Annotated in this window: 53 protein-coding genes (1 of these 53 only partly in view); 36 read left to right on the top strand and 17 right to left on the bottom strand. The window is 68.4% G+C overall.

Annotated elements, in window-relative coordinates:
• The 5 genes from JHD82_RS12590 to JHD82_RS12570 all read right to left on the bottom strand — a co-directional run.
• Nucleotides 1-1,287, bottom strand: the 5' portion of a protein-coding gene (locus tag JHD82_RS12590; RefSeq protein WP_199136764.1) for an MFS transporter. It extends 387 nt beyond the left edge of the window; the window shows 1,287 of its 1,674 coding nt (coding positions 1-1,287); it begins with the start codon at nt 1,285-1,287; the stop codon falls past the left edge of the window.
• An 11-nt stretch (nt 1,288-1,298) separates the two neighbouring features.
• Entirely contained in the window at nt 1,299-3,197 is a 1,899-nt protein-coding gene (locus JHD82_RS12585; protein ID WP_199136762.1) for an amidohydrolase, read from the bottom strand.
• A 124-nt stretch (nt 3,198-3,321) separates the two neighbouring features.
• A complete protein-coding gene (locus tag JHD82_RS12580) occupies nt 3,322-3,594 on the bottom strand; it encodes a XapX domain-containing protein (RefSeq protein ID WP_012203487.1) in 273 nt (90 codons plus the stop codon).
• 40 nt (nt 3,595-3,634) lie between these two features.
• Nucleotides 3,635-4,333, bottom strand: coding sequence for a hydrolase (locus tag JHD82_RS12575; protein ID WP_199136760.1), 699 nt, complete (start codon nt 4,331-4,333; stop codon nt 3,635-3,637).
• A 69-nt stretch (nt 4,334-4,402) separates the two neighbouring features.
• Nucleotides 4,403-5,107 (bottom strand): pirin family protein, encoded by a 705-nt coding sequence (locus JHD82_RS12570; protein ID WP_012203489.1) that lies wholly within the window; start codon nt 5,105-5,107, stop codon nt 4,403-4,405.
• Between the two features lie 102 nt (nt 5,108-5,209).
• On the opposite strand from JHD82_RS12570, the gene JHD82_RS12565 reads away from it, so the two are divergent.
• A complete protein-coding gene (locus tag JHD82_RS12565) occupies nt 5,210-6,133 on the top strand; it encodes a LysR family transcriptional regulator (RefSeq protein ID WP_199136758.1) in 924 nt (307 codons plus the stop codon).
• A gap of 41 nt (nt 6,134-6,174) precedes the next feature.
• Here the strand turns inward: JHD82_RS12565 and JHD82_RS12560 are convergent, their stop codons facing one another.
• Nucleotides 6,175-6,699, bottom strand: coding sequence for a YqaA family protein (locus JHD82_RS12560; RefSeq protein WP_013804040.1), 525 nt, complete (start codon nt 6,697-6,699; stop codon nt 6,175-6,177).
• Nucleotides 6,700-6,804: 105 nt separating this feature from the next.
• Between JHD82_RS12560 and JHD82_RS12555 the strand changes: the two genes are divergently transcribed.
• The 7 genes from JHD82_RS12555 (at nt 6,805) to JHD82_RS12525 (ending at nt 12,629) form a co-directional block, all read left to right on the top strand.
• Nucleotides 6,805-7,419, top strand: a complete 615-nt coding sequence (locus JHD82_RS12555) for a hypothetical protein (protein WP_199136756.1) — start codon at nt 6,805-6,807, stop codon at nt 7,417-7,419.
• 143 nt (nt 7,420-7,562) lie between these two features.
• Nucleotides 7,563-8,633 (top strand): tRNA dihydrouridine synthase DusB, encoded by a 1,071-nt coding sequence (gene dusB, locus JHD82_RS12550; RefSeq protein WP_013804038.1) that lies wholly within the window; start codon nt 7,563-7,565, stop codon nt 8,631-8,633.
• On the top strand, nt 8,630-8,863 hold the full coding sequence (locus JHD82_RS12545) for a Fis family transcriptional regulator (RefSeq protein ID WP_013804037.1): 234 nt from the start codon (nt 8,630-8,632) through the stop codon (nt 8,861-8,863). Before dusB ends, JHD82_RS12545 begins: the two co-directional genes overlap by 4 nt.
• 44 nt (nt 8,864-8,907) lie before the next feature.
• Nucleotides 8,908-10,506, top strand: coding sequence for a bifunctional phosphoribosylaminoimidazolecarboxamide formyltransferase/IMP cyclohydrolase (purH, locus tag JHD82_RS12540; protein WP_043824897.1), 1,599 nt, complete (start codon nt 8,908-8,910; stop codon nt 10,504-10,506).
• The gene (locus JHD82_RS12535; RefSeq protein ID WP_199136754.1) at nt 10,506-10,991 is read left to right on the top strand and encodes a c-type cytochrome; all 486 of its coding nucleotides are present in this window, start codon (nt 10,506-10,508) and stop codon (nt 10,989-10,991) included. The genes purH and JHD82_RS12535 overlap by 1 nt, the downstream gene beginning before the upstream one ends.
• Nucleotides 10,992-10,993: 2 nt before the next feature.
• The gene (locus tag JHD82_RS12530) at nt 10,994-11,593 is read left to right on the top strand and encodes a DNA-3-methyladenine glycosylase I (protein ID WP_199136753.1); all 600 of its coding nucleotides are present in this window, start codon (nt 10,994-10,996) and stop codon (nt 11,591-11,593) included.
• A gap of 637 nt (nt 11,594-12,230) precedes the next feature.
• Complete coding sequence (locus JHD82_RS12525; RefSeq protein ID WP_199136752.1) at nt 12,231-12,629, top strand: hypothetical protein; 399 nt, start codon at nt 12,231-12,233, stop codon at nt 12,627-12,629.
• Between the two features lie 71 nt (nt 12,630-12,700).
• Here JHD82_RS12525 and hemL read toward each other — a convergent pair whose 3' ends face one another.
• Nucleotides 12,701-14,017: a glutamate-1-semialdehyde 2,1-aminomutase gene (gene hemL / locus JHD82_RS12520; protein ID WP_012203498.1), complete on the bottom strand. Its 1,317-nt coding sequence runs from the start codon at nt 14,015-14,017 to the stop codon at nt 12,701-12,703.
• 59 nt (nt 14,018-14,076) lie between these two features.
• A complete protein-coding gene (locus tag JHD82_RS12515; protein ID WP_012203499.1) occupies nt 14,077-15,033 on the bottom strand; it encodes a bifunctional hydroxymethylpyrimidine kinase/phosphomethylpyrimidine kinase in 957 nt (318 codons plus the stop codon).
• Between the two features lie 115 nt (nt 15,034-15,148).
• On the opposite strand from JHD82_RS12515, the gene JHD82_RS12510 reads away from it, so the two are divergent.
• From JHD82_RS12510 to JHD82_RS12485, 6 genes are read left to right on the top strand one after another with little or no spacing between them, the layout of a single operon-like run.
• Nucleotides 15,149-15,301 (top strand): rubredoxin, encoded by a 153-nt coding sequence (locus tag JHD82_RS12510; protein ID WP_013804031.1) that lies wholly within the window; start codon nt 15,149-15,151, stop codon nt 15,299-15,301.
• 47 nt (nt 15,302-15,348) lie between these two features.
• Nucleotides 15,349-15,747 (top strand): PleD family two-component system response regulator, encoded by a 399-nt coding sequence (locus JHD82_RS12505; protein WP_012203501.1) that lies wholly within the window; start codon nt 15,349-15,351, stop codon nt 15,745-15,747.
• Nucleotides 15,747-16,112: a PleD family two-component system response regulator gene (locus tag JHD82_RS12500; RefSeq protein WP_012203502.1), complete on the top strand. Its 366-nt coding sequence runs from the start codon at nt 15,747-15,749 to the stop codon at nt 16,110-16,112. The genes JHD82_RS12505 and JHD82_RS12500 overlap by 1 nt, the downstream gene beginning before the upstream one ends.
• Before the next feature lie 15 nt (nt 16,113-16,127).
• On the top strand, nt 16,128-16,655 hold the full coding sequence (locus JHD82_RS12495) for a chemotaxis protein CheW (protein ID WP_012203503.1): 528 nt from the start codon (nt 16,128-16,130) through the stop codon (nt 16,653-16,655).
• Nucleotides 16,656-16,673: 18 nt separating this feature from the next.
• Entirely contained in the window at nt 16,674-18,923 is a 2,250-nt protein-coding gene (locus JHD82_RS12490; RefSeq protein WP_012203504.1) for a methyl-accepting chemotaxis protein, read from the top strand.
• Nucleotides 18,924-18,973: 50 nt separating this feature from the next.
• Nucleotides 18,974-25,381, top strand: coding sequence for an Hpt domain-containing protein (locus tag JHD82_RS12485; RefSeq protein ID WP_199136751.1), 6,408 nt, complete (start codon nt 18,974-18,976; stop codon nt 25,379-25,381).
• Nucleotides 25,382-25,445: 64 nt separating this feature from the next.
• Here the strand turns inward: JHD82_RS12485 and JHD82_RS12480 are convergent, their stop codons facing one another.
• Nucleotides 25,446-26,927 carry a deoxyribodipyrimidine photo-lyase gene (locus JHD82_RS12480; RefSeq protein WP_199136750.1) on the bottom strand — a complete coding sequence of 494 codons (1,482 nt, stop codon included), beginning with the start codon at nt 26,925-26,927 and terminating at the stop codon, nt 25,446-25,448.
• A gap of 24 nt (nt 26,928-26,951) precedes the next feature.
• Here JHD82_RS12480 and JHD82_RS12475 point away from each other — a divergent pair, with 24 nt between their 5' ends.
• The 7 genes from JHD82_RS12475 (at nt 26,952) to JHD82_RS12445 (ending at nt 32,103) form a co-directional block, all read left to right on the top strand.
• Nucleotides 26,952-27,551, top strand: coding sequence for a YqgE/AlgH family protein (locus JHD82_RS12475; protein ID WP_012203507.1), 600 nt, complete (start codon nt 26,952-26,954; stop codon nt 27,549-27,551).
• On the top strand, nt 27,548-28,006 hold the full coding sequence (gene ruvX, locus JHD82_RS12470; protein WP_199136749.1) for a Holliday junction resolvase RuvX: 459 nt from the start codon (nt 27,548-27,550) through the stop codon (nt 28,004-28,006). Before JHD82_RS12475 ends, ruvX begins: the two co-directional genes overlap by 4 nt.
• Nucleotides 28,003-28,521 carry a bifunctional pyr operon transcriptional regulator/uracil phosphoribosyltransferase PyrR gene (pyrR, locus tag JHD82_RS12465; protein ID WP_012203509.1) on the top strand — a complete coding sequence of 173 codons (519 nt, stop codon included), beginning with the start codon at nt 28,003-28,005 and terminating at the stop codon, nt 28,519-28,521. The genes ruvX and pyrR overlap by 4 nt, the downstream gene beginning before the upstream one ends.
• 2 nt (nt 28,522-28,523) lie before the next feature.
• Nucleotides 28,524-29,486: an aspartate carbamoyltransferase catalytic subunit gene (locus tag JHD82_RS12460; RefSeq protein ID WP_012203510.1), complete on the top strand. Its 963-nt coding sequence runs from the start codon at nt 28,524-28,526 to the stop codon at nt 29,484-29,486.
• A 78-nt stretch (nt 29,487-29,564) separates the two neighbouring features.
• Nucleotides 29,565-30,860, top strand: a complete 1,296-nt coding sequence (locus JHD82_RS12455) for a dihydroorotase (protein WP_199136748.1) — start codon at nt 29,565-29,567, stop codon at nt 30,858-30,860.
• 2 nt (nt 30,861-30,862) lie between these two features.
• Entirely contained in the window at nt 30,863-31,612 is a 750-nt protein-coding gene (locus JHD82_RS12450) for a 1-acyl-sn-glycerol-3-phosphate acyltransferase (RefSeq protein ID WP_199136746.1), read from the top strand.
• Between the two features lie 14 nt (nt 31,613-31,626).
• Nucleotides 31,627-32,103, top strand: a complete 477-nt coding sequence (locus JHD82_RS12445; RefSeq protein WP_199136744.1) for a GNAT family N-acetyltransferase — start codon at nt 31,627-31,629, stop codon at nt 32,101-32,103.
• A 26-nt stretch (nt 32,104-32,129) separates the two neighbouring features.
• Here JHD82_RS12445 and JHD82_RS12440 read toward each other — a convergent pair whose 3' ends face one another.
• From JHD82_RS12440 to JHD82_RS12425, 4 genes are all read right to left on the bottom strand, one after another.
• The gene (locus JHD82_RS12440) at nt 32,130-32,516 is read right to left on the bottom strand and encodes a DUF1987 domain-containing protein (protein WP_071954450.1); all 387 of its coding nucleotides are present in this window, start codon (nt 32,514-32,516) and stop codon (nt 32,130-32,132) included.
• 37 nt (nt 32,517-32,553) lie between these two features.
• A complete protein-coding gene (locus tag JHD82_RS12435) occupies nt 32,554-33,186 on the bottom strand; it encodes a DUF6272 family protein (RefSeq protein ID WP_013804021.1) in 633 nt (210 codons plus the stop codon).
• Nucleotides 33,183-34,580 carry a SpoIIE family protein phosphatase gene (locus tag JHD82_RS12430; RefSeq protein WP_199136742.1) on the bottom strand — a complete coding sequence of 466 codons (1,398 nt, stop codon included), beginning with the start codon at nt 34,578-34,580 and terminating at the stop codon, nt 33,183-33,185. The genes JHD82_RS12435 and JHD82_RS12430 overlap by 4 nt, the downstream gene beginning before the upstream one ends.
• Before the next feature lie 85 nt (nt 34,581-34,665).
• Nucleotides 34,666-35,763 (bottom strand): ABC transporter ATP-binding protein, encoded by a 1,098-nt coding sequence (locus JHD82_RS12425; RefSeq protein WP_043783243.1) that lies wholly within the window; start codon nt 35,761-35,763, stop codon nt 34,666-34,668.
• Nucleotides 35,764-35,974: 211 nt separating this feature from the next.
• On the opposite strand from JHD82_RS12425, the gene JHD82_RS12420 reads away from it, so the two are divergent.
• The 11 genes from JHD82_RS12420 (at nt 35,975) to JHD82_RS12370 (ending at nt 49,302) form a co-directional block, all read left to right on the top strand.
• A complete protein-coding gene (locus JHD82_RS12420; protein ID WP_199136740.1) occupies nt 35,975-37,621 on the top strand; it encodes an iron ABC transporter permease in 1,647 nt (548 codons plus the stop codon).
• Between the two features lie 57 nt (nt 37,622-37,678).
• Nucleotides 37,679-38,587: a LysR family transcriptional regulator gene (locus JHD82_RS12415; RefSeq protein WP_199136738.1), complete on the top strand. Its 909-nt coding sequence runs from the start codon at nt 37,679-37,681 to the stop codon at nt 38,585-38,587.
• Between the two features lie 111 nt (nt 38,588-38,698).
• Complete coding sequence (locus JHD82_RS12410; protein ID WP_199136736.1) at nt 38,699-40,084, top strand: 8-oxoguanine deaminase; 1,386 nt, start codon at nt 38,699-38,701, stop codon at nt 40,082-40,084.
• A 206-nt stretch (nt 40,085-40,290) separates the two neighbouring features.
• Nucleotides 40,291-41,607 (top strand): nucleobase:cation symporter-2 family protein, encoded by a 1,317-nt coding sequence (locus tag JHD82_RS12405; RefSeq protein WP_013804016.1) that lies wholly within the window; start codon nt 40,291-40,293, stop codon nt 41,605-41,607.
• Nucleotides 41,608-41,638: 31 nt separating this feature from the next.
• On the top strand, nt 41,639-42,007 hold the full coding sequence (gene arsC / locus JHD82_RS12400; protein ID WP_199136734.1) for an arsenate reductase (glutaredoxin): 369 nt from the start codon (nt 41,639-41,641) through the stop codon (nt 42,005-42,007).
• A gap of 95 nt (nt 42,008-42,102) precedes the next feature.
• Entirely contained in the window at nt 42,103-43,659 is a 1,557-nt protein-coding gene (locus JHD82_RS12395) for a Do family serine endopeptidase (RefSeq protein ID WP_199136732.1), read from the top strand.
• 307 nt (nt 43,660-43,966) lie between these two features.
• A complete protein-coding gene (locus JHD82_RS12390) occupies nt 43,967-45,466 on the top strand; it encodes an ATP-binding cassette domain-containing protein (protein ID WP_199136730.1) in 1,500 nt (499 codons plus the stop codon).
• Nucleotides 45,467-45,502: 36 nt separating this feature from the next.
• A complete protein-coding gene (locus JHD82_RS12385) occupies nt 45,503-45,907 on the top strand; it encodes a hypothetical protein (RefSeq protein WP_012203525.1) in 405 nt (134 codons plus the stop codon).
• A gap of 60 nt (nt 45,908-45,967) precedes the next feature.
• The gene (locus JHD82_RS12380) at nt 45,968-46,642 is read left to right on the top strand and encodes a response regulator transcription factor (protein ID WP_099734577.1); all 675 of its coding nucleotides are present in this window, start codon (nt 45,968-45,970) and stop codon (nt 46,640-46,642) included.
• Nucleotides 46,639-48,102: an ATP-binding protein gene (locus tag JHD82_RS12375; RefSeq protein ID WP_199136728.1), complete on the top strand. Its 1,464-nt coding sequence runs from the start codon at nt 46,639-46,641 to the stop codon at nt 48,100-48,102. The genes JHD82_RS12380 and JHD82_RS12375 overlap by 4 nt, the downstream gene beginning before the upstream one ends.
• 168 nt (nt 48,103-48,270) lie before the next feature.
• Nucleotides 48,271-49,302: a diguanylate cyclase gene (locus JHD82_RS12370; RefSeq protein WP_199136726.1), complete on the top strand. Its 1,032-nt coding sequence runs from the start codon at nt 48,271-48,273 to the stop codon at nt 49,300-49,302.
• Nucleotides 49,303-49,397: 95 nt separating this feature from the next.
• Here JHD82_RS12370 and JHD82_RS12365 read toward each other — a convergent pair whose 3' ends face one another.
• Nucleotides 49,398-51,005, bottom strand: a complete 1,608-nt coding sequence (locus JHD82_RS12365) for a methyl-accepting chemotaxis protein (RefSeq protein ID WP_199136724.1) — start codon at nt 51,003-51,005, stop codon at nt 49,398-49,400.
• A gap of 487 nt (nt 51,006-51,492) precedes the next feature.
• Here JHD82_RS12365 and JHD82_RS12360 point away from each other — a divergent pair, with 487 nt between their 5' ends.
• Entirely contained in the window at nt 51,493-52,026 is a 534-nt protein-coding gene (locus JHD82_RS12360; RefSeq protein ID WP_199136722.1) for a DUF2939 domain-containing protein, read from the top strand.
• 33 nt (nt 52,027-52,059) lie between these two features.
• Here the strand turns inward: JHD82_RS12360 and JHD82_RS12355 are convergent, their stop codons facing one another.
• The 3 genes from JHD82_RS12355 to JHD82_RS12345 form a co-directional block, all read right to left on the bottom strand.
• Nucleotides 52,060-52,284 (bottom strand): hypothetical protein, encoded by a 225-nt coding sequence (locus JHD82_RS12355; RefSeq protein ID WP_016453212.1) that lies wholly within the window; start codon nt 52,282-52,284, stop codon nt 52,060-52,062.
• A gap of 21 nt (nt 52,285-52,305) precedes the next feature.
• Nucleotides 52,306-52,929, bottom strand: coding sequence for a glutathione transferase (gene yfcF, locus JHD82_RS12350; protein ID WP_199136720.1), 624 nt, complete (start codon nt 52,927-52,929; stop codon nt 52,306-52,308).
• Between the two features lie 79 nt (nt 52,930-53,008).
• On the bottom strand, nt 53,009-53,689 hold the full coding sequence (locus tag JHD82_RS12345) for a hypothetical protein (RefSeq protein ID WP_199136718.1): 681 nt from the start codon (nt 53,687-53,689) through the stop codon (nt 53,009-53,011).
• A 222-nt stretch (nt 53,690-53,911) separates the two neighbouring features.
• On the opposite strand from JHD82_RS12345, the gene JHD82_RS12340 reads away from it, so the two are divergent.
• The 3 genes from JHD82_RS12340 to JHD82_RS12330 all read left to right on the top strand — a co-directional run bounded on the left by JHD82_RS12340 (nt 53,912) and on the right by JHD82_RS12330 (nt 55,152).
• Nucleotides 53,912-54,364: a helix-turn-helix domain-containing protein gene (locus tag JHD82_RS12340; protein ID WP_233174712.1), complete on the top strand. Its 453-nt coding sequence runs from the start codon at nt 53,912-53,914 to the stop codon at nt 54,362-54,364.
• 156 nt (nt 54,365-54,520) lie between these two features.
• Entirely contained in the window at nt 54,521-54,754 is a 234-nt protein-coding gene (locus tag JHD82_RS12335) for an antitoxin (protein WP_199136714.1), read from the top strand.
• Nucleotides 54,751-55,152: a type II toxin-antitoxin system VapC family toxin gene (locus JHD82_RS12330; RefSeq protein WP_199136712.1), complete on the top strand. Its 402-nt coding sequence runs from the start codon at nt 54,751-54,753 to the stop codon at nt 55,150-55,152. The genes JHD82_RS12335 and JHD82_RS12330 overlap by 4 nt, the downstream gene beginning before the upstream one ends.
• The last annotated feature ends 246 nt before the right edge of the window (nt 55,153-55,398 follow it).

Genomic DNA, 55,398 nt, shown 5'->3' with positions numbered 1-55,398 from the left:
CAGCAGCGGCTCGGGCCAGTGGTTGGAGGCCTGCAGGTCCGCCTCGCCCGTGGGCAGCTTGATGCGGTGGAACACCAGCGAGATGGCCACCAGGCCTGCCGCGCCGATCAGCAGCGCCGTGGGAATGCCCACACCCTGCGCGAACAGCCCCCAGGCCAGGCTGCCGCCCGCCATGGCGCCGTTGAACACCATCAGGTAGATGGCCAGCCCGCGGCCGCGCACCCAGTTGGGCAGCACCGCCTGTGCCACGCCGTTGAGCGTGGTCAGTGCAATGATCCAGCCCAGGCCCAGCACCAGCATCAGCAGCACGGCGGCCCATTGCGGCGGCGCCGTGGACAGCGCGGCCATCACGGCGGCGCTGAGCACGGAGGACAGCAGCACCAGGCCATCGGCATCCAGCCTTTTGCGCAGGCGCGGCAGCACCAGCGCACCCAGGATGGCGCCTGCGCCCACGGCGCCCAGCATCACGCCGTAAAAGCCTGCCGAGCCGCCCAGCATGCGCCGCGCCACCAGCGGCAGCAGGGCCCAGACCGAGCTGGCGAAGAGGAAGAACACGGCGGCGCGCAGCAGCACCACATGCAGCTCGCGGCTGGAGCGGGCATAGCGCAGGCCTGCGCGGAAGGCGCCGAAGAACTGCTCGTTCAGGGCCGATGCCTCGGCCTTGGGGCGCTTCCACCAGACCAGCGCGGCGATCACGAACACATAGCTGGCCACGTCCGCGCCGTAGGCCGCCGCCGCGCCGAAGCTGGCCAGCAGCAGGCCACCGGCCGCAGGGCCCAGGGCGCGTGCGATGTTGATGCCCAGCGAGTTCAGCGCCACCGCGTTCTTGAGGTCGCTGCGCGGCACCAGCTCGGGCACGATGGACTGCCAGGTCGGCCCCATCAGCGCCGCGCCTATGCCGCCCACGAAGGTCAGCGCCACCAGGTACTCCACGGTCAGCGTGTTGGTGCGGGCCAGCAGCAGCAGGCTGGCGCTGACGGCGGCCAGCAGGATCTGGATGCCGATCAGGAAGCGCCGGCGGTCCAGGATGTCCGACAGCACGCCGGCCGGAATCGCCAGCAGGAAGATGGGCAGCGTGGCCGCCGTCTGGATCAGGGCCACGGCGGCCGGGCTGGCCGACAGCTCGGTCACCATCCAGGAGCTGGCCACATCGCGCATGAAGCTGCCGATGTTGCCCAGCACCGTGGCCGCCCACAGCACCGCGAACACGGGCTGGCGCAGCGGCGCGAAGCTGCCGGAGGAACTGCCGGAAACAGCTGGGGCAGACGGCTTGGAATCGATGGACATGGCCTTGCTCCTCAGGCCATCCAGCAGGAGCAGCCCAGCGCGCCGAAGAAGCTCTTGGGGTCGGAGGCCGGCACGTTCGATGCCCAGGCGTCGGCATGGCTGTGGCCGTGCATGCCGCAGCTGGTGCCGCAGCCGCAGGCCGCCGCCAGGCTGCGGTAGCGCGCGGGGTTGAGCGAGTTCCTGCCCGCGCCCTCGGGCTCGCCCCAGGCGCCGTAGCCGCCAAAGCGCCGCACGGGCGACCAGTCGGGCATGGCCGGCGGCAGCGGGTTGTCGTCATGCTGCTGGAAGGGGCCTGCGCCATAGACCACGCGGCCGCCCACCACGGTGAGCTCGGAGGTGAGAAAGGAGATCTCGTCCTCGGGCACGGCGAAGTAGTCCTTGCTGGGCACGATCATGTCGGCCAGCTGGCCCACCTGGATGCGGCCGCGCAGGCCTTCCTCGTTGGAGAACCAGGCCACGTTCTCGGTCCACATGCGCAGCGCGGTCTCGCGGTCCAGCAGGTTGCGCTGGGGGTACATCTGCAGGCCGCCCACGGTCTTGCCCGTCACCATCCACGACAGCGACACCCAGGGGTTGTAGGAGGCCACGCGCGTGGCGTCCGTGCCGGCCGAGGTCTTCACGCCGCGCTCCAGGATCTTCTTGACGGGCGGCGTGGCCTCGGTGGCGCGTGCGCCGTAGCGTTCGGTGAAATATTCGCCCTGGTAGGCCATGCGGTGCTGCACGGCCACGCCGCCGCCCAGCGCCGCAATGCGGTCGATGGACTTGTCCGAAATGGTCTCGGCATGGTCGAAGAACCAGTTCAGGCCGTCGATGGGCGTGTCGCGGTGCACCTTCTCGAACACATCGAGCGCGCGCGAGATGGTCTCGTCATAGGTGGCGTGCAGGCGCCATGGCCATTGGTTCTGCACCAGCACGCGCACCACTTCCTCCAGGTCGCCCTCCATGCTGGGGGGCATGTCGGGGCGCGGCTGGCGAAAGTCCTCGAAGTCGGCGGCCGAGTACACCAGCATCTCGCCCGCGCCGTTGTGGCGGAAATAGTCGTTGCCCTGCTTGTACTTCACGCTTTGCGTCCAGTTGAGGAAGTCGGCCTTCTCCTCCTTGGGCTTTTGCGTGAACAGGTTGTAGGCCAGGCGCACGGTGATCTGGTTGGCGTCGCTGAGCTTCTGGATCACGTCGTAGTCGTCGGGGTAGTTCTGAAAGCCCCCGCCCGCATCGATCACGCCGGTCACGCCCAGGCGGTTGAGTTCGCGCATGAAGTGGCGCGTGGAATTGACCTGATAGTCCAGCGGCAGCTTGGGGCCCTTGGCCAGCGTGCTGTAGAGGATGGTGGCGTTGGGCTTGGCCAGCAGCAGGCCCGTGGGGTTGCCGTTGGCATCGCGCGTGATCTCGCCGCCTGCAGGCTGGGGCGTGTCGCGGGTGTAGCCCACGGCGCGCAGGGCGGCGGCGTTGAGCAGGGCGCGGTCATACAGGTGCAGCAGGAAGACCGGCGTATCGGGCGCGATGGCATTGATCTCGTCGATGGTGGGCAGGCGCTTTTCCACGAACTGGTGCTCGGTGAACCCCCCGACCACGCGCACCCACTGCGGCGCAGGCGTAATGGCCACCTGGCGCTTGAGCATGTCCAGCGCGTCGGCCAGCGAGCGCACGCCGTCCCAGCGCAGCTCCAGGTTGAAGTTCAGGCCGCCACGGATCACGTGCGTGTGGTTGTCGAACAGGCCGGGCAGCACGCTGCGGCGCTGCAGATCGATGCGGCGCGTGCCGCTGCCGGCCAGGGCCAGCACTTCGGCGTCCGAGCCCACGGCGATGAACCGGCCGTCCTTCACGGCCACGGCGGTGGCGGTGGGCTGGGCCTTGTTCAGCGTGGTGAAGCGGCCGTTGTGGAAGATGACTTCGGGCGTGGAATCGGACATGGAGGCTCCTTGGCGAGCGTTGGTGGTGCAACCCAGCAGTCCACCCATGGCAAGGGTGGCAGCGGAGCCCAGGACTTTTCTGCGCGTGGTCATGGTGCAGTTTTCTTGGAGAGAGGGGGAGGGGTCAGCCGTGGTGCCGATCGGCATCGGCATCGGCGTTCTTGCGGCCGGGCAGCTGGCCCAGCACATGCTCGGTGGCCTGCGTCTTGCTGCAGGCGCTGCGCAGGTCCATGCCCTGCAGCAGATGCCGGCCCACGGGCACGATCTGCTCGCCGGCCAGGATGCCCAGCAGGCCGACCAGGGCCACCAGCGGCGGTGCGGGCGAGCGCACCTGCAGCAGGCTGTAGACCACGCCGACCAGCAGGCCGGCCCCAAGGGAAAGTGCGTAGAGCTTCATGGTGTCACTCCGTGGACGGGGCCGGCGGCGGCGCTGGTGCTCAGGCCTTGGCGGGGTTCGGGCCCACGGTCTCGCCATGCTGCACGCGCTCGGCGGCCTTGTGAACCATGGTGTAGGCATAGTCCACGCCCATGCCGTAGGCGCCGGAATGCTCGCGCACGATGTCCATCACCGCGTCGTAGGTCTCGCGGCGGGCCCAGTCGCGCTGCCATTCCAGCAGCACCTGCTGCCAGGTCACGGGCACCACGCCGGCCTGCACCATGCGGTCCATGGCGTAGTTGTGCGCGTCCAGCGACGTGCCGCCCGAGGCGTCGGCCACCATGTAGATCTCGTAGTCCGTGTCATGCAGGGCCGACAGGGCGAAGGTGGTGTTGCACACCTCGGTCCACAGGCCGGAGACCACGATCTTCTTGCGGCCCTGGGCGGCGTTCCTGGCCAGTGCGTCCCGCACGTTCTGGTCGTCCCAGGAATTCATGGAGCTGCGCTCCAGCAGTGGGTGCTCGGGGAACACCGCCAGCAGTTCGGGATAGGTGTGGCCGGAGAAGCTGCCCGTCTCCACCGTGGTGATGGTGGCGGGAATGCCGAAGGCCTTGGCCGCCTTGGCCAGGCCCACCACGTTGTTCTTGAGCACCTGGCGGTCGATGGACTGCACGCCGAAGGCCATCTGCGGCTGCTGGTCGATGAAGATGATCTGGCTGTTGGCGGGCGTCAGGACTTCGAGGTACTTGCGGTCGGTCATGGTGATCTCCTGTGAGGGGTTGGACGGGGTACGGGAAATGTTTTCTTGGGAAGAGGCGGGCAGGGCGCTTCAGCGCGCCGTGTCGACGAGCACCAGCTCGGTGTCGGCCAGGGCCGTCACACGGAAGCTGTCCACATCGCTGATGGCGGCGCCGTCGCGCTCCTGCAGCGTCACGCCGTCGATCTGCACCGAGCCGCTGGCCGGCACCAGGTAGCCCAGGCGGTCACGGCCGATGCGGTACTCCGTGCTCTCGCCGGCCTTCAGCGTGGCGCCCAGCACCCGGGCGGCGGTGCGGATGGGCAGGGCGTCCTCGTCGCCGGGCAGGCCGCTGGCCAGGGCCACGAAGCTGCCCGAGCGCTCGCCCTTGGGGAAGGGCTTGGCACCCCAGGACGGGGGCTGCTGGCCGCGCTCGTCGGGCATGATCCAGATCTGGAAGATCCGCGTCGTGTCCTTTTCCTGGTTGTATTCCGAGTGGCGGATGCCGGTGCCCGCGCTCATCACCTGCACATCGCCCGCTTCGGTGCGGCCCTTGTTGCCCAGGCTGTCCTGGTGGGTGATGGCGCCTTCACGGACATAGGTGATGATTTCCATGTTGGCGTGGGCATGGGGCGGGAAGCCTGTGCCGGCGGCGATGGTGTCGTCGTTCCACACCCGCAGCGCGCCCCAGCCCATGCGGGCCGGATCGTGGTAGCCGGCGAAGGAAAAGTGATGCTTGGCATCGAGCCAGCCGTGGTTGGCACCGCCAAGGGCTTGGAAGGGACGGCGTTCGATCATGGTGTTCTCCTGCTGCGTTGTGTGTTGCGATGGATGAACTTTATGTTTTGCCGATCAAGAAGAGAATAGAAAATATGCAAAGACATCTATTCCAAAACTTTCATGCCAAGACTTCCTGACCTCGAAGCCTGGGCCGTCTTCGCCAAGGTGGCCGAGACGGGCTCCTTCGCCAAGGCCGCCGCCGACCTGGGCGTCTCCCAGCCCACCATCTCCAAGGCCATCACGCGGCTGGAGACGCGGCTCAAGACCAGCCTGTTCCACCGCACCTCGCGGCGCATGTCGCTGACGGCCAGCGGCCAGGCCTCGCTGGAGCGCGCCGCGCGCATCCTGGCCGAGGGCGAGGCCGTGGAGGCCGAGATCAGCGAGCAGTCCAAAAGCCTGCGCGGCCCCATCCGCATTGCGGCGCCCATGTCGTTCGGCATCTCGCACCTGGCGCCGGCCGCGCCCGCCTTCATGGCCGAGCACCCGGAAGTCACGCTGGACCTGCACTTCAGCGACGAGCTGATCGACGTCGTGGCCCAGGGCTTCGACATCGCGCTGCGCATCTCCTCGCTGCCCGACTCCAGCCTGCTGGCACGGCGCCTGTGCACGGTGCGCCTGCTGCTGGTGGGATCACCCGAATACTTCGAGCGCCACGGCCGCCCCACCCATCCGCGCGAGCTGGCGCAGCACCGGGCGCTGCGCTATGTGCACAGCCGCCTGGGCGAGGCCTGGCGCTTCGTGCATGCGCGCCGCGGCGAGTTCGCCCAGGTCGTTCCCACGGCCATGCGCGTGAACAATGCCGAGGGCCTGGCGCCGGCCCTGCGCGCCGGGCTGGGCCTGGCCCTGCAGCCTGAATTCCTGGCCTGGGAAGACCTGCAGTCCGGCGTGCTGCAGACCTGCATGGACGACTGGCAGGTGCCCTCCATCGCCCTGCACATCGTCACGCCACCGGGGCGCGCCCGGCCGGCGCGCGTGCAGGCGCTGATCGATTTCCTGGCCGCGCACTTCGCGCTGGCGCCCTGGGCGCGCGAGCCGCAGGCGTAGATCGCAAAAAAGGGGAGGGCTTCGGTGGGAGGGCTTCGGCCTCAGCTGGCCCAGGAGGCCGGCAGCAACTGCAGCAGCACTACCGTCATCACCACATAGCGCAGGAACTTGCCGATGGCCATGTAGAACACGCAGGGCCAGAACGGCAGGCGCAGCCAGCCGGCCACGGCGCACAGCGGATCGCCCACCACGGGCAGCCAGCTCAGCAGGCAGGCCTTGGCACCCAGGCGGCGCAGCCATACGCGGGCGCGGCGCTCATGGCGGGACAGGGCGCGGGGCGGCTTGGCCCGCAGATCCTCGGGCAGTCCGGCGCGCCGCCGCTCGCGGGCCGCACGCCAGGCCTTGTGCGCACCCAGCCCCATCCACCAGCTGATGGCGCCGCCCAGCGTATTGCCGGCCGTGGCCACGAAGACCGTTTGCCAGAACAGATCGGGGTTGAGCTGCAGCAGGCCGACCACCGCAGGCTCGGAGCCCAGCGGCAGCAGCGTGGCCGAAATCAGGGCCACGATGAACACGGTGCTGAGGCCGAACTGCGGCAGCGCCAGCCAGCCCAGCAGTTGATGCATCCAGACTTCCATAGGTGCTGTAAGTGTAGGTCTGCGCTGGCTGACGCTTTGTCGGCCTGAAGCTATCGTGGGGCCTGTTCCAGAACCACAAGCACAGGGGGCGTCATGCAGACAGGGCGGATTGCAGGATGGGCGGGATGGGCGGCATTGGGAATGGCAGCAGTCGGCCTGACCGGCTGCGCTGCGTTGCAGCCATCGCCAGGCAAGGACACCACCGTGGTGGCACAGGCCGCTGCCCAGGCGCCGCCCGCCCAGGCCGCACCGCCCTCCGCCTGGGGCAAGGCGCTGCAGGCCAAGGGCTGCACCCTGCCGGACCCGGCCGTGGGCGACAGGCTGGAGCAGCTGCAGCGCGAGCTGGAGCCTCTGGGCCTGGAGCCGCGTCTGCAAGGCTGCGTGAGCCTGGCCGGGTCCGAGCCCGGCCCGGCCCTGGTGCTGGACGCCTGGGTGACCGACGGGCGCAAGGCCATGGCCGTGGTGCGCGGCCCGCTGGCCGACGGCGAGGCGCTGGACCTGGGAATGGAGGCTGGGCCGCAGACAGCTGGGCTGCAGGCAGCTGGGCAGCCGAAAGCCGGGCTGCAGAAGGTCGGCCTGCGCCCCATGCCCGACGACCAGGTCTCTCCCGACGTGCAATTCAACCGCCGCTGGTGGCAGGGCCGGCTCGGTGCCTACGGGCTGCAGGCCGTTCCGGGCCAGGTGCGCACCTTCGTGCCCACACCATGAAAACTGCGCACTGTCTTGTTTTCGCTGCTTGGCCGTCTTGACGGCCCGGTTTTAGCCCTGCTGAAAATTTGGGCAGGTACAATCTTGGTCCTTTGTTGCCGCCCGTTTTGTGCTCGGCGCGCGCGTTTTCTCCGGCTTTTCCGATGTCCTCCCCACCCCTGTCCATAGGCCCCCATGCCCTGGCCAATCGCCTGTTCGTCGCCCCCATGGCCGGGGTGACGGATCGGCCGTTCCGCCAGCTGTGCAAGGCCCTGGGCGCGGGCTACGCGGTCAGCGAGATGGTGACATCGCGCAAGGACCTGTGGAACAGCCTCAAGACCTCGCGCCGCGCCAACCATGAAGGCGAGCCCGGCCCCATCGCGGTGCAGATCGCGGGCACGGACGCCGAGATGATGGCCGAGGCCGCGCGCTACAACCTGGACCGCGGCGCCCAGATCATCGACATCAACATGGGCTGCCCGGCCAAGAAGGTCTGCAACAAGTGGGCCGGCTCGGCCCTGATGCAGAACGAGGCCCTGGCCGTGGAGATTGCCCAGGCTGTGGTCGAGGCCTGCGCCCCGCATGGCGTGCCCGTCACGCTGAAGATGCGCACCGGCTGGTGCGACGCGCACAGGAACGCCGTGGTGCTGGCCCGCCGCTTCGAGGAGGTGGGCATACAGATGCTCACCGTGCACGGCCGCACGCGCGAGCAGGGTTACAAGGGCTTTGCCGAGTACGACACCATCGCTGCCGTCAAGGCGGCGGTGCGCGTGCCCGTGGTGGCCAATGGCGACATCACCAGCCCCGAGAAGGCGCGCGACGTGCTCGCCTACACGGGCGCCGATGCCGTGATGATCGGCCGCGCGGCCCAGGGCCGGCCGTGGATCTTCCGCGAGATCGCGCACTTCATGGCCACGGGCGAGCACATGGCCCCGCCCCTGGTGGCCGAGCTGCGCCGGCTGCTGCTGGACCACCTGCAGGACCACTACAGCCTGTACGGCGAGGGCACCGGCGTGCGCAGCGCGCGCAAGCACATCGCCTGGTACCTGCGCAGCCTGCCGGGCGGTGAAGCATTCAGACAACACATCAACACCATCGAGGACTGCGCGGTGCAATGGCAGGCCGTGGCCGACTATCTGGACGCCCTGGGCGCACAGATGGACCGGATACCGGCCGCCATCGATGCCGGCGCCACAAGCGCCGAATTCGGAGAGCCCGCAGGAATGACAGTATGAGCAACCAGAACATCGAACAATGCGTGCGTGAAAGCCTGGAGGGGTATTTCCGCGATCTCGACGGCGAAAAGCCCAACGGCATGTACGACATGCTGATCCACCTGGTCGAAAAGCCGCTGCTGGAAGTGGTGATGACCCAGGCCGACAACAACCAGTCCCGCGCTGCCGACTGGCTGGGCCTGAACCGCAACACGCTGCGCAAGAAGCTGCTCGAGCACGACATGCTCTGAGCGGCACGAATCTCCATTTCTTCAAACTCCCTGCACTGACGCCCATGAACGCCCTGCTCTCCGTCTCTGACAAGACCGGTATCGTCGAATTCGCCCAAGGCCTGCACGCCCTGGGCATCAAGCTGCTGTCCACCGGCGGCACCGCCAAGCTGCTGGCCGAGGCCGGCCTGCCCGTGACCGAGGTGGCCGAAGTCACCCAGTTCCCCGAGATGCTGGACGGCCGCGTCAAGACCCTGCACCCCAAGGTCCACGGCGGCCTGCTGGCGCGCCGCGAGCTGCCCGCCCACATGGCGGCCCTCAAGGAGCACGGCATCGACACCATCGACCTGCTGGTGGTGAACCTCTACCCCTTCGAGGCCACCGTGGCCAAGGCCGGCTGCACGCTGGCCGACGCCATCGAGAACATCGACATCGGCGGCCCGGCCATGGTGCGCTCTGCCGCCAAGAACTGGGCCGACGTGGGCGTGATCACCGACGCCGGCCAGTACGAGGCCGTGCTGGGTGAACTCAAGGCCAGCGGAAAGCTGTCCGACAAGCTGCGCTTTGCGCTGTCCGTGGCCGCCTTCAACCGCATCGCCCAGTACGACGGCGCCATCAGCGACTACCTGTCCAGCGTGAAGTTCGAGGACGAGAAGCTCTCCGAAGCCTACGTGCCCGAGCGCAGCCCCTTCCCCGGCCAGAGCAACGGCCACTTCACCAAGGTGCAGGACCTGCGCTACGGCGAAAACAGCCACCAGCAGGCCGCCCTGTACCGCGACCTGTATCCGGCTCCCGGCTCCCTGGTCACGGGCGAGCAGCTGCAGGGCAAGGAGCTGTCGTACAACAACATCGCCGACGCCGACGCCGCCTGGGAATGCGTCAAGAGCTTCGAGCAGCCGGCCTGCGTGATCGTCAAGCACGCCAACCCCTGCGGCGTGGCCGTGGGCAAGGACGCGCACGAAGCCTATGCCAAGGCCTTCCAGACCGACCCCACCAGCGCCTTCGGCGGCATCATCGCCTTCAACCGCACGGTGGACAAGGCAGCGGCCGAGGCCGTGGTCAAGCAGTTCGTCGAGGTGCTGATGGCCCCCGACTTCACGGCCGAGGCGCTGGAAATCTTCAAGCCCAAGGTCAATGTGCGCCTGATGAAGATCGCCCTGCCTGCCGGCGGCGAGCGCGCCTGGGACCAGGGCCGCAACGCCATGGACGCCAAGCGCGTCGGCTCGGGCCTGCTGCTGCAGACCGCCGACAACCATGAGCTGGCCCTGGCCGACCTCAAGGTCGTCACCGTCAAGCAGCCTACCCCCGAAGAACTGCAGGACCTGCTGTTCGCCTGGAAGGTCGCCAAGTACGTCAAGAGCAATGCCATCGTGTTCTGCAAGAACGGCATGACCATGGGCGTGGGCGCAGGCCAGATGAGCCGCCTGGACTCGGCACGCATCGCCTCCATCAAGGCCGAGGCCGCCAAGCTGAGCCTGCAGGGCACCGTCGTGGCCAGCGATGCCTTCTTCCCCTTCCGCGACGGCCTGGACGTGGTCGTTGACGCAGGCGCCACCTGCGTGGCCCAGCCCGGCGGCTCCATGCGCGACCAGGAAGTCATTGACGCCGCCAACGAGCGCGGCGTCGCCATGGTCTTCACCGGCGTGCGCCACTTCCGCCACTGATGGCCCTGCCTCCTGACGCAGACGACGAGGGCGACGACGCCCCCCACCGGCCCCGCTGGCTGGGCTGGGCGCTCGTGGTCTTCATGCTGCTGGTGGCTCTGGGTGTCTTCAACATCGGCTGGCGCATCATGCGCGGGCCGGCTGTCGGGGCCACCACGGCGGCGGCCAATGCGGCCCCGGCCGCCGCTGCCGTGACAGCCGACGCGCAGCTGGCCGCCGGCAAGGCCCTGGTGGAAGGCAATGACTGCCTGCGCTGCCACGGCCTGGTTCGCCACTACGTGGGCCCGTCCTTCCAGCAGATCGCCGAGCGCTACCGGGCCCGCGAAGATGCCGCCGACTACCTGGCGCGCAAGATCCGCGAGGGCGGGGCCGGCGAATGGGGCCGCGCCATCATGCCGCGCCACCCCCACCTCGATACGGCGCAATCCCTGCAGATGGCAGCCTGGCTGCTGTCCCTCCCCTCTCCCGAGCCGGGGAAATCCTGACCATGTCCCGCCTGTTCACTGCCCCCGACGGCCGGCCGCGCTGCCACTGGTGCGCCGCCACGGACGGCTACCTGGCCTACCACGACCGTGAATGGGGCTTTCCCGTCACCGACGACCGGCGCCTGTTCGAGAAACTCAGCCTCGAAGGCTTCCAGTCCGGCCTGAGCTGGCTGACCATCCTCAACAAGCGCGAGAACTTCCGCGCGGCCTTTGCGGGCTTCGACTTCCACCAGGTCGCGCGCTTCACCGAAGACGACGTGCTGCGGCTGCTGGGCGATGCGGGCATCGTGCGGCATCGCGGCAAGATCGAGGCCGTGATCAACAACGCGCAGCGGGCGCTGGAGATGGTGGCGGCGGAAGGCTCGCTGTCGGCCTTCTTCTGGCGCCATGCGCCTGCACCCGTGACCGGTGGCGGGCCCGTGTCCGAGACGGCCGAGTCTCGGGCGCTGTCCAAGGAGCTGAAGAAGCTCGGGTGGAAGTTCGTGGGGCCTACGACTGTCTACTCGTTCATGCAGGCCATGGGGTTGGTCAATGACCATGCTTTGGGGTGTGTGGTGAGGGGTGAGGTGGAGCGGGCGCGGGGGGCGTTTCGCTTGGGCTGAACGGGCCTTCGCTTTGGTAAGGGCTGGGTTTCGTTTTTGACCCTGCCGGGTGGTTGTTTTTCGAGGCCGGGTCTCGGCCCGGCGGCCGACCACCTTTCTTGATCGCCAAGAAAGGTGGCCAAAGAAGGCGACCCGAATGTCCGCGACCCTCCGCTTCGCTGCGGGCAACCTGCGTCGGGCCGCCTGCGGGGTTCGCCGCAGAACTCACTGCGCGCTGCGCGCTCCGTTCAAACAACTGCGGCGAGTCAGTTGACGAAGCAGTCCTGTCCTTCGGCAGGACTGCAACCCCGCAGACGGCCCGACGCAGGCGCTGACATACGGGGAGTGGGGGCGGGCCGTCGCTGCGCTCGGCCTGGTTTCTTGATACGCAGCCGTTAAACTTGCGGCAGGCCGAAAGGCTTGGTGTGTCGTAACACCACGGATACGGAGGTGCGGCCCCCACCTTGAAGGGGGTCTTGTCATGTCCAGATACCTGGGGCAGATGCGTTAGTGCGCGCCTGTCTCCAACGGTTTTGGACGGGATGGGCCTACCCGCAAGGATGGTCGCACGGCCGTATCCGTGTTACGAACATCCCGTCCACCCGTTGCCTGTCGTAGGGTGACGAGTGGCTCTCTTGATTCATATGGGAACCAAGACATGCACCCTCTCACCGCCGCACAGGCGACCTTTCCCCAACCACCCCTTCTGCCCACCTGGCAGCAGGCCATGCACGCCTCGCTGGGGCTGGTGCAGAGCACGCTGCAGCAGTTGATCGAGCTGATGACCGACGATCCCGACAGGGACGACAGTGAAATCGATGTGGACTGCGTCGTGGAGCTGGCGCTGGAACACATCAAGCGCATGAGTGTCCAGCAGCACGCGGACCGCTACGCCTTCGAGGTGGAATGGGTCAAGGCAACGGCGGCGCTGCGGCTGGCGCAGGGCGCCTTCGGGCGGCCGCAGTCACGCTTTGGCCTGCGGCTCAAGGAGGCCATCCAGCAGCTGGAGATGCTGCCGGAGCTGGTGGAGTTCGTGGACCAGGGCGGCGACGAGTGATGTGACCTGCACGCCAGCGCCGGGGTACGGCGTTGGTGGCGTTGGCGTGCAAGGGAAGATATCTGCGGATATCAGAGCGTCTTGAACACTTCGCGCGCGGCTTCGATGGTCTTGTCGATGTCCGCGTCCGTGTGCGCGGCGCTCACGAAGCCGGCCTCGTACAGGGCGGGCGCAAAGTAGTGGCCGCGCTCCAGCATGCCGTGGAAGAAGCGGTTGAAGCGTGCGCCATCGGTCTTCATGACCTCGGTCCAGGTGCTGGGCAGCTCGGGCAGCAGGTAGAAGCCGAACAGGCCGCCCTGGTGGTCCACGCTGAAGGGCACGCCAGCGGCGTCGGCCTCGGCCTTGAAGCCGGCCATCAGGCGGCCGGTCTTCGCGTGCAGGGCGTCGTGGAAGCCCGGCTCGCTGATCAGCTCCAGCGTCTTGAGGCCGCAGGCCGTGGCAATGGGGTTGCCCGACAGGGTGCCGGCCTGGTAGACCGGGCCCAGGGGCGAGAGCTTTTCCATGATCTCGCGGCGCGCGCCGAAGGCCGCCATGGGCATGCCGCCGCCGATGACCTTGCCCAGCACGGTGATGTCGGGCGCAAAGCCTTCGATGTGCTGGGCGTACAGGCTCTGGGCGCTGCCCAGGGCCACGCGAAAGCCCGTCATCACCTCGTCGTAGACCATCAGCGCGCCATGCTCGCGCGTGAGTTCGCGGATGCGGCGCGTGAAGGGCACGCTGGCGCGCACGAAGTTCATGTTGCCGGCAATGGGCTCCATGATCACGCAGGCGATCTGGTCGCCGAACTGGGCGAAGGCCTCCTCGAGCTGGCCCACGTCGTTGTATTCCAGCACCACGGTGTCCTTGACCACGTCCTGCGGCACGCCGGCCGAGGAGGAGGCGCCAAAGGTCGCCAGGCCCGAGCCGGCCTTGACCAGCAGCGCGTCGGCATGGCCGTGGTAGCAGCCGTTGAACTTGATGATCTTGTTGCGGCCCGTGAAGCCGCGCGCCAGGCGCAGCGCGCTCATGCCGGCCTCGGTGCCCGAGCTGACCATGCGCACCATGTCCATGGAGGGCATGAGCGAGAGGATCTTCTCGGCCAGCACGACCTCGCGCTCCGTGGGGGCGCCGAAGGAGAAGCCTTCCAGCGCGGCGGCCTGCACGGCGGCCATCACCTCGGGGTGGCCGTGGCCCAGGATCATCGGACCCCAGGAGCCGATGTAGTCGGTGAACTGCTGGGCGTTCTCGTCCCAGAAATGCGCGCCCTGCGCACGGCGCACGAAGCGCGGCGTGCCGCCCACGGCGTTGAAGGCGCGCACGGGTGAATTCACGCCGCCGGGGATCACGGCCTTGGCGCGTTCGAACAGGGGAATATTCAGGTCAGTGGTCATAGTGCAGGAGTCTGCCATGTGCGGGGTACAGGCCAGAGGCGCCAAGCAAGGGCGCAGCCGCTCAGGGGCGGCCTGCCTCAATGCTTGGTGTCATGGGGAGGCATCACGAAGCCTTCGATGGCCTGGGTGTCGGCGTCAAGCTCGGTGAGCGGCTCGGCGGCCTCGGCGTCTTCGTCCTCGGGCTCGGGCTGGGCCCAGAACATGCGGTCCGGGATGAAGTGGCCCATGCCAGGGCGAAAGCCGCTGTCCAGGCTGCGGTCCAGGTACTCCAGCGCCTCCTGCGTGGCCAGCCCCAGGTCGTTGCCGCTGGCCACCAGGGCCGCCAGCGCGGCCGACAGGGTGTCGCCCGAGCCGGTGAACGTGGCGTCGAACATCTCGTACTTGCTGTTGCCCAGCACGGACTGCGCCGTGGCCAGCACGTTGTCCACGAACTGGTCGGGCAGGGGGATGCCGGTGACCAGCACGTAGGGCACTTCCAGGGCCTCGGCCGCCATGGCGATGTCGCGCGCCGTGGGGCTGCGGCTGTTGCTCCAGTCGGGCAGCAGCCAGCGGCACAGCGTACTGTGGCTTCCAACCAACACCGAGGTTTGCGGCAGCACAAGCTCCTTGAGCGCGTCCATGTACTGGTCGAGCGGGTCTTCCTCCCACCACGACAGGTCCGGCATGTAGCAGACGATGGGGATGTCGGGATAGTCGGAAGCTATCTCGGCGATCGCCGCCAGGTTGCCCGGGCTGCCCACGAAGCCGACCTTGATGGCGGACACGGGTATGTCCTCCAGCACGGCGCGCGCCTGCTCGGCCACGGCCTCGTCGTCAAAGGGAAAATGCTCGAAGATCTTGGCCGAATCGCGTGCGTAGGCACCCGTGACCACGGGCAGCGGATGACCGCCGACCGAGGCGATGGTGGCGATGTCGGCCGACAGGCCACCTGCTCCGCTGGGGTCGCTGGCGTTGAAGACCAGCACGCATACGGGAGCGGTTTCGTCCACCAATTCGGTGTCGGGACTGGGGGAGTTGGAGGGGTTCAATGCCATGGCTCAGCCCAGTTTGCGCCCCGCCAGCGAAGGCCGTGGCGGGTGGTTATGACTAGATACAATCGTTGCATTCTATGTGAAGGCCCTTTAAGCTGTGACCGACCCTAAAACTTGGATGTGCTTGATCTGCGGGTGGATCTATGACGAGGCGCAAGGCTGCCCCGAGCATGGCATCGCACCCCAGACGCGTTGGGATGACGTGCCCATGAATTGGACCTGTCCCGAATGCGGTGCACGTAAAGAAGACTTTGAGATGGTCGAAATCTGAGCGCGGGACCACCCGCGCCGACTCATACATTTCCGGGAGGTTTCTCAGTGACGACATCGGGCGCACCCTTGCGCGTACTCGTGGTGGATGACAGCAATACCATCCGCCGCAGCGCAGAAATCTTCCTCAAACAGGGCGGGCACGAAGTGCTCCTGGCCGACGACGGCTTCGACGCACTGTCCAAAGTCAACGACTATCAGCCCCAGCTGATCTTCTGCGACATCCTCATGCCCAAGCTGGACGGCTACCAGACCTGCGCCATCATCAAGCGCAACGCGCGCTTCTCCGATACGCCCGTGGTCATGCTCTCGTCCAAGGACGGCGTATTCGACAAGGCGCGCGGGCGCATGGTGGGCTGCCAGGACTACCTCACGAAACCCTTCACCAAAGACCAGCTGCTGCAGGCCGTGGAGCAGTTCGGCAAGCAAACCATAGGAGCACTTTGATGCCCATCCGCAAAGTCCTGGTCGTGGACGATTCCAAGACCGAACTGATGTTTCTGTCCGACATGCTGCAAAAGCAGGGACTGCAGGTACGTACGGCCGAGAACGGCGAGGAAGCCCTGCGCAGCCTGGCCGAAGAGCGGCCCGACCTGATCCTGATGGACGTGGTCATGCCCGGCCAGAACGGCTTTCAGCTCACGCGCGCCATCACGCGCGACCCGCTGTACGCGGACCTGCCCATCATCATGTGCACCAGCAAGAACCAGGAAACCGACCGGGTCTGGGGCATGCGCCAGGGCGCGCGTGACTACATCACCAAGCCGGTGGATGCAGGCGAGCTGCAGGCCAAGATCGCGGCGCTGAACTGACGCGGTGCGCTGGCCATGGCGAACCGTGAAGCACTGCGCGATCTGCAATCCCGTCTGGCCGGCCGTCTCCAGGCCGCACGCAGCGAAGGCGTCAAGGTGGCGGCCTGGCTGGCCGTCCAGGCCGGCGGGCGCAACTACCTGATGCCGCTGGGCCAGTCCGGCGAGATCTTTCCCTGGGCCGGCGTACAGCCCGTGCCCTATACAAAGCCCTGGTTCCTGGGCATTGCCAACCTGCGCGGCACCCTGGCCGGGGTGATCGACCTGGCCAGCCTGCTGGGCCATGGCGTGGCGCGCAGCGAACCGGCGCTGGCCGAGTCCAGCCTGCTGGCCTTCAATGCCGCGCTGGAAGTGAACGCCTCCCTGCTGGTGGATCGCCTGCAGGGCCTGCGCAGCGCCGACGCCTTTGTGCGCACCGAGCCCGCGCCCGAGCAATCCCCCGCCTTTTTCGGCCCCGTGCATATCGATGAAGCGGGCCACCGCTGGCAGGAGCTGCAATTGCAGCGCCTGTCCCAAACCTCCGAGTTTCTGAGCATTCGCGCCTGAGTTTCTGAAGGTCGTCCCATGTCATTCTTGCAACGTCTTGCAAATCGCTTCCAACGCAAGCCGGCCGACTCCGGCTCGGGCGCGGACAACAGCATGCTCGGAGACACCGTCTCCCAGGATATGTACGCACTCGATGCGTCCATGACCGTGCAGGGCGCGCCCGACGCCATGCCGGGCGACGCTGGCGCAGTCCTGGACCAGGAAACGGTGGTCCTGCCGCTGCTGGGCCGCGCGCCTGCCGCGCGCCACCAGCGCACGCTGTCCACGCTGCTGGGCGTTTCCGTGCTGGCACTGGTGCTGGCGGCGGCATGGGCTCTGCGCCAGGCGGACGGCTCGGCACAGCAGCTGGCCGCCACCGGCCAGGCCCTGATGCAGTCGCAGCGCCTTGCCAAGTCGGTGTCGCAGGCGCTGACCGGCGCGGCACCTTCTTTTGCGGACGTGCAAGACAGTGCGGGCGTGCTGGCGCGCAACGTGCGCGCCCTCACCTCGGGCGATGACTCCATGGGCGTGCGCCCGCTGGGCGGCGCCTACGCCGACGAGCTGGGCCAGATCATGCCGCTGATGGAGCGCGCCGAGCAAAGCGCCAAGGTGGTGATGGAGCAAAAGCAGATCCTGACCCAGGTCGGCGACGCGCTGCGCACCATCAACCGGCAGTCCTCGGACCTGCTGGAGATCGCCGAAACCATCTCCTCGCTCAAGCTGCAGCAGGGCGCCAGCCCCGCCGAGATCTCGGCCGCAGGCCAGCTGGTGATGTTGACCCAGCGTATCGGCAAGTCGGCCAACGAATTCCAGACCGCCGAAGGCGTGAGCCCCGAGGCCGTGTTCCTGCTGGGCAAGGACTTGAACTCGTTCAAGGAAATCTCCGAAAGCCTGCTGGGCGGCAGCAGCGAACTGCGCCTGCCCCCCACGCGCGACGCTCAGACCCGCGAGCAGATCGAGGCACTGATCAAGCTCTACGAAGAGACCCGCACCGAGGCCAGCGCCATTCTGGGCAACCTGCAGGGCCTGGTCTCCGCCCGCGAGGCACAGACCGCCATCAACGCCGACAGCGAACCGCTGCGCCGCCAGCTGGAAGACCTGCAGACCAAGCTGCAAAGCGGCGCCGGCATCGGCTCGCTGCCCATGGGCCTGCTGGCCCTGGCCACCGTGCTGGTGCTGCTGTGCGGCGTGGGCCTGTCCCGCGTGCAGCTGCTCGACAGCCGCCTGCGCCAGGAAGCTGCCGAACGCCGCCAGGAAGAGTCGCGCGTGCAGGAGCATGAAGCCAAGCGCATCAACGACGCCAACCAGGCCGCCATTTTGCGTTTGATGAACGAACTGCAGTCGGTGGCCGAGGGCGATCTGACGCAGGAAGCGACCGTGACCGAGGACATCACCGGCGCCATCGCCGACTCGGTGAACTACACGGTGGAAGAGTTGCGCGCCCTGGTGGGCAGCGTGCAGAACACGGCAACGCGCGTGGCGCAGACCACGGCCGAGGTGGATGCCAACTCCACCGAGCTGCTGGCCGCATCGACCGAACAGCTGCGCGAGATCCGCGAAACCGGCCGCTCCGTGCTGGACATGGCCGGCCGCATCAACGAGGTCTCCACCCAGGCGCAGGAATCTGCCCAGGTGGCGCGCCAGTCGCTGGAAGCTGCGGACCTGGGCCTGAAGGCCGTGCAGAACGCCATCGGCGGCATGAACTCCATCCGCGACCAGATCCAGGAAACCTCCAAGCGCATCAAGCGGCTGGGCGAATCCTCGCAGGAGATCGGCGAAATCACCGAGCTGATTTCCGACATTACCGAGCAGACCAACGTGCTGGCGCTGAACGCCGCCATCCAGGCCGCATCGGCCGGTGAAGCCGGTCGCGGCTTCTCGGTGGTGGCCGAAGAAGTGCAGCGCCTGGCCGAACGCTCGGCCGACGCGACGCGCCAGATCGCGGCGCTGGTGAAGGCGATTCAGACCGACACCCAGGATGCCGTGGCCGCCATGGAGCGCTCCACCCAGGGTGTGGTCGAGGGGGCCCGCCTGTCCGACTCCGCCGGCACCGCGCTGACCGAGATCGACTCCGTGTCGCGCCATCTGGCCGAGCTGATCGAGCTGATCTCCTCGTCCACCTCGCGCGAAGCCGTTCTGGCCAACGACGTGGCCGAGAACATCCAGCACATTTTCGCGGTGACCGAGCAGACGGGCGAAGGCACGCGCACCACGGCACAGCAGGTGCGCGAACTCTCGCACATGGCCGAGGAACTGCGCCAGTCGGTGGCGCGTTTCAAGATTGCCTGACCCGGTCCAACATAGCTATGCACAGGCCCTAGGGGCTTGGGGAACTGTCCATGTCAGTGGTTGACGAATCGCAAACGGGCGCGGCGCAGGCCGCGCACACCGAACAGGACCTGGGCCCGCTGGCCTGGGTGCTCGATGAGCTGCGCAAGTCGCTGGAAGGGGCGAGCAAGGCGGTGGCCCGTTTCGTGCGCGATGCCGATGCGGCACGCGCCTCGGACCTTGAGGAACTTGACACCTCGGCCCTGCGCATCGCCCGCCAGCAACTGCACCAGGCCTGCGGCGCCCTCGAAATGGTGGGCCTGGGCTCTCCGGCCCTGGTGCTGCGCGGCATGGAAAGCGCCGTGCAGCGCTTTGTGCAGCGCCCCGAGCTGTGCACCGACCAGGCTGCCGCCACGCTGGAGCGCGCCAGCTTCGCGCTCATCGAATACCTGGAAACCGTGCTGGCCGGCAAGACCGTCTCGGCCGTGGCCCTGTTTCCCCAATACCGTGACACCCAGGCGCTGGCCGGCAACGACAAGGTGCACCCGGCCGACCTGTGGCCTGCCGAGCGCCGCGCGCGCGAGCCCGAGTGGGCGCGCCAGCCCGAGCCGCTGGCCTACGGCCCCGATGCCCGGGCCCTGCTCGACGGCGTGGTGCTGCGCATGGTCAAGAGCGACGACCGCGAGGCCGCCGCCCAGATGCGCGACCTGTGCCTGCGCTTTGCCGTGGGCCAGACCGAGGATGTCACCGCGCGCAGCTTCTGGAAGGTGGCGGCCGGCTTCTTCGACGCGCAGTCGCGCGGGATGATCGTGGTCGACCTGTACGTCAAGCGCATGGCCTCGCGCGTGCTCATGCAGTACGCGGCCATGGCCAAGGGCGACCGCACGCCGCCTGCGCGGCTGCTGCAGGACCTGCTGTTCTTCTGCGCCCAGGCCCGCCCTGCCGAGCAGGCTGGCGCCGCCCTGCAGGCGGTGCGCCAGGCCTATGGCATGCAGGCCCAGCCCCAGGTGGACTACCAGCAGACACGCTTTGGCCGCTACGACCCGGCGGTGCTGGTGCAGGCGCGCAAGCGCATCACCACGGCAGCCGATACCTGGTCCGCCCTGGCCGGCGGCGACCGTGCCCGCACCAAGACCGTGGTGGACCAGTTCGCCCAGGTGGCCGAATCCCTGGTCAAGCTGCACCCGGCCAGCCATGGCCTGGCGCGCATGCTGATCAAGGTGGCCGAAACCGTGGCCCGCATCGGCGAGCCGCCACCGGCCGAACTGGCCATGGAAGTGGCCACCTCCGTGCTCTACCTGCAGGCGGCCTTTGCCACCATGGACATGGGCGACGAGGAACTGGCCGAGCAGTCCGCCAACCTGGTCCAGCGCCTGGAGGAATCCCTGCAGGGCGCGCCCGCGCGTCCGCTGGAGCCCTGGATGGAGGAGCTGTACCGCCAGGCCAGCGACCACCAGACCATGGGCTCGGTCGTGGGCGAGCTGCGTGCCACGCTGGCCGAGGCCGAGCGGCACCTGGACCAGTATTTCCGCAATCCTGCCGATGCCACCGTGCTGGCACCCGTCTCGGGCCAGATGGCGCAGATGCGCGGCGTGCTGTCCGTGCTGGGCCTGGACCAGGCCACGCAGGCCATGCAGCGCATGCGCGAGACCGTGGAACGGCTGGTGCTGGGTGAGATCGACGACGCAGAGCGTCCGCAGGTGTTCGAGAAACTGGGCAACAGCCTGGGCGCCATGGGCTTTCTGATCGACATGCTGAGCTACCAGCGCAGCATGGCGCGCAAGCTCTTCGTCTATGACGAGGCCGAAGGCGGCCTGCGCATCCTCATGGGCCGTCGCGGCCACCGGGCCGATGATGCGGGCAAGGCGCCCGAGCAACTGCCCGCCCTGGATACCGCTGCCGTGCCGCCGCAGCGCGAAGCCGTTGCCGTGGCCCAGCCGCTGCCCGTGCCGCAGGACGCCATCGCCGAGCCGGAATCTGCCGCGCCCTCCACGCCGCCCCCGCCGCCGCCGGCCCCCGTGGACATCGCGACCGAGCCGCTGGCGCAGCCCGCGGCCGCCGAGCAGGACGCGCTGGCCGATGCCGCGGAACTGGCGCAATTCGCCAAGGCCCTCGAAGCGCCGGCCGAGCCGGTCTTCCAGCTGGACCAGTCCCTGGCCGAGCCAGAGCCCGCAGCCGAATCTGCGCCTGAAACCGTCTCTTCATCCGTCTCTGCATCCGTGTCCGAGCCCGTGCCCCCGCCGGCCGGCCTGTCGGTCTCGGAAGAAGACTCGGACGACGAACTGCTGGGCATCTTCCTGGAAGAGGCCCGCGAGGTGGTGGACAACGGCCTGCAGGCCCTGCGCGCCCTGGCCGACGAGCCGGGCAACCTCAGCGAGCAGACCACGCTGCGCCGCGCCTTCCATACGCTCAAGGGCAGTTCGCGGATGGTGGGCCTGGATGAATTCGGCGAAGCCGGCTGGGCCATGGAGCAGATGCTCAACGCCTGGCTGGCCGAGCAAAAGGCCATGCCCCAGCCCATGCAGGAGCTGGCCAGCGATGCGCTGCGCGCCTTTGGCGCTTGGGCCTCGGCCATAGAGCGCCACCAGGCGGACGCCTGGCAGGCCACGCCTTTCCGCGCTGCGGCCGATGCCATGCGCCTGGAAGGCCTGCGCGCCGTCGTGGCCCTGGTGCCGCGCACACCGCGTGCCGAGCCCCTCGCACAGCCCGAACCCGAACTCGAGCCCGCACCCGCTACCGCCGCAATCGAGGAATTCGCGCCCGTGGCCCAGGAGCCGCAGGCAGAACACCTGGATGCGCCCGAGCAGGCCACGCCCGCCCAGCCCGTCCAGCCCGCCCAGCCCTCTGGCGAGCTGGACTTTGCGCTGGACTTCGACCTGCTGGAGCCGGACCCCCAGCCTTCGGCCGCCGAGCCTCAGGAGTCGCTGGAGACACTGACGCCGCAAGCCGCCGAGGCGCCTGCCGAACTGGCCACCGACGCCGTCGAGGAACTGGACTTTGCGGCCTTCGAAGCCGCCATGCGCGACAGCGAGCAGGAGGCCCTGGCCGTCGTCGCGGGCGACCCGCCCGCGCTGCCCCAGGCCCCCGCCATCGAAGCCGAAGCCATCGAGGCCGAAGCTGGAACCGAAACTGAAACTGAAGCACCGCAAGCCGCCGTGCCCCTGGCGCCTTTCGAGGGGCTGGACCTGGATCTGGGCCTGGCACCGGCAGCGGCACCCGCCGAAGCGATCGAGATGATCGCGGTGCCAGAGACGGTTGAGGCGGTTGAAGCGGACGAAGCGCCAGAAACGGCTGAAGCGGTTGAAGCATCCGGCGCAGTCGAGCCGGTCAAGGCGCGCGAGGTGCCCGAGGCAGAAACCCCGCAGGCCGAAGAGTCCGGCGACGAGGATCTGTCCGGCATCGACGCCGATGGCTTCAAGGTCGTGGATGGCCTGCGCATCAGCGCGCCGCTGTACAACGTCTACCTCAACGAGGCCGACGAATGGTCGCGCCGCCTGGACCTGACGCTGCAGCAATGGGCGACCGAGCCCGGCGAGCCCGTGCCCGACGACGCCGTCGCCTTTGCGCATTCGCTGGCCGGAAGCTCGGCCACCGTGGGCTTCAAGGCCTTGTCGGACCTGGCGCGCCTGCTGGAACATACGCTGACCCATCTGCAGCCGCAGCGCTGTGGCACGCCCGACCAGGTTGCCGCCTGCGTGGCGGCCTCCGACGAAGTGCAGCGCCTGCTGCACCAGTTCGCCGCCGGTTTCCTCAAGACGCCCCAGCCGGGCGTGGAAGAAGCCCTGCAGGCGCTGCTGGCGCTGGACATCGAGGCCGCAGACGCGCCGGACAGCCGCCTGGACGCGCTCGAGCAGCTGGAGCAACTGAACCAACTGGACCAGCTGGAGCCTCAGGACGCCAGCGATGGCACGGACGCCGTGCTCGACGCCGGTGCCCAGGCGCAGACACCGTCGGTGGCGCCCCTGGCCTACTCCATGCGCCCCCTGGTCAACGATGCGCGCCACGAAGCCGAGCTGCAGCGCCGCATCGACGAGGCCATCGCCCATGCCGTGGCCGTGGGCAGCGACCTGGACGATGACATCGATGCGCTGGACGAGGTCGATCCCGACCTGTTCCCCATCTTCGAGGAAGAGGCCATCGAGCTGCTGCCCCGTCTGGGCGCCGCGCTGCGCCGCTGGCATGGCCGGCCCTCGCTGGACGAGGCGCGCCACGAAACCCTGCGCGCCCTGCACACGCTCAAGGGCAGTGCCCGGCTGGCGGGCGCCATGCGCCTGGGCGAGATGGCCCACCGCCTTGAATCTGCCGTGGAGCGGGTCGATGGCGAATCTCCGACCGCCGAGCAGATCGAGCCCTTGCTGGGCAGCTTCGACGCGCTGCAGGCCGGCTTCGACGTGCTGCGCGTGGCCGGCGAGCAGGCGCAGGAAGCGCCGCTGGACCTGGGCGATGAAATCTCCCACGACGAGCCCGCAGCGGCTGCGGCCTCCGACGCATCGGCAGCGGCTGGATCACCGGCGGCCGCGGCCCCTGTGCCAGCGCCTGTCACTGCGCCGCTGCGCGCCGGTGCCCAGCAGACGGTGCGCGTGCGCGCCCAATTGCTGGACCGCCTGATCAGCCAGGCTGGCGAGGTGCTGATTGCGCGCTCGCGTGTCGATGCGCGCCTGGCCCAGGCCCGTGGCTCGCTGGACGAGCTGGCCGGCAACCTGGAGCGCCTGCGCATGCAGCTGCGCGACATCGAGGTCCAGGCCGAGAGCCAGATGCAGTCGCGCCTGGCCCTGTCCAAGGACTCGGCCGTGGGCTTCGACCCGCTGGAGTTCGACCGCTTCACGCGCGTGCAGGAACTCACCCGCATGATGGCCGAGTCGGTCAACGACGTGGCCACCGTGCAGCGCAACCTGCAGCGCGACATGGCCGGCGCCGAGGACGACCTGGTCGCCCAGGGCCGCCAGGCCCGCGAGTTGCAGCGCGACCTGCTGCGCACGCGCATGGTGGAGTTCGACTCCCTGGCCGAGCGCCTGTACGCCGTGGTCCGCCAGACCTCCAAGGAGATGGGCAAGCAGGTGCGGCTGAACATCCTGGGCGGCACCATTGAAATGGACCGGGGCATGCTGGACCGCATGATGCCGGCCTTCGAGCACTTGCTGCGCAACTGCGTGGCCCACGGCATCGAGTCGCCCGAGCAGCGTGCCGCCGCAGGCAAGCCCGCCATGGGCACCATTGAAATCATCCTGAGCCAGGAGCGCAACGACGTGGCGCTTTCGGTGGAGGACGATGGCGCCGGCCTGAACCTGCAGCGCATCCGCGACAAGGCCGTGGCCCAGGGCCTGTGGCCCGAGGACCAGACGCTGACGGAGCAGGACGCCGGCCGCCTGATCTTCGAGCCCGGCTTCACCACGGCCACCGAGGTGACCGGCGTGGCCGGGCGCGGCATCGGCATGGACGTGGTGCGCTCCGAAGTCAACGCGCTGGGCGGCCGCATCGAAACCCACAGCGAGGCGGGCCGGGGCAGTGCCTTCCGCCTCGTGCTGCCGCTGACGACCGCCGTCACCCAGGTGGTCATGCTGCGCGCGGGCCAGTTGCTGGTCGGCGTGCCCGCCAGCCTGGTGGAAATCGTGCGCCGCGCGCCGCTGGAGCTGCTGCAGCAGGCCTATGCAAGCCACAGCTTCGAAGACGGCAGCGAGACCCTGCCTTTCTACTGGGCCGGCGCGCTGTGGCAGTCCTCGCTGCGCAGCGAGGAAACCGTGGGCCGCACCCGGCCCGTGGTCATCCTGCGCAGCGCGGCGCAGCGCATCGCGCTGCACGTGGATGAAGTGCTGGGCAACCAGGAAGTGGTGATCAAGAACCTCGGCCCCCAGCTGGCCCGCCTGCCCGGCCTGACCGGCATGTCGGTGCTGGCCTCGGGCGCCGTGGTGCAGATCTACAACCCCGTGGCGCTGGCCAACGTCTATGGCGACGAGGTGCGCGCCCGGACCGAAGAGGCCGAGCGCGCCGCAGGCCAGGGCGACGGCGAAGCCGTGCTGGCCAGCGCAGGGCCGGCCTCGGTGCCGCTGGTGCTGGTGGTGGACGACTCCATCACCGTGCGCCGCGTCACCCAGCGCCTGCTGCAGCGCGAAGGCTACCGCGTGGCCCTGGCGGCCGACGGCCTGCAGGCCATGGAACGCCTGGCCGAGGAACGCCCCACCCTGGTGCTGTCCGACATCGAAATGCCGCGCATGGACGGCTTCGACCTGCTGCGCAACATCCGCGCCGACGAGGCCCTGCGCGACCTGCCCGTGGTCATGATCACCTCGCGCATCGCCCAGAAGCACCGCGAGATGGCGCGCCAGCTGGGCGCCAACCACTACCTGGGCAAGCCCTACTCGGACGAGGAACTGCTGGGCCTGATCCAGCACTACTCCCTGCAGGGCGGCAGCATCAGCGGCGGCCCGCTGGCGCCGCAGTCGCTGCAGGTGGACAGCGAGCCCCTGGGCGAAGGGGCCTGAAGGCTGGTGGCCTGAACAAAAAAAGAGCAGCAACCGCTGCTCTTTTTTTGTTCCAGCAGGTTTTTCAGCTGGCCTGCTTGACCACGCCGTAGCGGGCCAGCGTGCGCTCGCGCGCGGCTGCGTGGTCCACCACGGGATGGGGGTAGTCCGTGCCCAGCACCACGCCGGCCTCGGCCAGCTCCAGCGGCCGGGCCTGCCAGGGCGCGTGGCGCAGCGCGGCGGGCAGGCGGGCCAGCTCGGGCACGTAGCGCTCGATGAAGCGCGCATCGGCATCGAACTTCTGGCTTTGCGTGACGGGGTTGAAGATGCGGAACCAGGGCTGGGCGTCGCAGCCCGTGGAGGCCGCCCACTGCCAGCCGCCGTTGTTGGCCGCCAGGTCGAAGTCGTTGAGCTGGCGCGCAAACCAGGCCTCGCCCCGGCGCCAGTCTATGCCCAGATCCTTGACCAGGAAGCTGGCCGCCACCATGCGCAGCCGGTTGTGCATATAGCCCGTGGTGTTGAGCTGGCGCATGGCGGCATCGACCAGCGGATAGCCGGTGCGGCCCTCGCACCAGGCGGCGTACAGCGCATCGGCCTCGGGGCCGGTATCCCACACGATGGCGTCGTAGGCGGGCTTGAAGCTGGCGTGCACCACGTGCGGATGGTGGGCCAGGATCTGGAAATAGAAGTCGCGCCAGATCAGCTCGGACAGCCAGGTGGCGGCGCCCTCGGCATCATGGGGCTGGCTCTGCGTCTGCTCCCAGGCCAGCCTTGCCAGGCGGCGGATGGAGACCGTGCCAAAGCGCAGGTGCACGCTCAGATAGCTGGGTCCCTTGACGGCGGGAAAGTCGCGCGCCTGCTTGTAGCGCGGCAGGCGCGGCAGAAAGTCGGCCAGCAGTTCCTCGGCGCCAGCGCAGCCCGTGGGAAGGCGCAGGCCGTCCAGCGTGCCGGCCTCAAAGCCCAGGTCGGCTGCGGTGGGCACGGGGCGGCGCTCGCCTTCGGGGCGCGGGGCCAGGCGCTCGGGCAGGTCGCGCTCGCTGGGATAGGCGGACAGGAAGAAGGGCGTGATCTGGCGCAGCCAGGCGTTCTTGTACGGGGTGAACACCGAGAACGACGCGCCGGCCTGGGTCAGCACCTCGTCGCGCGCAAAGACCATGTGGTCCTTGAAGCTGTGCAGGGCCACGCCCTCGGCGGCCAGGGCCTGGCGCACGCGGGCGTCGCGGGCCAGGGCGTCGGGCTCGTCGTCCCAGTTGCAGAATACGGCCTGGGCGCCGAGCTGCCGGGCCAGGTCCGGGATCTGCTCAGCGGGCTGGCCGCGGCGCACGATGAGGCCGGTGTCGGCGCGGCCCGAGGCCTCGCGCAGCGCATCGTCCAGCCCGCTCAGGCTCTGGCAGATGAACTCCACGCGCCGGTCTGCACGGGGCAGGGGGGCGAGGATGTCGTCGTCGAACACGAACACGCAATGCACCTGCCGACATTGGCGCAGCGCGTGGTAGAGGGCAGCGTGGTCGGCCAGGCGCAGGTCGCGCCGCAGCCAGACCAAGCCCACAGGGTAAGAAGGTGGCATGGATCGCCGGTAAAATCCGTGGTTATGTCTGCTGAAACTGCGCCTATCAATCTGACGCACCACTTCCTGATTGCCATGCCTGGCCTGGAAGACGAAGCGTTCTCGCGCAGTGTGATCTACCTGTGCGAACACAGCGAGCGCGGTGCGCTCGGTCTGATTATCAACAAGCCCTCGCAGCTTACGCTGGAAGGCTTGCTGGAAAAGGTGGATCTGGCCCTGGGCCGCGAGGACCTTCGCGGCAACCGTGTCTTCAACGGCGGACCCGTGCAGACCGATCGCGGCTTTGTGCTGCACGACCCCATGGTCATCGAAGGCGCGCCCGACGACGAGTCCGCCTACGCCTCGACCATGACCATCCCCGGCGGCCTGGAGATGACCACCTCCAAGGACGTGCTCGAAGCCCTGTCCGACGGCGCAGGCCCCAAGCGCCTGCTGGTCACCCTGGGCTACGCGTCCTGGGGCGAGGGACAACTGGAGTCGGAGCTGGCCGAAAACGCCTGGCTCACGGTGGGCGCCGACGCCAACGTCATCTTCGATACCCCGGTCGACGACCGCTATGACCGCGCCCTGGGCCTGCTGGGCCTGCAGCGCTGGATGATCTCGCCCGAGGCGGGGCGCGCATGAGCCTGCCCGCTCCCGAGTCCCAGGCAGCAGCGGCAGCCGGCGCGGCCGTGCCGCCCACCGTTCCCTCCCATTTCCAGAGTTTCGTGGCCTTCGACTTCGGGGCCAAGCGCACGGGCTGCGCCGTGGGCACGCGCATGCTGCGCTCGGCCAACCCGCTGCCCACCATCCGCGCCGAGGCCGGCGAGGCCCGCCTGGCCCAGGCCGGCGAGCGCATCAAGGAGTGGCAGCCCGATGCGCTGGTCATCGGCGTGCCCTACCACCCCGACGGCAATGCGCACGAGAACACGGCGCGGGCGAAGAAATTTGGCCGCCAGCTCAAGAGCCGCTTCGGCCTGCCTGTCTACGAGGTGGACGAGCGCTACAGCACCACCGAGGCCCTGGCCGGTGGCGCAAGGGATGCCGATGCGGCCTCGGCCTGCATCATTCTTGAACAGTTTTTGAGGAGTCTTCCATGAGTGAAACCATTGCGGGAGCCGGCAGCCTGGTGCTGGACGCCGAGGCCCTGTACCGCGAACTGCTGCGCGGCGTGCGCAGCCTCATGGGGCCTGAAACCCGCCTGGCCGGCATCACCTCGGGCGGCGCCTGGCTGGTGGAGCGGCTGCACAAGGACCTGAACCTGCCCGGCAACCCCAGCGTGCTGTCCTCGGCCCTGCACCGCGACGACTTCGCGCAGCGCGGCATGGCCACCAGCGCCCAGACGCAGATCGACTTTGACGTCAACGGCGCCGACATCCTGGTGCTGGACGACGTGCTCTACACCGGCCGCACCGTGCGCGCCGTGCTCAACGAACTCTATGACTACGGCCGCCCGGCCTGCGTGCGCCTGGCGGTGCTGGTGGACCGGGGCGGACGCGAGTTGCCCTTCCAGGCCGACTTTGCCGCCGCGCGCATCGCGCTGCCGGCCGACCGCCTGCTGTCGCTGGCGCGCGATGACGCCGGCGTCTTCCAATTCCGCATCCAAGAGGCCTGACCGTGCTGTACAAGCGCAATCCCCAGCTCAACAAGAACGGCGAACTGATCCACCTGCTGTCCACCGAAGGACTGTCCAAGGACATCCTCACCCACATCCTGGACACGGCGGCCAACTTCGTCAGCGTCAATGACCGCGAGGTCAAGAAGGTGCCGCTGCTGCGCGGCAAGAGCGTGTTCAACCTGTTCTTCGAGAACAGCACGCGCACGCGCACCACGTTCGAGATCGCGGCCAAGCGCCTGTCGGCCGACGTGTTCAACCTGGACATCGCGCGCAGCTCGGCCAGCAAGGGCGAGTCGCTGCTGGACACCATCGCCAACCTCTCGGCCATGGCCGCCGACATCTTCGTCGTGCGCCACAGCGAGTCGGGTGCGCCCTACCTCATCGCCCAGCATGTGGCGCCCCATGTCCACGTGGTCAATGCCGGCGACGGCCGCCACGCCCACCCCACGCAGGGGCTGCTGGACATGTACACCATCCGCCACTACAAGAAGGACTTCGCCAACCTGCGCGTGGCCATCGTGGGCGATGTGCTGCATTCGCGCGTGGCGCGCTCCGACATCCATGCGCTGACCACGCTGGGCGCGGCCGAAGTGCGCGTCGTCGGCCCGCGCACCCTGGTGCCGCCGGACCTGGCGCAGATGGGCGTGCGCGTCTTCCACACGCTGGAAGAGGGCATCCGGGACTGCGACGTGATCATCATGCTGCGCCTGCAGAACGAGCGCATGAGCGGCGCCCTGCTGCCGTCCAGCCAGGAATACTTCAAGAGCTTCGGCCTCACGGCCGAGAAGCTGCGCTTGGCCAAGCCGGACGCCATCGTCATGCACCCGGGACCCATCAACCGCGGCGTGGAGATCGACTCCGAAGTGGTCGATGGCCCGCAGGCCGTGATCCTGTCGCAGGTGTCCTTCGGCATCGCGGTCCGCATGGCCGTCATGTCCATCGTCGCCGGTAACGAGGCTTGAGCCTCCACACACGCAAATGTTTTTGATCGCCGCAGGCCGCAGCCCATGCGCCGCCTGCGGTCTACGGGGTAGCAAACCATGAAGATACTCATCCGCAACGGCCGAGTGATGGACCCGGCACGGGGCCTGGACCAGCAGGCCGACGTGGCCATCGATGGCGGCAAGGTGCTGGCCATCGGCAAGGCGCCCGAGGGATTTGCCGCAGAACGCGAGATCGATGCGGCCGGCTGCTGGGTGCTGCCGGGCCTGGTCGATCTGGCCGTGCGCCTGCGCGAGCCCGGCCACGAGCACGAAGGCATGCTGCAGTCCGAGATGGCTGCATCGGTGGCCGGTGGCGTGACCAGCCTGGTCTGCCCGCCCGACACCGACCCCGTGCTCGACGAGCAGGGCCTGGTGGAGATGCTCAAGTTCCGCGCCGAGAAGCTGCACCAGTCGCGCCTGTTCCCGCTGGGCGCGCTGACGCTGGGCCTCAAGGGCGAGGTGCTGACCGAGATGGCCGAGCTGACCGAGTCCGGCTGCATCGGCTTCAGCCAGGCCGAAGTGCCCATGACCAGCACCCAGACCCTGCAGCGCGCGCTGGCGTATGCGGCCACCTACGGCTACACCGTGTGGCTGCGCCCGCAGGAGCTGTACCTGGGCAAGGGCGTGGCCGCCAGCGGCCCGCTGGCCACGCGCATGGGCCTGTCCGGCGTGCCCGTGGCGGCCGAGACGATTGCCCTGCACACCATCTTCGAGCTGATGCGCGGCACCCAGGCGCGCGTGCACCTGTGCCGCCTGTCCAGCGCCGCAGGCGTGGAACTGGTGCGCCGTGCCAAGGCCGAAGGCCTGCAGGTCACGGCCGACGTGTCCATCAACTCGCTGCACCTGACCGATACCGATATCGGCTACTTCGACAGCAGCGCGCGCGTCACGCCCCCGCTGCGCCAGCAGCGCGACCGCGATGCGCTGTCTGCCGCGCTGGCCGATGGCACCATCGACGCCCTGGTCTCCGACCACACGCCCGTCGATGAAGACGCCAAGGTCCTGCCCTTTGCCGAGGCCGAGCCCGGCGCCACGGGCGTGGAGCTGCTGCTGTCGCTGGCCGTCAAGTGGTCGCAGGAAAGCGGTGTGCCCCTGAGCCGCGCACTGGCCGCCATCACGGCATCGCCCGTGCAGGTGCTGGGATCGGCGCTGGGCGAGCTGCAGGAGCAACTGGGCCGTCTGGCCGAGGGCGGCGTGGCCGACCTGTGCATCGTCGATCCGCAGGCGGCCTGGACCGTGAAGCCCCAGGAACTGGCCAGCCAGGGCAAGAGCACGCCCTTCGCCGGCTACGAGCTGCCGGCCCGTGTGCGCTGCACGCTGGTCGATGGCCGCGTGGCATTCGAACGCCGCTGAACATGAGCCGTCTGCGCAGGGGAGGGCGCGCCACGCTGCGCGCAGCGCGCCTGTTCGGCCATGTGTGCAAGGGGCTGTGGATCGTGGCCCTGCGCTTTCCGCAGCTGCCCGAGGCGCGCCAGCACGCCCATGTGCAGGCCTGGGCCCTGCAGTTGCTGGCCCATGCGGGCGTGCGCCTGGAGATCCAGGGCGAGCCGCCGCGCCACGGCCCCATGCTCATGGTCAGCAACCATATTTCCTGGCTCGACATTCCCGTGCTGCATGCGGCGCGGCACTGCCGCTTCATCTCCAAGTCCGACGTCAAGGGCTGGCCGCTGATCGGCACGCTGGCCACGGCGGCGGGCACGCTGTACATCGAGCGCACCTCGCGCCGCGATGCCCGGCGCATGGTGCAGAGCATGGAGGAATCCCTGCAGCGCCGCGAGATCCTGGCCATCTTCCCCGAAGGCACGACGGGCGACGGCCGCAAGCTGCTGCCCTTTCATGCCAACCTGCTGCAGGCGGCCGTGCAGATCGATGCGCCCGTGCTGCCCGTGGGCCTGCGCTTCATCGACGGCGCCACAGGGCAGATCAGCCATGCACCCAGCTACGAGGGCGACGAAACCCTGCTGGGCTCCATCTGGCGCACGCTGTGCGCCGACGACCTGGTGGCCGTCGTCCACTATGGGCAGCCGCAGACGGCCGAAGGCCGCGACCGCCGCGTCTGGGCCCAGGACCTGCATGCCGAGGTGGACCGGCTGCGCCAGGCCTGAACGCTGCCAGCGACATGACAGACACTCTCACGCTTCGGCCCTCGCGGCCTGATGACCTTCCGGCCCTGAACGCCCTTCTCTGGGCCACCTACGACAGCACCTGGAAGCCCCAGCTGACGGCGGACAAGCATGCGCAGTTCTGTGCCTCCGGCAAGACCGCGCAGTACGTGCAGTCGCGCGGCCACCTGTTCTGGGTGGCCGAATGCGATGGCGTGGTCGCCGGCTTCGTGGACTGGGTGGATGACTTCATCGGCGCCCTGCATGTGCTGCCGGCCTGGCAGGGGCGCGGCGTGGGCCGTGCGCTGCTGGCCCATGCCGAGCAGGCTCTGCGCGCCGACGGCCACGCCCAGGTGCGCCTGGAGACCGACAGCTTCAACACCCAGGCCCTGGGCTTTTACACGGCACAGGGCTACGCCACGCTGGACACCTATCCCGACGAGGAATGGGACTGCGGCCTGACCACGGTGCTCATGGGCAAGCCGCTGGCCTGAAAGGCCAGGGCGGAGCAGGCCCGCCCTCAGTTGCTGTAGGGCTGTCGCTCCAGCACCAGGTTGGCGAAGTCCTCCACCAGGTCGGCGCCCAGTTCCTCGATGGCGTCGTCTTCCTCGTCGAAGGCCCAGATCACGCGGATGTCCGTGCCCTTGCTGCCTGCATGGTCGAGCAGCTCGAACAGCGAGCGCAGCCCCATGGTCGATGCGCTGTTGATGTACTGCAGCTTCACCTCGGCCACGAAGCGTGCGGGCTGGCTGGCCTCGAAGTACTGGCCCAGCATGGCCAGCAGGGGGTTGAAGAAGGGCAGCGGGTTTTCGGGATAGCACTCGCCTTCGATGCGCAAAAGCTGCTCGGCCGGCGAGAAGACCACTTCGGGCGTGACGGAAGTGCGTTCGGATTTCAGTGCTTGCATGGCGGCGTCGTTCGGATTCGGGAAGGGGTCCCGGCGCTCAGATCAGCGCCTTGACGTGGAACACGGCATGGGGCGCGGTGTCTGCGGCGTCCTCTCCCGTGGCGATGTGGTACTGCAGCGGTGCCGAGGCGTCGCGCGCAATGGTCAGCCAGCCCAGGCCCGCGCCGCGGCTGATGTCATCGCTGGCGCCGTGGTCGGTGTTGTGCAGCTGGGCCTTGTAGGCGGCCTTGATTTCGGGGTGGCTCATGGCGCGCACGGCATCCAGCTTGGCGGCCAGGCGCGGCACATGTTCGCGGCGCACGGCGTTGCTGCAGGCAATCCAGAAGCGCGCCTGTGCCTGATCGGCCCCCGCGTCCGGGGCACCGGCCGGTGCATCGATGCGGCCCACGCCGATGGCGCCCTGCGCCACGGGTTCGCCGAGTGCCTGGCTGGCTCCGGCGTCAGAGGCAGGCAGCGGCGCCGCGTAGTGCAGCACGTTCTGCGCCATTTCGATGAAGGTGGAAAACAGCTTGCGCTTGGCGCTGCTGGATCCGTCCTCGCTGGCCAGCCGGCACTTGAGCGTGTCGGCTGCCGCCTGGATCACGTTGGGGTTGAAGGTGCCCGCGTAGTACAGCAGCAGGCCGTTGTGCTCGGCCTGGGCGCGCAGGTGCGCGAATTCGGACGGGCTCATGGCTGCAGGGCCTGGTTGCGCCACACCAGCAGCGAGACATCGTCGCGGCGGCGCTGCGTGCCCTGCCACTGGGCAAAGGCCTGCCGGAATTCGGCGCAGGCCTGGGCGGCGGGGCGGTCGTGCTGCTCGTGCAGGAAGCGCGCCAGGCGCTTTCTGCCATGGGCGATCTGGCGCGGGCCGCCCAATTGGTCGATGACGCCATCGGTGGCCACCATCAGCAGCGAGCCGGGCGCGACCTCCAGCTCCTGCGTGCTCCAGGCCGCGTCGTCGGGCGTGGTCGCATAGCCTATGCCCAGCTTGTCGCCGGCATGGATCTGCACCTGTGCCACCTCCTGCACGCCGCGCGGCGCCACCAGCAGGTCCAGCCGGGCCGAGGCAAAGCGCAGTTGCGTGCCGCAGGGAGACTGCAGGAACAGCGCGGCGTCCAGGCCGTCGCTGGAGGATTTTTCGGCGGGCAGGCCATCGGCGGGCGCTGCCGGTGCGCCCCAGGCGGGCTGGACGTCGCGGCTGCGCTGCTGCAGCACGCGCTTGATGTAGCGGTTCATCTGGCCCAGCAGGGCGCCGGGGTCGATGGCCGCGCCGGTGCCGGCGCCGGTGCCGGCGCTGGTGCCGATACCTGCAGGCGCCACGGCCTGTTCGAGAAAGGACAGCGCAATCAGCGTCATGAAGGCGCCCGGCACGCCGTGGCCTGTGCAGTCGAACATGCAGCCCAGCAGGCCCTGCGGTGTGGCGCGGAAGAAATACGCATCGCCGCCCACCACGTCGCGCGGCTCCCACAGCAGGCCGTGGTCGGCCAGCTGGCTGGCGAGCACGCGGTCGGATTCGACCAGGTGCGAGCGCTGGATCAGGCTGGCGTAGTCGATGCTGGCCATGAGCTGGCGCGTCTTGTCGGCCTCGATGTCGGACATGGCGGCCATCAGCGCGTGGCCCGTGCCTATGCCTGCGTAGCGGCCTTCCTCCACGGTGATGAAGCCGTCCTTGAGCACGCGGCTGCCGCTGGCCAGCGCCTGCTGCACCAGCTGGTCGATGGGCAGGCCGGCCGCCACCACCATGGGCGCGGTGTCGGTGAATACCAGGCAGCTGCGGCGGCCGAACACGTCGCGCGCAAAGGGCCGCGCGTACTGCTCCATGAAGCGTTGGCGGTTGATCAGGCCCAGCGGCCGGTCATCGGCCACCACGGCCAGGGTTTCGAGCAGGGGCTGCTCGCTGAACAGCCGGTGCACATCCTCGTTGCTGGCCTCGGGCGCGATCGGTGCCGTGGGCTGGCTGAGCTGGCCTGCACGGGCCACAAGGCGCGGCGCGGCGGGCGCCGGGGCCAGCGCGGGAACGGGTGCAGGGTCAGGTAGCTGATCCGCTGCAGGGTGCTGCGTGGAGGAGGGGTCCAGAGCAAACATGGGGTGGCCTTGAATTGTCACAAGATGTGACTGATTCTGGGTTCCACCCGTGACCGTCGAATGACAAAGCCCGGACGCCGCTGGTTCAGGCTGCAGCGGACTGCGGGGCGCCCTGTGTTTCTCGCGGGAAGGCGACCACGTGATTCATGTCGAGCCGGATCCCCACCCACTCGCCCACCGCATGGTCGTGGTGGCTGGGCACATGGGCCATCACGCTGTGGCCGCTGGCCAGCTCCAGCGTGTAGAGGAACTCCGAACCGCGAAACGCCTTGCGCAGGATGCGTGCCTGCACGGGCGAGGCATCGTCGTGCACCACATCGTCGGCGCGCAGCAGCACATCGCATTCGCCCCCCGGAAACTGCGCAGGCAGCGGGCAGGTGGCCGGATCGACCAGATCGCCCAGCGCCGTGCGCGCCACCACGCCGCCGGCCCCCGACTGCGCCAGCGTGGCCGGCACGAAGACGCCGTGGCCGATGAAGTCCGCCACGAAGCGCGTGGCAGGGCGGTGGTACAGCGAATAGGCATCGTCCCACTGCTGCAGCTGCCCCTGGTGGACCACGCCGATCATGTCGCCGATGGCAAAGGCCTCCAGCTGGTCGTGCGTGACGAACAGGGCCGTGGCGCCTGCAGCCTTGAGGATGCCGCGCACCTCATGCGCCAGGCGCTCGCGCAGGTCCACGTCGAGGTTGGAGAAGGGCTCGTCCAGCAGCATCAGCTGCGGGCTGGGCGCCAGCGCGCGGGCCAGTGCCACGCGCTGCTGCTGGCCGCCCGACAGCTCATGCGGAAACCTCCCTGCACTGCCGGCCAGGCCTACCAGCTCCAGCACCTCGGCCACGCGCTCGGCCTGGCGTGCCTTGGGCAGATGGTGGATGCCGAAGGCCACGTTGCGGCCCACGTTCAGATGGGGGAACAGCGCATAGTCCTGGAACACCATGCCGATGCGCCGCTGCTCGGGAGGGAGCGAGAAATCCGCGCTGCCCACGAGCTGGCCGTCGATGCGGATCTCGCCGCCGCTCACGGGCTCCAGGCCCGCCACGGCACGCAGCAGCGTGGTCTTGCCGCAGCCCGAGGGGCCGATGAGCACGCCGATGTCGCCAGCGGCCAGATTCAGCGTGACGCCCTGCACGGCAGGCCTGTCGCGGCCCGGGTAGCGCACCTCGAGTTGGGAGACGGTCAAAAACATGCGGCGATTGTAGAACCGCGCAAATGAATAGAATTCGCATTTGCATTGGCGGGCCAGGGGCATGCCCGGAGCCCGCCGACTCCAGCAGCCTGCAGGCACGCCCGGTCTCGGCGGCACATCGGCCCACAGGCCGGCGGCAGCCGCAGATCCCGGCCCGTTCCATAGCCCGGCAGCCAGATCCTCCCCTCATCCTCTAGCCGAGACCTCCGCTTTGCGCCGTCTGTCGTCCGTACTCCGCTCCCTTCCCCTGCTCCTGCTGGCCCTGGTGCTGATGCTGCCCGTGCTGGCCGTGCTCGGCTCCTGGCTGCCCGTGGGGCAGGGCGATGCCCTGGCCGGCTCCATCCTGCGCGAGATGGCGGCCACCGTGCTGCCCGGCTACCTGTGGACCACGGTCTGGCTGGGCCTGCTGGTGGCGCTGGGCGCGGCCATCGTGGGCACGGGCACGGCGGCGGCCGTGACGCTGTTCGACTTCCGGGGCCGGCGCCAGATCGAATGGCTGCTGCTGCTGCCGCTGGCCATGCCGGCCTATGTCACGGCCTATGCCTATACCGACTTCCTGCAGTTCAGCGGTCCGCTGCAGACCTGGATGCGCGACACCTATGGCCTGGAAGGCCGTCTCCTGCCCGAGGTGCGCAGCCTGGGCGGCGCGGTCTGGGTCTTCATCTTCTCGCTCTACCCGTATGTCTACCTGCTGGCGCGCACCGCGCTGGGCGAGCGCGCCGCGCACCTGATGGAGGCCGCGCGCCTCATGGGCGCGCCGCTGTCGCGGCGCATCTGGTCGGTGGCGCTGCCGCTGGCGCGCCCGGCCGTGGCCGCTGGCGTGGCCCTGGTGGTGATGGAGACGCTGGCCGACTTCGGCGTGGTCAGCTACTTCGGCATACAGACCTTCACCACGGGCATCTACAAGGCCTGGCTGTCCATGGACAACCGCATTGCCGCCGCGCAGCTGGCCACCTTCCTGCTGGTGCTGGTGGTGCTGCTGCTGCAGCTGGAGCTGCGCGCCCAGCGGCGCATGCGCTTCGTCACCGGCAGCACGGGCCGCGCCAGCTCGGCCGAGGCGCAGCCGCTGCGCCTGCGCGGCTGGCGCTGCGCGCTGGCCTGGCTGGCGTGCCTGCTGCCCGTGCTCATGGGCTTTGTGGCGCCCGTGTTCTTCATGCTGCGCCCGCTGGCGGCCGACTGGTCGGTGCTGCCCTGGGACCGCTTCCTCGACTGGGCGCTCAACAGCGTGCGCCTGGGCACCATCACCTCGGTGCTGGCCGTCATCATCGCCGTGGCCCTGGCGTTTGCCGTGCGCCGCCACAAGGAGTCGGCCGTCACGCGCGGCGTGGTGCAACTGGCCAGCCTGGGCTATGCGGTGCCGGGCGCCGTCGTCGTCGTCGGCCTGCTGCTGCCCGTGGGCTGGGTGCAGCAGGTGCGGCCCGAATGGGGCTTTGCCGGCCTGGTCACGGCCACCGCCGTGGGCATTGTCTGGGCCTACCTGGTGCGCTTTTGCGCCGTGGCCCTGCAGTCCATGCAAAGCGGCTATGCGCGCATCGCGCCCAGCCTGGACGACTCGGCCCGCATGCTGGGCACGGGCGCCTGGGGCATGCTGTCGCGCGTGCACTGGCCGCTGCTCAGGCGCTCCACGGCGGCGGCGGCGCTGCTGGTCTTCGTCGATGTGATGAAGGAGCTGCCCGCCACCATGGTGCTGCGCCCCTTCAACAGCGACACCCTGGCCGTCGTGGCCTACCAGCTCGCGCGCGACGAACGCCTGGGCGAGGCCGCCCTGCCGTCGCTGGCCCTGGTGCTGGTGGGCCTGATCCCCGTGATCATGCTCAGCCGCACGCTGCGCGCCGAGCGCCCGGGCACGGCCCGCTGAGCCTGCGCTGCCGGGTGCTGCAAAGCGCGGCCCGGCAAACCCCGCTACGCTCGCGCCATGCACGCCAGAGTCCTGCGCTATCTCGACGAAGTGGTCCGCCGCGGTTCCATCCGCAAGGCGGCCGAACATCTGCACGTGGCCCCCACGGCCGTCAACCGCCAGATCCTCGACCTGGAGGCCGAGCTGGGCACGCCCCTGTTCGAGCGCATCCACAAGCGCCTGCGCCTCACCCCGACGGGCGAGATGGTGCTGGCCCATGTGCGCGCCACGCTGCGCGAGCATGCGGCGCTGCGCGAGCGCATTGCCGAACTGCAGGGCGCGCGCAGCGGCGAGATCACCGTGGCCGCGACCACGGGGCTGGCCGGCTCGCTGCTGCCCTCGCTGGTGCATGAATTCCGCCAGCGCCACCCGGGCATCGTGGTGCGCATCATCGACCTGCCCCTGAGCGACATCGCGGCCGCCGTGGAAGGCGGCGACGCCGACCTGGGCCTGGCCTACGACCTGTCCGAACGCCCCGCGCTGCGCGCGCTGGCCACCAGCGAATGGCAGATCGGCGCCATCGTGCCGCCCCGGCATGCGCTGGCGCGCCAATCGTCCGTGCTGCTCAGCGAGTGCATAGGCCATCCGCTCATCCTGCCCGCGCCGCCGCTGTCCATCCGCAGCCTGCTGGACGAAGCCTTTGCGCGCAACGCCATCGAGGTCACGCCCGTGGCCGAATCCACCTCCATGGCGCTGATCCAGCGCCTGGTCATGCTGGGCGAGGGTATTGCCCTGCTCAACCCGCTGGACGTGATGGAGGAGCGCAGCCGCAATGCCCTGGTCTTCGTGCCTTTGCGCGATGCGCATCTGCGGCGGCAGACGCTGGTGCTGACCGGCCGGGCCAGGGGGCATTTGAGCGCGGCGGGGGAGCTGATGGCCCAGTCCATCGGCCAGGCGCTGGCAAGGCTGTTTGCCGGGGGGCGGTGAGTCTTTGGCACTGTCCACTTTTTGTGGACACATCGGGCGGAATTCAGCGCTATCGGCAATGGCTTGTCCTTCCTAGACTGGCGGCTTTTCCATTTCGAAGAAGAGAACGCCATGACCTTGATCGCACTGAACGCCGATGTACTCGTCACCATGGATGCGCAGCGCCGCGAGATCCGCGACGGCGCCCTGGTGGCCGACGGCCCGGCCGTGCAATGGGTGGGCGCCACGGCCGATCTGCCGCCGCAGTACCGCCGCATGGTGGACGACGGCACGGCCCAGGTGCTGGACATGCGCGGCCGCGTGGTCATGCCGGGCCTGGTCAACACGCACCACCACATGTACCAGAGCCTCACGCGCGCCGTGCCGGCCGCGCAGGATGCGGAGCTGTTCTCGTGGCTGACCAACCTGTACATGCTGTGGTCGCACCTCACGCCGGAGATGATCCACGTCTCCACCCAGACCGCCATGGCCGAGCTGATGCTGTCGGGCTGCACCACCACCAGCGACCACCTGTACCTGTATCCGAATGGCGCTCGGCTGGACGACTCCATCGCCGCGGCGCAGCAGATGGGCATGCGCTTTCATGCGGCGCGCGGCTCCATGAGCCTGGGCCGCAGCAAGGGCGGCCTGCCGCCTGACGCGGTGGTGGAGGAAGAGGAAGCCATCCTGCGCGACAGCCTGCGCCTGATCCAGCAGTACCACGACAGCGCACGCCACTCCATGCTGCGCGTGGTGCTGGCGCCGTGCTCGCCGTTCTCGGTGACGTGCGAGCTGATGCGCGAGTCCGCCGTGCTGGCGCGTGCGCACGGCGTGTCGCTGCACACCCACCTGGCCGAGAACGACAACGACGTCGCCTTCTCGCGCGAGAAATTCGGCCTGACCCCCGCGCAGTACGCAGAAAGCCTGGGCTGGGTCGGCCCCGATGTCTGGCATGCCCACTGTGTCAAGCTCGATGCCGAGGGCATTGCGCTGTTCGCGCGCACGGGCACGGGCGTGGCGCATTGCCCGTGCTCCAACATGCGCCTGGCCTCGGGCATTGCGCCCGTGCGCACCATGCGCGATGCGGGCGTGCCCGTGGGCCTGGGTGTGGACGGCAGCGCCTCCAACGACGGCGCCCACATGCTGGGCGAGGCGCGCCAGGCCCTGCTGCTGCAGCGCGTGGGCCACGGCCCTGCCGCCATGGGCGCGCGCGAGGCGCTGGAGATCGCCACGCTGGGCGGCGCGCGCGTGCTGGGGCGCGACGACATCGGCGCGCTGGCGCCGGGCATGTCGGCCGACTTCGTGGCCTTCGACATGTCGGGCGTGGGCTACGCGGGCGCAGGCCATGACCCCGTGGCCGCGCTGGTGTTCTGCACGCCCACCGACGTGTCCACCAGCGTCATCAACGGCCGTGTCGTGGTCCGTGACGGCCACCTGCTCACGGCCGACCTGCCGCGCGTGCTGACACGCCACCGCGAACTGGCCCGCACGCTGTTCGAGCGCGCAGCGGGCCACTGACATCTCCCTGCAGCGCGGCAGGCCGGCACCCAGTCCATCGCGGGTGCCGACCTGCCGCCCTGCGCCATTTCCCCGAAGCATCTCCAGGAGGCTCGAAGACCCGGACAGCACTTTCAGGACCCCCACCCTTTTCCGGCACCACTGCCCCGACATACATACAAGCGCCTCTGAAGAGGCCGACGGCCAGGACACAAGGAGACAAGACAATGGAACAACTGCTTTACAAGGTGGAAGACCGCCCGCCAATGCTCATCACCACGGTGCTTCTGTCGCTGCAGCACCTGCTGGCGGCGCTGGGCGGCATCATCGCCGTGCCCCTGGTCTTCGGCGGGGCGCTCAAGCTGCCGGCCGACCAGATCGTGGCGCTGGTGAATGCAGCGCTGCTGGGCTCGGGCGTGGTCACCATCGTCCAGTGCAGGGGGGTGGGGCCCGTGGGCATACGGCTGCCCTGCGTCATGGGCACAAGCTTCGCCTTCGTGGGCGCGGGCATCAGCGTGGGGCTGGAGCATGGCGTGGCCGGCATCCTGGGCTCCTCGCTGGTAGGGTCGCTGGTGATGATCGTGGGCAGCTACTTCATGCCCGTGATCCGCCGCTTCTTTCCGCACACCGTGACCAGCGTGGTCGTGACCATGATCGGCCTGTCGCTGACCCCCGTCGCCGTGGACTGGGCTGCGGGCGGCGTGGGCCGCAGCGACTACGGCGCGATTGGCCACCTGGCCATCGCCGGCTTCGTGCTGGTGCTGGTGATCGGCTTCGTGCAGTGGGGCAGGGGCATCGTCTCTGCCTCGGCCGTGGTGCTGGGCATCGCCTGCGGCTATGTGCTGTGCCTGGCGCTGGGCCTGATCGACTTCACCCAGGTGAGCGAGGCCGCGGTCTTCGCCATCCCGCAGCCGCTGACCTTCGGCATGACGTTCCCGGTGGCCGGCATCGTCGCCATGTCCATCGCCTTTCTGGTGACCATCGTCGAGACCACGGGCACCTTCATGGCCCTGGGCGCGGCCACGCAGACGCGCATCGACGGCAAGCGCCTGTCCAGCGGCATGCTGTGCGACGGCGTGGGCTCGGCCTTCGCCGCCGTGATGTCCAGCCCTCCGCTGTCCACCTTCGCCCAGAACGTGGGCGTGGTCTCGCTGACCGGCGTGGCCAGCCGCCACGTGGTCATGCTGACGGGCGTCATGCTGCTGCTGGCCGGCCTCTTTCCTGTGCTGGGCGCACTGGTGGTGACGATTCCGCAGCCTGTGCTCGGCGGTGCGGGGCTGATGATGTTTGCCATGATCATTTCGGCCGGCATCCGCATGCTCAGCGGCGCCGAGCACTCGCGGCGCGCCAGCCTGATCATCGCGGTCTCGCTGGGCTGCGGCCTGGCGGTCACGGTGCGCCCGGACCTGCTGGCCCGCATGCCTGCCTTCGTGCGCGAAGTCTTCGGCTCGGGCATTACCGTCGGCGCCCTGGTCGCGGTGGGGCTGAACCTGCTGCTGCCCGGCCGCGAGGTCGATGCCCATCCCGAGGAAGCCGTGGCCTGATGCGCATTTTCATGGGCCTACACTGCGGCCCATGAACACCACCGCACCCCGCACCGACATCACCATCTACCACAACAACCGCTGCAGCAACTCGCGCGGCGCGCTGGCCCTGCTGCGCGACAACGGCGTGGAGCCGACCATCGTCGACTACATCGCCCAGCCCCTGGACGCTGCGCAACTGCAGGCCCTGGTCCGGCGGCTGGGCTTGCCCGTGCGCGAGCTGCTGCGCAGCAAGGAAGCCGTCTTCGCCGAGCTGGGCCTGGGCGATGCATCCGTCAGCGATGAGCAGCTCATCGCCGCCGTGGCCGAGCACCCCGTGCTGCTCAACCGCCCCATCGTCGTCACCCCCAAGGGCGCGGCGCTGTGCCGCCCGCCGGAGAAGGTGCTGGCGCTGATCTGAGATGCACGGCGAGGGTTCTAAGCCTCGCCTAAGTCTGCCCCTTCAGACTTCTCCTCAACGCAGCAAGGAACGCTGCTTTTGAGGAAAGGTCTGCGATGAACAAGATTCTGTCCACTCCCCGCCGTCTGGTGCTGGCCCTGGTGGCCGCAGGTGCCATCGGCGCCCTGGGCGCCACGGGCGCCGGTCTGGTTGGCGTGGTGCATGGCGATGCGCGTGCCGCCACGTCGCTGTTTGCGCCTGCAGCACAGCCGGCTTCTACCGCTTCTGCAGCTTCCCCCGCCGCCGCCGTGGTGGCCCCGAACTTTGCCGACATCACGGCGCGCAATGGCGCGGCCGTGGTCAACATCAGCGTGGTCGGCAGCTCGCGTGCCATGGGCGACGATGGCGACGAGGCTGCTGCGCGGCAGGGCCAAGGTCAGGGCCTGCAGGGCATGGACCCCAACGATCCGTTCTTTGAATTCTTCCGCCGCTTCGGCGTGCCCGGCATGCCGGGCATGGGCCAGGGCCAGCCGCAGCGCGATGTGCCCACGCGCGGCGAAGGCTCGGGCTTCATCGTCTCCAGCGACGGCCTGATCCTGACCAACGCCCACGTGGTGCGCGGCGCCAAGGAAGTCACTGTCAAGCTCACCGACCGGCGCGAGTTCAGCGCCAAGGTGCTGGGCGCCGATCCCAAGACCGACGTGGCCGTGCTGCGCATCGAGGCGAAGAACCTGCCCACCGTATCGCTGGGCAAGACGGCCGATCTGCGCGTGGGCGACTGGGTGCTGGCCATCGGCTCGCCCTTCGGCTTCGAGAGCAGCGTGACGGCCGGCGTGGTCAGCGCCAAGGGCCGTACCCTGCCTGACGACTCCTTCGTGCCCTTCCTGCAGACCGACGTGGCCATCAACCCCGGCAACTCGGGCGGCCCGCTGTTCAATGCGCGCGGCGAGGTGGTGGGCATCAACAGCCAGATCTACTCGCGCTCGGGTGGTTACCAGGGCGTGTCCTTCGCCATTCCCATCGAAGTGGCCACGCGCGTGCAGCAGCAGATCGTGGCTACGGGCAAGGTGCAGCATGCGCGGCTGGGCGTGGCCGTGCAGGAGGTGAACCAGGCCTTTGCCGACTCCTTCAAGCTCGACCGTCCCGAAGGCGCCCTGGTGTCCAGCGTGGACAAGAGCGGCCCCGCCGCCAAGGCGGGCCTGGAGCCCGGTGACGTGGTGCGCAAGATCGATGGCCAGCCCATCGTGGGCTCGGGCGATCTGCCGGCCTTTGTGGGCCAGGCGCTGCCGGGCCAGAAGGTCACGCTGGAGATATGGCGCAACGGCGAGGCCCGTACCCTGAATGCCGTGCTGGGCGATGCCAGCGACAAGGCCGCCAAGGTGGCCAAGGACAAGCCCGACGCCGGCAAGGGCAAGCTGGGCCTGGCCCTGCGCCCGCTGCAGCCCGAGGAAAAGCAGCAGATCGGCGTGAAGGACGGCCTGGTCGTTGCCGACGCCGCAGGCCCGGCCGCCGAGGCCGGCATCACCCAGGGCGATGTGCTGCTGTCCATCAACGGCTCGCCTGCCGGTGATATCGAGGCCGTGCGCGCCGCCATGGCCAAGGCCGGCAAGACCGTGGCCGTGCTGATCTGGCGCGATGGCAACAGGATCTTTGTCCCCGTACGTCTCGGGTAAGTGAAAGGAGGTAAGGGACCAGAAGCATCCACACACTTGATTGATCGCACGGCCCCGGCGTGAATGCGCCGGGGCTATCGCTTTGGAAAAACCAGAGAAAAATGCCAGCGGTCCAAGGATCGGTACGCCGATGTGATGGTTGTATCGTGTGAAATGACGCCCGTTTGCGTTAGTAATGTTTCTTTTTGTGACGGATTGATGTAAGGGAAACCGCTTAGACTGCCGGCCCATCGAGGCGTGCGCTGACCGTCTTGATTCACGGAATACGGCCCCTGGGGGCGCAACGCATCACAGGAGGGGCACGGCTTTGAATCAGGACTACAGCTTGCAGGTGGCGGGTTTGGGCGCATCGTTCGGTGCGCGCGTCATCCTGGCTGAGGTGGACTTCGCACTGCCCGCCCGGGGCGTCACCGTTTTGCTGGGGCCTTCGGGATCGGGCAAATCCACCCTGCTGCGCACGCTGGCCGATCTCAATGCCGCCAACCCGCGTTTTCGCCGCTGGGGCAGCACGCGCTACGCGGGCCAGCCATGGCGCAGCGGCATGCAGGCGCCGCGCCTGGTGCAGCAGCAGGCCAGGCTGATGATGGCCAGCACCTTCGATGCCATCGTGGAGCTGGCGCGCCCCCGTCTCAAGCTGGTGCCGCATGAGCTGCGCGACTGGTGCCGCGCCCAGGTGCAGGCCTTCGGCTTCCCCGAGCTTGCGCTGATGTTCGACCAGCCGGCGCTGCAGTTGTCCCCCGTGCAGCAGCGTGCCGTGGCCATCCTGCGCGAGGCGCTGGCCGAGCCGGCGCTGCTGATGGTGGACGAGCCCACCGCCGAGCTGGAGGGCTACGAGGCCTTCGTGCTGCTGGAACTGCTGCGCCAGGTGGGTCAGCGCACCGCCGTGCTGATGAGCACGCACCAGCAGCAGCACGCACAGGCCGTGGCGCAGGACATGCTGCTGCTGGCCGGTGGCCGCATCGCCGAGGCGCAATCCATGGAAGCCTTTCAGCGCGCGCCGCTGTCGCTGGCGGGCCAGCAGTTCTTGCGCACCGGCAGCTGTGCCGTGGCCTCTCCCGATGCGCGGGCCGAAGACCTGGAGGAGGGCGTGCCCCTGCCTCCTCCGCTGCCTGCAGCGGCCATGGCCGCGATCTCCGAATTTCTGTCGGATGCAGTGGCCGCCGAGCCTGCATCCGAGCCCATGCCTGCACCTGAGCCTGCGCCTGCACCCGTGCCTGCATCCATGCCTGCGCCGGTACCCGCACCGACACCCGCTCCCCGGCCGCGCGCCGTCAATCCCGCAGTGCTGGTGGACTGGCAGCCGCTGGCCGCCGACCCGCAGGCCGTGCCCGCCAGCCGCGGCCCCAACGGTTTTGCCTGGCTGGTGCCGGGCCGGCTGGCAGGTGCGCCGCAGCCCGGCGTGGTGCAGTCCATGGACTTTGACCTGAAGGCCCTGCGCGGCTGCGGCGTCACCGTGCTGATCACGCTGACCGAAAACGACCTGCCGCAAGAGCCGCTGCAGCAGCACGGCCTGCGCAACCTGCACCTGCCGGTGCGCGACCACGAATCACCCACGGTGGCCCAGATCCAGATGCTGCTGGCGCGCATGTCGGCCATGCTGCGCGCGGGCGAGGTGCTGGCCGTGCACTGCCTGGCCGGCCTGGGCCGCACGGGCACGGTGCTGGCCGCATGGCTGGTGCGCGAGGGCCTCACCGCCGACGAGGCGCTGCGCCGCGTGCGCCTCATCGACGCCCAGTACGTGCAGTCCCAGGCCCAGGAGGACCTGCTCTACGCGTACGAAGTGGCACTGCTGCTGAAGATGGGCTGACCGATCACATCCATTCACAATAAAAGGAAAGCTGCAATGAGCCTGGATAACGTTTTGAGCGAGGTGGCCGGGTCCGTGCCCGAGTGCCTGGCCATCGGCTACGTGGATGCCGCCTCCGGCATGCTGCTGGCCATCCGCACGGTGGACTCGCATCCGCGCGAAGTCATCGACCTGGTGGCCGCCGCCACGGCCGACCTGTTCAACGGCCCCAATGTCTCGATGATCGAGAGCCTGTTCAAGAAGTCGCGCGGCCTCAAGGACGACGGCCACCACTACTTCCAGGAGCTCATCGTCAACAGCGACAACCTCATCCACGTCTTCCTGCGCGGCAAGCTCATGCCCGACTACGTGGCCGTCTTCGTCTGCCGCCGCACGGCCAACCTGGGCATGGCGCTGACCAAGGCCCGCATGGCCATGCCGAAGATTGAAGCGGCGGTGTAGCCGCCGCTCACCCCCTGAGTCGCCAACTGAGCCAGCCTTCCAGGGAGCTATTCTTCAACCATGCGCTTACTGCTTGTCGAAGATGACGCCATGATCGGCGAGGCCGTGCAGACCCTGCTGCGCGGCGAGGGCCATGCGGTGGACTGGGTCCGTGACGGCCTGCAGGCCGATGCGGCCCTGTGCCCCGGCCCGGGCGGCGGCCATGGCTATGACATGGTGCTGCTGGACCTGGGCCTGCCCGGGCAGGACGGATTGCAGGTGCTGCGCCATCTGCGCGGGCGCCGCGACCGCACGCCGGTGCTGGTGGCCACGGCGCGCGATGCCGTGCGCGATCGCATTGCCGGGCTGGATGCGGGGGCCGATGACTACGTGGTCAAACCCTATGACCTGGACGAGCTGCTCGCGCGGCTGCGTGCGCTGGCGCGCCGGGCGTCGGGCGCAGTTGATCCGCTGTACGAGCGCGAAGGCGTGCGGCTCAATCCCGCCACGCGCGAGGCCAGTGTCGATGGGCGCGACGTGGTGCTCTCGGGCCGCGAATGGGCGGTGCTGGAGACGCTGCTGGCACGCCCGGGCAGCACGCTGTCGCGCCAGCAGATCGAGGACAAGCTCTACGGCTGGGGCGACGAGGTCAGCAGCAACGCCATCGAGGTCTACATCCACGGCCTGCGCAAGAAGCTGGGCGCGGGGCTGATCCTCAATGTGCGCGGCGTGGGCTACATGGTGCCCAAGCCATGAAGGCGCCGGCTTCCTCCCTTGTTTCCTCCCTTATCGCCCGGGCGCGCAGCCGCCTGCCCGGCGCACTGGGCACGCGGCTGCTCATGTTCCTGGGTGCGGCCATCGTGCTCACGGCGCTGCTGCAGGGCCTGCTGGCCTACCGCAATGCGCTGCTGCAGACCGACACCCTGTTCGACTACCAGATGCAGCAGACCGCCTTTGCGCTGCGCGCCGGCCTGCCGGTGGACGCGCGCGGCAGGCCCCAGGGCACGCCGCCCGAGGATGAGAACCACGAATTCATCGTCCAGGTCTGGACCAACGAAGGCCTGCGCATTTTTGAATCCGCCCTGGGCGCCGCGCTGCCGCAGATGGCCGTGCTGGGCTTTGCCGACGTGCCTGCGCGCGGCACCGTCTACCGCGTGTTCTCGCTGCAGACGCGCTCGCAGGTGATCCAGGTGGCGCAGGACATGCGCGTGCGCCGCACCCTGGCGCGCGACGCCGCTTGGCAAAGCCTGCTGCCCATTGCCCTGCTGGCGCCCGTGCTGGCGCTGGCCGTGTGGTGGGTGGTGCGCAGTTCGCTGGCGCCCGTGCAGCGCGTGCGCCGCGAACTGGCCACGCGCCGCCCGCAGGACCTGGCCCCCGTGCCGGCGGAGGGACTGCCCGACGAGGTGCGGCCCCTGGTGGCCGAGCTCAATGCGCTGCTGCAGCGCGTGGGCCAGGCCTTCGAGGCGCAGCAGCACTTCGTGGCGGACGCCGCACACGAGCTGCGCTCTCCGCTGGCCGCGCTCAAGCTGCAACTGGTGGCCTTGCAGCGCGCGCCCGATGTGGCCGCGCATGACGAGGCCGTGCAGCGTCTTTCGGCCGGCATAGACCGGGCCACACGGCTCGTCGAACAATTGTTGACATTGGCGCGGCAGGAAGCCCAAGGCACGGTACAAGGCACGGCACAAGGCCTGCAAGGCATGCAGGGCCAGCACGGCGCTGCCGCGGCCGCACCTGCCGACGTGGACCTGCGCGAGGTGGTGGAGCAGGCCCTGGCGGATCAGGCCGTGGCGGCCCAGCAGCACGGCCTGGACATGGGGCTGAGCGAGTCACCGCAACTGCGGCAGTCCTTTGCCGTGGCGGGCGACGCACAGTCCTTGCAGATGCTGGTGCGCAACCTGCTGGACAACGCCGTCAAGTACGTTCCGCAAGGCGGCCGCGTCGATGTGGGCTGGCGCAGCGATGCACAGGGCCGCGCTCTGGTGGTCGAGGACTCGGGCCCCGGCATTGCCGAAAGCGAGCGCGAACTGGTGCTGCGGCGCTTTGTGCGTGGACCCTCTGCGGCTTCAGCGGGCCAGCAGGCACAGGGCAGCGGCCTGGGCCTGGCCATCGTGCAGACCATTGCCGAGCGGCATGGCGCACGCCTGCTGCTGGACCGCTCGCCCACGCTGGGCGGCCTGCGCGTGCAGGTGATATGGCCGCCTGTGTCGGGCCGCTGACAGCGGCGCGTGGCGCGCAGGCTTATCGGCCTGCAGCGCGGCCGGGATGCTTCCCGCCTGCGTCCGGCCGGGTCACAATCCCCAAATTGGTGCCCGCCCGCCTGCCTTGCCATTCCCTCATCAGCCGCGCGGGCAGTCTGCTTCCGTAGTCATTTCGAGAGGTATTTCATGGAGTCCCTTGTCCAGCGCCTGTCCCAGTCCGTGACCCAGGCGCATTCGTTGGAAGAATTGACGCGGCCCCTGCTGCAAATGCTCGAGGAGAGCACGCATCTGGAGTCCACCTATCTCACCACCATCAACGAAGAACAGGGCCAGCAGCGCGTGCTGTACGCGCGCAACGCCAGCGAGATGCAGATTCCCGAGGGCCTGGTCGTTCCCTGGGGCGACACGCTGTGCAAGCGTGCCCTGGACGAGGGCCGCATGTACACGCCCGATGTGGGCGACTGCTGGGGAGACTCCGAGGCCGCGCGTGAACTGGGCATACGCACCTACGCCAGCGCGCCCGTGCGTTTTTCGGATGGCCAGCTCTACGGCACGCTGTGCGCGGCCAGCAAGTCCTCGCAGGCCCTGAGCGGCGAGGCCGAAGGCATGCTGCGCCTGTTCGCCAACCTGATTGCCGAGCGCGTGGAGCGCGAGCAGCTCATCGCCAGCCTGAACCGGACCAACCGGGAGCTGGCGGCGCTGGCCTTGCTGGACCCGCTGACCGGCCTGCCCAACCGGCGCTGCCTCACCGATGAGCTGGGCCGGCTCATCGCCCGGTGCGCGCGCAGCCAGGAATGCGTGGTGGTGGGCTTCATCGACCTGGACCGCTTCAAGAACGTCAACGACGAGCACGGCCACGAGGCCGGCGACGCGCTGCTGCGTGCCATGGGCGAACGCCTGTCCGCCCACCTGCGCAGCGCCGACATGCTGGCGCGTTTTGGCGGGGACGAGTTCGTCTTCATCGGCGTGGGGCCCTTGTTCGGCAGCGAGGCCGATGCCGTGGCGCGTGAACTGCAGCAGCGCCTGTCGGATGCCTCGGCCTTCCAGGTCGATCTGCCCGATGGCAAGACGCTGGACTACGGCGGCGCCAGCGTGGGCGTGGTCTGCCTGCGGCCGGACTCCATTGACGCCGACGACGCGCTGCAAAAGGCCGATGCGGCCATGTACCGCGTCAAGATGGCGCGCAGCCGCGAAGCCAGGGGCAACGCGCTGCATTGAGCCAGCCGCAGGCCTGGCCCGGTGGCCAAGACCTGTTGCTGCCTTGTTCCGGCCTGTCTCGCTGCTTCTCGCGCGCGCTCTTTTTTCTTGCCGTCTCAGCCTGCTGCCAGCATGGGCTGCCTGCGCTGCAGTTCCACGGCGGCATGCTGATGGGTGCTTGCCGCCTCCAGCTTGAAGGCGCCCACCGTGCGCACCAGGTCGCCGGCCTGGCCGCGCAGGCTGGAGGCGGCGGCGGCCATCTCCTCCACCAGTGCCGAGTTCTGCTGGGTGGCCTGGTCCATCTGCGTGACCGCCTGGCCGATCTGGGCCACGCCCGAGCTTTGCTCGGAACTGGCGGCGCTGATCTCGCCCATCAGATCCGTCACGCGGCGTATGGCGTCCACCACCTCGGCCATGGTCGTGCCGGCCTGGTCGGCCAGCGCGCTGCCGTTGTGCACGCGGCTGGCGCTGTCGGTGATCAGTTGCTTGATCTGCTTGGCGGCCTCGGCACTGCGGCTGGCCAGGCCGCGCACCTCGGTGGCCACCACGGCAAAGCCCCGGCCCTGCTCGCCCGCACGCGCCGCTTCCACGGCCGCGTTCAGCGCGAGGATATTGGTCTGGAAGGCAATGCCGTCGATCACATTGATGATGTCGGCGATCTGCCGGCTGGAATCACTGATGCCGCGCATTGTGTCCACCACCTGCCGCACGACCTCGCCGCCCTGCTCGGCCACGGTGGAGGCACCCAGCGCCAACTGGTTGGCCATCTGCGCGTTGTCGGCGTTCTGGCGCACGGTGGAGCTGAGCTGCTCCATGGAGGCGGCCGTCTGCTGCAGCGCGCTGGCCTGGCTTTCGGTGCGCGAGGACAGGTCCTGGTTGGCCTGCGCGATCTGCCCGCTGGCCGCTGCCACGCTGACCGATCCCTGGTGCACCTGGCGCACCACGCCGCGCAGCCCCTCCTGCATGGTCTGCAGGGCGCGCAGCAGCATGGACACCTCGTCCTTGCCGCGCACATCGATGTGCCGTGTCAGGTCGCCCGCCGCCACGGCATCGGCCGTATGGATGGCCAGGCGCAGCGACCGTGCCATGTTGCGGATGATGGACCAGCCCAGCAGCACCCCGAGCAGCACGCCCGCGATGATGGAGCCCACGGCCACCGCAAAAATCACCTGGTAGAGCGATTGGGCGGCGTCGTACTCCTCCTTGGCGACGCGGGTCTGCAGCCCGGTCAACTGCACGATCACGTCGCGCAGCGGCGCGTAAAGCGCCTCGTCCTTGTCGATCAGCAGTTGCCGGGCCAGCTCCAGGTCACCGGACTGCAGCGCCTGCTGGGCCGGCTTCAGAAAGCCCTGCAGGAACAGCGCGCGCACGGCCTCGAAGCGGTCGGCCAGCTGCGCCTCTTCCTCGGTCATCCGGGTCTGGCGGAACGAGGCCCAGGCCTTGTTCACGTCGTTGATGTTGATCTGTATCTCCTGCTGCTTTTGCTGCGTGTATTCGGGCAGGTGCACGGCAATGGCGCCCGAGACCGCATGGCGGTTGCGCAGCAGAAGGCGCTGCACTTCCAGCAGATCGCCCAGTGCGACCAGGCGCTCTTCATAGACCACCTTGAATCGGCGGTTGGACTCGCTGATTCCATATAGCCCGAAAGCGCCGATCACGATCATGAGCAGTGAGAGAAAACCAATCAAGGCGGTCAGGCGAGTCGATAACTTGAAATTATTCATACTGCGTCCTTTGCATGCATTGCGGATGGTTGGTGGGTACTTGCGTTGTCAGGCCGCCCCGTGATGACTCGCATCTCTCATAACGGAATCGGTAATGAAAATGAGATTTCACTAACGGAAAATGCCCGGTCTGCACAAATGCTCACAGGCATCCGGAAACGGCGATGCTGGCTTGCCGATGGCCTGCGTGGCCAATGGCGATCCATGTTGTATTGGTTTGTAAACTATTTGTTACAAACTATAGTATGAATCGAATGGGCCAGGCAATACCAGTTTTTCCGGTATTGGCCTTGGCCTGATAGGGGTTCTCTGCGTATTGCTTCGCTATTGTTTCGCTATGAAAAATACAGGCGGCAACGGCCCTGGCAATGGCTGCGGCGCCGAACGGCCCGCCTAGAATCCGCCTTTATGCGCTGTGCATGCGCGGTTCATGCGCGTTCATCCGCGCTTGCGCGAGGCCCCTGGCCTGCCTTCACGAAAGAGATCCATGAAACCCAAAACCCTTGCCCGCGCGCTGGCCGCCCTCTGCGTGGCTGCGGCCGGACTGCTCTACGCAGCGCCCTACATCGCCCTGCACCAGATCGGCAAGGCCGTGGAGCGCCGCGACGCCCAGGCCCTGTCCGGCTACGTGGACTTCCCCGCGCTGCGCGAAAGCATCAAGGGCCAGATGATGGCCAGGCTGCAGTCCCAGATGGGCGGCTCGGGCGACAGCGCCTCCAACCCCCTGGCCGGCTTTGGCCAGCAACTGGCCCAGGGCCTGGTCAGCCAGTTCACCGAGGCGCTGGTCTCGCCCGACGGCGTCATGCTCATGCTGGAAAAAGGCAAGCCCGGCAAACCCACGGACGTGGCCGCCGCAGGCGTGGGCGTGGACACCCAGGGCGGGCCGCCGCGCAAGGACTACTCCGTGGAGTACCAGGGCTGGTCCAAGGTCTTCGTGCACCCGCGCGGCGAGCCGGGCGGCTTCATCTTCAGGCGTGAAGGCCTGATGGGATGGAGGCTGGTGGCCGTGAAGATGGATTGAGGGGCGCGGGCAGGCCGCCTGCACCCCGGTCCCTCAGCCTTGATGCAGCACCTTCATCACATGGCGCTTGCCCAGCCGCAGCGCGCGGGCATCGGCCTCTGGCTGCGTGTCGCAGGGCTGGTCATCGGTGATGGCCTCCAGGGCCTTGCCGCTGGCCACCTCCAGCAAGGTGGCACGCGGCAGCCAGGCGCCTGGCGAGGCATCGCTGGGAAGTGACGCGGGCGTGATCCGCACGCCCATGTAGAGAAGGCTGTCCATGGCCTGCCGTATCCGTTCGGATCAGCCTGCCAGGGGCGGGCGGGGCAGGGCCAGCCACTGCTGGACGGCGGGGTGCTGCCACTGCCGGCGCGCATAGGCGGCCAGCCGCGCAGGCACGGCATCGCCGTTGAGCACCAGGCGATTGAGCATCAGCGCCAGATCCACATCGGCAATCGACCATGGGCCGGCGATGTGGTCATCCTCCGAGCGGATGAAGGCGCCGGCCACCGAAAACAGCTTGCGCGCCGCAGCCTGGCCCGCATCCGACAGCGGCGTGGGCGTGGGGCGGTAGAACACCACTTCGGTGCTGCGCTCCGAGCGCAAGGCCATCAGATCGCTGCGCAGCCAGGCCTGGACCTGGCGCACACGGGCGCGCGCCTGCGCATCCTGGGGGTAGAGCGGGGCGCCGCCAAAGCGCTCTTGCAGATACTCGGAAATCGCCGAAGACTCCGACAGGCTGAACTCACCATCCACCAGCGTGGGCACCCGTGCCGTCAGTGACGCGGCCACATAGTCCGCCCCGGTGTTCTGTCCCGCCGAAAGGTCCAGCGTGCGCAGCTCGAAGTCAATCCCCTTGACCTTCAGCGCAACGAACACGGACATGGCATAGGGAGAGGCGAATTGCGAATCGGCGTACAACAGCATGGGGGCCTTTCGGGAGACTGCATCAGTGATTGGGGCACTGATGGTAGCCGAGCAGCCCGGGCGCATAGGCCATGATCGGTCATGCGCCGTCCGGGGGATCGCCGCAGATGCGGCCCATGCCGCCTTCAAAGACATCGCGCACGTCACGAAGGGTCTGCGAACCCCATTCATCGCGCTGCTCCCCATGCAGGGCGGCCGCCACGTAAACGATCTCCGACAACTGCGAGATGCGTGCCGCCATGCCGTGCGCCACGATATGGCTCTCCGTGTTCTGGTGGTCGCCCATTTGCATCAGCACCTGCGCCAACTGCTGGACCTCGTAGTTGGCCTCGCGGGCCAGTTCGCGCCACTGCGATGGCGTTGCGCCGGTGTCCAGCCTGGCTTGCAATTCGTGCAGCGTGGTGCGCGGAAACACGATCCCGTCCACCGGCGTCTCTGATATCTGCGCCAGCGCCTGGGCCGCTTCTGCCAGCAGGCGAGTGCGTGGGGCGGACTCCGCATCGCCGGGCACCAGCCGCGCCGAATTGATGCAGGCGGCCACATCAAACGCCGTGTTCTGCAGATCGCACGTCGAGCCGGGCTGGGCCGCGTGGCGTGCCACATCGCTGGCAATGCGCAGCAGGCGGTCGGATTCCCCGCTGTGCCGGTGCGTCTCATCGGTCATCGCGGCCTGCTTGAGTGCTTCAGCGGCCTGCAGGAACAGCGCGCGGTCCGCCTTGGCGATCTTCTTGCGCGATGGTTTCGCGGCAGCGTGCTTCATGGACCTCCTTCGTGCAACGTACAGGCGCAGCAAAGGAGCCGCCTGAGGGGTCAGGTAGTATTTGGCGCTTGTAGTGACAACGCTCCATAGGCTATCAAACGAAAATTTGATCGTCAATAGTTTATATAAAAAATGTTTGACTTCTCTGCGCGCCTGACGGAGGAAAGAAATAGGCTGGGCCTTAGCCAAGAGGCGTTTGGCGCTATCGCGGGAGTGTCCAAGATGTCCCAACTCAACTATGAGAAGGGCGTCAGAAAGCCTGATGTGGGTTACCTCATGGCTGTGGCGGCGCAAGGGGTTGACGTTGCCTACCTGCTAACAGGTCAACGTTTGTTTGACCCGAACGCCATCCAGCATGAGCGCTCCGAACCGACCCTCGCGGCCCGCCTGCAGCAGGAACGCCAGCGCCTGAACCTCACCGAAGCCGAACTGGCCCACAAGGTCGGGCTGGACAAACAGACCCTGAAGCACTTCGAGTCCGGCGACCTTGTCCCCGACGCCACAGCACTGAAGCAACTGCACCTCGCTGGCGTCGATATCGGCTACGTGCTGCTCTCCCTGCACTCCACACCGCCCGACGCCGATGTGCAGGCATTGCTGGAGCACTACGGCAAGGCGACGCCAGCAGGGCGTGCGCTGGTGAGAGGGGTGGCGGAGCTGGCCGGGCGGGGGTGAGGCTGCAGGCCTTCAACGCTCCCGGCCTGCGCGGCACATATCTGAAAAGCGTCAATAGCTATTGAATGAATAGCAAAATTGCAGCGAACACAAGCCGTGCTGGGCAGAGTGAAAAGCGGTAGCTACCATTGGTTGCTACCAATCAAGGAGCCCGCCATGGACACCGCACGCCTTTTCCAATCCGGCCGCAGTCAAGCCGTGCGGCTGCCCAAGGAATACCGTTTCACGGGCACTGAAGTCGTGGTGAAGCACTTCGGCAACGGCGTGTTGCTGCTGCCCGCAGACGACCCTTGGCAAATACTGCAAGCCGGGCTGGCTGAGTTTGAACCGGGCTTTTTGCTCGAGCGCGAGCAGCCTGATGCCCAGCAGCGGGACGAGATCAGCCCATGATCCTGCTCGACACCAACATCTGCATCTACATCATCAATGCCAAGCCCCCGGAGGTGCTGGCCCGCTTTCAGCAGTACCGCATGGGCGAGGTGGGATTGTGCAGCGTGGTTGCTGCCGAACTGGCCTTTGGCGTGGCCAAAAGCGGCTCGGCCCGTAACCGCCAGGCCCTGGAGATGTTTCTTGCCCCGCTCACCATCCTCCCGTTTGACGAGGCGGCCGTGTGGGCCTATGGCGACCTGCTTGCCGATCTGGAGCGTCGAGGCAGTCCCATAGGCGCGCTTGACACCATGATCGCTGCCCACGCCCTCAGTCAGCGGGCCCTGCTGGTCACCAACAACACCCGCGAATTCGCCAAGGTGCCCGGCCTGCAGTTGGACAACTGGGCTGTCGCTACCTGATTCCCTGGGTAAATCCGATCCTAGTGCTTGCTGTATGAGCGCAAGCGGCTATCAAATGTGAAGTAATCGATATCTTTTCATCGAAACCCGGCTACCCAGTTCGCGCCTCTGGACAGCGCCTGCATGCATGCATGCTGGCTGGCCGGCTCGCACTGACCCTGGACCGAACCTGTCTCTTATACACATCTAAAAAAGGGGGGGGGGGGGGGGGGGGGGGGGGGGGGGGGGGGGGGGGGGGGGGGGGGG

The sequence above is a fragment of the Delftia sp. ASV31 genome (genome assembly GCF_016428765.1).
Taxonomy (GTDB): Bacteria; Pseudomonadota; Gammaproteobacteria; order Burkholderiales; family Burkholderiaceae_C; genus Comamonas; species Comamonas acidovorans.
Note: the sequence above shows the minus strand (reverse complement) of the source record. Positions and strands in the feature narration are given on the sequence as shown.

What these genes read in the sequence shown, in the direction of transcription:
- JHD82_RS12585 (WP_199136762.1), bottom strand. Translation starts at nt 3,197, where the DNA reads ATGTCCGATTCCACGCCCGAAGTCATCTTCCACAACGGCCGCTTCACC.
- JHD82_RS12580 (WP_012203487.1), bottom strand. Translation starts at nt 3,594, where the DNA reads ATGAAGCTCTACGCACTTTCCCTTGGGGCCGGCCTGCTGGTCGGCGTG.
- JHD82_RS12575 (WP_199136760.1), bottom strand. Translation starts at nt 4,333, where the DNA reads ATGACCGACCGCAAGTACCTCGAAGTCCTGACGCCCGCCAACAGCCAG.
- JHD82_RS12570 (WP_012203489.1), bottom strand. Translation starts at nt 5,107, where the DNA reads ATGATCGAACGCCGTCCCTTCCAAGCCCTTGGCGGTGCCAACCACGGC.
- JHD82_RS12565 (WP_199136758.1), top strand. Translation starts at nt 5,210, where the DNA reads ATGCCAAGACTTCCTGACCTCGAAGCCTGGGCCGTCTTCGCCAAGGTG.
- JHD82_RS12560 (WP_013804040.1), bottom strand. Translation starts at nt 6,699, where the DNA reads ATGCATCAACTGCTGGGCTGGCTGGCGCTGCCGCAGTTCGGCCTCAGC.
- JHD82_RS12555 (WP_199136756.1), top strand. Translation starts at nt 6,805, where the DNA reads ATGCAGACAGGGCGGATTGCAGGATGGGCGGGATGGGCGGCATTGGGA.
- dusB (WP_013804038.1), top strand. Translation starts at nt 7,563, where the DNA reads ATGTCCTCCCCACCCCTGTCCATAGGCCCCCATGCCCTGGCCAATCGC.
- JHD82_RS12545 (WP_013804037.1), top strand. Translation starts at nt 8,630, where the DNA reads ATGAGCAACCAGAACATCGAACAATGCGTGCGTGAAAGCCTGGAGGGG.
- purH (WP_043824897.1), top strand. Translation starts at nt 8,908, where the DNA reads ATGAACGCCCTGCTCTCCGTCTCTGACAAGACCGGTATCGTCGAATTC.
- JHD82_RS12535 (WP_199136754.1), top strand. Translation starts at nt 10,506, where the DNA reads ATGGCCCTGCCTCCTGACGCAGACGACGAGGGCGACGACGCCCCCCAC.
- JHD82_RS12530 (WP_199136753.1), top strand. Translation starts at nt 10,994, where the DNA reads ATGTCCCGCCTGTTCACTGCCCCCGACGGCCGGCCGCGCTGCCACTGG.
- JHD82_RS12525 (WP_199136752.1), top strand. Translation starts at nt 12,231, where the DNA reads ATGCACCCTCTCACCGCCGCACAGGCGACCTTTCCCCAACCACCCCTT.
- hemL (WP_012203498.1), bottom strand. Translation starts at nt 14,017, where the DNA reads ATGGCAGACTCCTGCACTATGACCACTGACCTGAATATTCCCCTGTTC.
- JHD82_RS12515 (WP_012203499.1), bottom strand. Translation starts at nt 15,033, where the DNA reads ATGGCATTGAACCCCTCCAACTCCCCCAGTCCCGACACCGAATTGGTG.
- JHD82_RS12510 (WP_013804031.1), top strand. Translation starts at nt 15,149, where the DNA reads ATGTGCTTGATCTGCGGGTGGATCTATGACGAGGCGCAAGGCTGCCCC.
- JHD82_RS12500 (WP_012203502.1), top strand. Translation starts at nt 15,747, where the DNA reads ATGCCCATCCGCAAAGTCCTGGTCGTGGACGATTCCAAGACCGAACTG.
- JHD82_RS12495 (WP_012203503.1), top strand. Translation starts at nt 16,128, where the DNA reads ATGGCGAACCGTGAAGCACTGCGCGATCTGCAATCCCGTCTGGCCGGC.
- JHD82_RS12490 (WP_012203504.1), top strand. Translation starts at nt 16,674, where the DNA reads ATGTCATTCTTGCAACGTCTTGCAAATCGCTTCCAACGCAAGCCGGCC.
- JHD82_RS12485 (WP_199136751.1), top strand. Translation starts at nt 18,974, where the DNA reads ATGTCAGTGGTTGACGAATCGCAAACGGGCGCGGCGCAGGCCGCGCAC.
- JHD82_RS12480 (WP_199136750.1), bottom strand. Translation starts at nt 26,927, where the DNA reads ATGCCACCTTCTTACCCTGTGGGCTTGGTCTGGCTGCGGCGCGACCTG.
- JHD82_RS12475 (WP_012203507.1), top strand. Translation starts at nt 26,952, where the DNA reads ATGTCTGCTGAAACTGCGCCTATCAATCTGACGCACCACTTCCTGATT.
- ruvX (WP_199136749.1), top strand. Translation starts at nt 27,548, where the DNA reads ATGAGCCTGCCCGCTCCCGAGTCCCAGGCAGCAGCGGCAGCCGGCGCG.
- pyrR (WP_012203509.1), top strand. Translation starts at nt 28,003, where the DNA reads ATGAGTGAAACCATTGCGGGAGCCGGCAGCCTGGTGCTGGACGCCGAG.
- JHD82_RS12455 (WP_199136748.1), top strand. Translation starts at nt 29,565, where the DNA reads ATGAAGATACTCATCCGCAACGGCCGAGTGATGGACCCGGCACGGGGC.
- JHD82_RS12450 (WP_199136746.1), top strand. Translation starts at nt 30,863, where the DNA reads ATGAGCCGTCTGCGCAGGGGAGGGCGCGCCACGCTGCGCGCAGCGCGC.
- JHD82_RS12445 (WP_199136744.1), top strand. Translation starts at nt 31,627, where the DNA reads ATGACAGACACTCTCACGCTTCGGCCCTCGCGGCCTGATGACCTTCCG.
- JHD82_RS12440 (WP_071954450.1), bottom strand. Translation starts at nt 32,516, where the DNA reads ATGCAAGCACTGAAATCCGAACGCACTTCCGTCACGCCCGAAGTGGTC.
- JHD82_RS12435 (WP_013804021.1), bottom strand. Translation starts at nt 33,186, where the DNA reads ATGAGCCCGTCCGAATTCGCGCACCTGCGCGCCCAGGCCGAGCACAAC.
- JHD82_RS12430 (WP_199136742.1), bottom strand. Translation starts at nt 34,580, where the DNA reads ATGTTTGCTCTGGACCCCTCCTCCACGCAGCACCCTGCAGCGGATCAG.
- JHD82_RS12425 (WP_043783243.1), bottom strand. Translation starts at nt 35,763, where the DNA reads ATGTTTTTGACCGTCTCCCAACTCGAGGTGCGCTACCCGGGCCGCGAC.
- JHD82_RS12415 (WP_199136738.1), top strand. Translation starts at nt 37,679, where the DNA reads ATGCACGCCAGAGTCCTGCGCTATCTCGACGAAGTGGTCCGCCGCGGT.
- JHD82_RS12410 (WP_199136736.1), top strand. Translation starts at nt 38,699, where the DNA reads ATGACCTTGATCGCACTGAACGCCGATGTACTCGTCACCATGGATGCG.
- JHD82_RS12405 (WP_013804016.1), top strand. Translation starts at nt 40,291, where the DNA reads ATGGAACAACTGCTTTACAAGGTGGAAGACCGCCCGCCAATGCTCATC.
- arsC (WP_199136734.1), top strand. Translation starts at nt 41,639, where the DNA reads ATGAACACCACCGCACCCCGCACCGACATCACCATCTACCACAACAAC.
- JHD82_RS12395 (WP_199136732.1), top strand. Translation starts at nt 42,103, where the DNA reads ATGAACAAGATTCTGTCCACTCCCCGCCGTCTGGTGCTGGCCCTGGTG.
- JHD82_RS12385 (WP_012203525.1), top strand. Translation starts at nt 45,503, where the DNA reads ATGAGCCTGGATAACGTTTTGAGCGAGGTGGCCGGGTCCGTGCCCGAG.
- JHD82_RS12380 (WP_099734577.1), top strand. Translation starts at nt 45,968, where the DNA reads ATGCGCTTACTGCTTGTCGAAGATGACGCCATGATCGGCGAGGCCGTG.
- JHD82_RS12375 (WP_199136728.1), top strand. Translation starts at nt 46,639, where the DNA reads ATGAAGGCGCCGGCTTCCTCCCTTGTTTCCTCCCTTATCGCCCGGGCG.
- JHD82_RS12370 (WP_199136726.1), top strand. Translation starts at nt 48,271, where the DNA reads ATGGAGTCCCTTGTCCAGCGCCTGTCCCAGTCCGTGACCCAGGCGCAT.
- JHD82_RS12365 (WP_199136724.1), bottom strand. Translation starts at nt 51,005, where the DNA reads ATGAATAATTTCAAGTTATCGACTCGCCTGACCGCCTTGATTGGTTTT.
- JHD82_RS12360 (WP_199136722.1), top strand. Translation starts at nt 51,493, where the DNA reads ATGAAACCCAAAACCCTTGCCCGCGCGCTGGCCGCCCTCTGCGTGGCT.
- JHD82_RS12355 (WP_016453212.1), bottom strand. Translation starts at nt 52,284, where the DNA reads ATGGACAGCCTTCTCTACATGGGCGTGCGGATCACGCCCGCGTCACTT.
- yfcF (WP_199136720.1), bottom strand. Translation starts at nt 52,929, where the DNA reads ATGCTGTTGTACGCCGATTCGCAATTCGCCTCTCCCTATGCCATGTCC.
- JHD82_RS12345 (WP_199136718.1), bottom strand. Translation starts at nt 53,689, where the DNA reads ATGAAGCACGCTGCCGCGAAACCATCGCGCAAGAAGATCGCCAAGGCG.
- JHD82_RS12340 (WP_233174712.1), top strand. Translation starts at nt 53,912, where the DNA reads ATGTCCCAACTCAACTATGAGAAGGGCGTCAGAAAGCCTGATGTGGGT.
- JHD82_RS12335 (WP_199136714.1), top strand. Translation starts at nt 54,521, where the DNA reads ATGGACACCGCACGCCTTTTCCAATCCGGCCGCAGTCAAGCCGTGCGG.
- JHD82_RS12330 (WP_199136712.1), top strand. Translation starts at nt 54,751, where the DNA reads ATGATCCTGCTCGACACCAACATCTGCATCTACATCATCAATGCCAAG.